Below are 57671 nucleotides of genomic sequence, written 5' to 3' on the forward strand. Positions count from 1 at the left end.
GCCCTAATTAATTAAATCGTAAATTTGATTTTGGATATTGAACTGTATTTGGTTTGCTCGGTTTCTTGCTCGCCTGTTCAAAGTGGGCAGCGGAGCCAAGGCTTTTGGCACAAAAGCCAAATAATGAGTTATAGTCGAAATCTTTAACGCGAATCCCACAGTCGTCAACGTGAGAGTTAAAGAGAACCGTTGTCGATGGGTCAGTGATATCCATCTCGTGGACAACCCGCTGATCACATTTAAACATTTTTTCAGCCAAATCTGAACGGCGGTCATCTTTGAACATTTCAATGTCCAAGCCATTTCTTTCAGCCAGCTTATAGACCAGATCATCAGTATAAGGTTCTTCATTAATCAGAAGTTCTTTTTGAAGGTCCATCAAGAAATGCCGGCCAAACTTTTTGCCTTGAAATGAAGCTGCTTTAAAGTCCAAGATGGTATCGTAAGGCAAGTTTTGATCAAGATGGCTAAGGTGTTTGTTCATTGAGAAGTCATGTAGGATTTTGATGTTCAGCATTGAAACGAATCTAACACTGATTTGTTTGTTTAATTTTTGTGAAATACGTTCAATCGTCTTTTCGGCGTCATAACAATGTCGATTAAGTGGATCAACGAATAAATAAATCTCAAGTACCATTATTGCCCCTCCATGTGCAACCGACAACAAAATTAATATACTAATTATTTCTTCATTAAGGATACCAAATTTTCACACAAAAACAACAATTTTGCTTGAAGTGAGCATGCCATATTGGGAAAGATTGGCGAATATGTTAGAATTAAGTCTGATTGAATTTTAAGCTGAAGCAATAGCGCGCTGAACTTCGCGCGACAGATTGGAAGTGTTAGCTTGGTTAAAAATTGGGATAATTTTTTAATTCCTTATAAACAAGCTGTTGATGAATTAAAAGTTAAGCTGCGGGGAATTAGAGCGCAGTTCTTAAAAGTTGATGGTCGAAGTCCGATTGAATTTGTAACAGGTCGGGTTAAGCCGGTTGATAGTATTAAGGAAAAAATGGTGAGAAGACACATCTCAGAGGATCGGCTTGAAGAAGATATGGAAGATATTGCCGGCTTGAGAATCATGTGTCAATTTGTTGAAGATATTTATCAAGTTGTTGATTTGCTGCGGAAACGAACAGATATCAATATTCTTGAAGAACGAGACTATGTTCATAATAAAAAGCCGAGTGGATATCGTTCGTACCATATTATCTTTGAATACCCGGTTCAAATGTTATCCGGTGAGAAGGTCATTTTGGCAGAAATTCAAGTCAGAACACTGGCGATGAATTTTTGGGCAACTGTTGAGCACTCTTTAAACTATAAGTATAAAGGTGCATTCCCCGCTGATTTGAAGTCACGGTTGGAACGCTCAGCTGAAGCCGCCTTCCATTTGGATGAGGAAATGTCTGAAATTCGTGATGAGCTTCAAGAGGTTAAAAAGCAGGACCCTGATACTCAGGAACCAGACAAGGATGTAAGGAAGTCGTCTGATGAAAATAGCCATCTACAGTAATCTTGGGGAGTCGTCGAACATCGTGGCAACTTCACTGAAGAAAAAAATTGAAGAATCCCCAGAATTAAGCATTGATGGTCTGAACCCTGAAATCGTGATTTCTGTTGGTGGGGACGGTACTTTGCTGTCCGCATTTCACCATTATCAAGATATTAGCGACCGAATCCGGTTGGTTGGGATTCATACCGGCCACCTCGGCTTTTATACCGACTGGCGGGATTATGAAGTTTCGGAATTAGTTGACAGTTTAAAGCATGATAACGGTCAAAGCGTAACGTACCCCTTGTTGGATATTCGCGTTAATTACGTCAGTGGGGGCCCCGCAGACTATGGCCTGGCTTTGAATGAGTCCACTCTCAAACAGGTTAGTGGATCAATGGTCGCGGATGTTTATATCAAAGATACCTTATTTGAAAGCTTTCGGGGCGATGGGCTTTGTGTTTCTACTCCCAGCGGTTCGACTGCTTATAACAAATCAGTCGGTGGTGCCATCATCAACCCCACTTTGAATGCCATTCAGGTTGCCGAGATTTCTTCGATCAACAACCGGGTGTTTCGAACTTTGGGTTCACCGTTGATTATTTCACCTGATGAATGGGTAAAAATTGTTCCTAAAAGTTCCAACCGAACAATTCTAACCTGTGATCATCAAGTGATTTCCCATGAAGCGGTTGAATCGGTTGAATACCGGATCTCCAAACGCCGGATTGCGTTTGCCCAATATCGGCACACGCAATTTTGGCGACGGGTCAGCAATTCATTCATTGGCAAGGTCAATTTGGATGACTGAGTTTACATGGCAGTATAAGGGTGAATCACCGATTAAAGTCCGAACGTTCATTATGGGTTACGGTATTACTCGGACGTTGCTAAAAAAGATCAAGTATCATGGCGGCCAAACGCTGGTTAACGGCGAAGAATCTTTAGTTAACCGACTATTGACGACTGAGGATGTCGTTAAAGTTGTCTTACCGCCGGAACCGGAAAACGATCACGTTGACGTTTCCAATGTTCCCATTCACATTGTTCACGAAGATCCCAACTTCCTGGTGGTTAATAAGCCGGCTGGAGTGGCTTCGGTGCCTTCACACAATTATTCGACGGATTCATTGGTTAATCGGGTGAAAGGCTACTATCAACGGCAGGGCTATGCCAACCAGAGAATTCATATCGTCACCCGACTGGATAAAGACACCAGCGGGTTGGTGATTTTTGCAAAGCATCACTTTGCCCACTCGGTGCTTGATAAACAATTAAAAGATCGAACCATTCAAAAGAAGTACTTGGCAATTGTTGCCGGCAGAATTTCCAGTCCCCACTTTGAAATTTATCTGCCAATTGGTCGAACGGAAGACTCGTTTGTCAAACGGCAGGTAACGGCTGCCGGTAAGATGTCGGTTACCGAAGCTTGGACGGTCTGCAGACTGGCTAATCAAACACTGCTTAAAGTTCAGCTGCACACTGGTCGGACGCATCAGATCCGGGTCCATATGGAAGCAGTCGGCCACCCGTTAATCGGGGATTGGCTGTATAACCCGGATGACCATTCCATGCCAAGGCAGGCACTGCATTGTGCCGAGCTGACGTTTTATGATCCGTTTTCTGGGAACAACATCCATTGTGAAGCGCCGCTACCTTCGGACATGCAGTCATACATTGCTTTAAATAAAGGATTATAAACTGATCGACAATTCATTAAGCTTCCAACAAAATTTGCATTTGAAGTTTTGAGGTGGAAGCTTATTTGTATGGTCTCTGTGATATAATGAATTGCGTTTGTGGAGGGCTTTAAGTGAAAAAAATCGATTTTGGTAAACAATTTGTGAGCGACCATTTAAGTTTGTTTCGCTGTCCTGTCTGTCAGTCGCCTTTTGACGAAGTTTCAGGATATTCTTTGGTGTGCCCCAACAATCATTCTTTTGACCTGTCTAAAAAGGGAACGTTATTTTTTCTGACAAAGCAGGCCAATAACGAGTATGATAAGTCGATGCTTCAAGCACGCCACAAAATCTTGCAGGCAGGCTTGTTTGACCCGATTGTTGCCGAAATCTCCAAGCATTTGGCTACCACGCCCGAAACCATATTGGATGTCGGGTGCGGCGAAGGAACACCACTTTCACGCCTGTTAGCTCAGCGAAATGGTTCCGATACTGCAATTGGATTTGATATTTCAAAAGACGGTATTAATTTGGCCACTCAACAACCCGCAAAGGCCTTCTTTTGCGTTGCGGATTTGGCCAGGCTGCCATTTAATGACCATACTTTTTCGACAATTATTGATTTGTTTTCACCGTCTGCTTATGATGAATTCAACCGGGTTGCCAAAGAAGGCGGGAAGCTGATTAAGATCATTCCCAATAGTCATTATCTGCATGAACTTAGAGAAGCATTGTTTGGCATCGGCCAAAAGAATAGCTCCTATTCCAACGAGAAGGTCTTTGATTTATTTATGAAGCATTATCCAAATGCCTCAATCAATGAACTTACATATTCATTTTCAATTCCTCAGGGGATGCAGCAGGACATGATGATTATGACTCCGCTGCACTGGGGAAAAGATCGACAAAAGAATGCCATTGAGAACGTCAACGCGCTGAAGTCAATGACGGTTGACGTTTCTGTGATGGTGACTGATTTCTAAAAATTCGGAGGATAAAATGACTAATCATATCGTACTATTTGAACCCTTAATGCCTGCCAATACAGGTAATATTGCCCGGACCTGTGCCGGAACCGATACCGTGCTTGATCTTATTGAACCACTTGGATTTAGCATCGACGATAAGCATTTAAAACGTGCCGGACTGGATTACTGGGATAAAGTACAAATCAATTATCACAAAAATTTACCGGCATTTTTAAAAACGGTAAAGGATCCCAAAAATCTGTTTTTGGTTTCCAAATTTGCCAACCAGGATTACACAGACCCCGATTATTCTGATTCCGATCAGGATTACTATTTATTGTTTGGCAAGGAAACAACGGGATTGCCCGAACCATTTATGCGTAAAAATTTGGAAAAGGCGATCCGCATTCCACAAGATGATGACCATATTCGGGCACTTAATTTGTCCAACACATGTGCCATTGTTATCTATGAAGTATTGAGACAGCAAAGCTTCAATAACTTGGAACGTACTCATAAATATCCACATGATAAATTGAAGTAGGGATTATTAATCTTGACGAGAGGAGGGCAGACATCATTATGAAAACGAAGCGGACACCGAAAAAAACGGTTAAGAAGCGTGGCCGACCACGCAAATCAACCAAGACTTCCAAACGGCAGTCAAACTTTTTGAGCAAATATGCCGTCAATATTATTGGCGCTGTTGGCGCAATTTTGGCTTTGCTGGGACTGTTTCAGGCAGGAATTGTCGGCACGTTTATGATTAATGTTGCCCGCATCTTCGTTGGCAGTCTCTATCCGATTCTCCTATTAGTGGCGATTGTTGCCGGAACGTGGTTGGCCGGCTTTTCTCGGTTCCCTAAAATTCCCGCAAAGTATACTTTGGGGACATTGCTTATTTTGTTGGGGATCCTCATATGGCTGACTTTAATTGAATATGTTCAAGCTGCTCAACCGGTTGATTTCATCAACTTTAATTGGGAAAAATTGGTGGATGATATCGTTTCATCCAATGACGACTCCAATATTGGTGGTGGGATTCTGGCCACGGCGGTCTTTTATGTTCTTCATTTATTATTTGGCAAAATTGGAACCGGAATTGTCGCCAGCCTGGTCATTATCTTTGGCGGCTTTGTGCTTTTCGACATTTCGTTTGCGAAGGTTTTCGTTGCCGTTCGGACTTGTTTGACCTTCTTAAAGGAACAAATTGTCAAGGTTGGCCAAAGACGTGGCCAGAAGCCGGCAAAAATGCCTGTTAAGCGCTCCAATGATAAAAGTGAAGACGAACCCGTTCGACCGGCTGAACCGGTTGAGAGCTCCGATAACGGGTCAAATAAGCTGTCTGGGTCTTCGATTACGATTTCGGGGATGCCGGTAACTGATGACGATAAGCAGCCCGACAAACCGGAAACCAAGAAACCACAGCCCAAAGAATCCGAGCCGGACGATTCTACTGATGTTGATTTGGTTGACGTCAAAGAAGACGATTCATACAAATTGCCATCAACCGATCTCCTAACCCAGATTCCACATGATGACCAGTCGGGAGAACTCAAATCCATTGATCATAATGCGCAGGTTCTGCAAAAGACGCTGGACAGCTTTGGTGTCAAGGCTGAGATTAAACACGTTAGTTTGGGACCTTCCGTTACGAAGTATGAACTGCACCCGGACATTGGTGTCAAAGTCAGCCGGATTGTCAATTTGTCTGATGATATTGCCCTGGCGTTGGCAGCCAAAGATATTCGAATCGAAGCGCCAATTCCAGGAAAGTCACTCATTGGAATTGAAGTTCCAAATCGAAAGATTGCCACCGTTTCATTCCGTGACGTGGTTGAACATCAACCGGATAATCATGGCCATGTCCTCCAAGTACCGCTTGGAAAGGATGTTAATGGCAACGTGATTACGGCTGACTTAACGAAGATGCCGCATTTACTGATTGCCGGGTCGACTGGTAGTGGTAAATCGGTTGCTATCAATGGGATTATTACCAGCATTTTGCTTCATGCCAAGCCAAGTCAGGTTAAGCTGATGCTGATTGATCCGAAGAAAGTTGAATTGGGCGTTTATAATGGGATTCCCCATTTGCTCAGTCCAGTGGTTTCTGAACCAAAGAAGGCCGCAAGGGCATTGCAGAAGGTTGTTTCTGAAATGGAAAACCGATATGAATTGTTTGCGAAATTCGGCCAACGAAAAATTAGTACTTATAATGAATTTGTTGCTAAAAACAATCGAGAAAATGATACCAAGATTCAGCCAATGCCGTACATCGTGGTAATTGTCGATGAATTAGCTGATTTGATGATGACCGTTTCCAATGATGTTGAAGCGGCAATCATCCGTCTAGCACAGATGGGCCGGGCTGCCGGCATTCACATGATTTTGGCAACTCAACGACCATCAGTTGATGTTATCACCGGATTAATCAAGGCCAATGTGCCTTCAAGAATTGCGTTTGCCGTTTCAAGCGGAATTGATTCACGCACAATTATTGATACCAATGGTGCTGAAAAGCTGCTTGGACGTGGTGATATGTTATTCCTGCCGATTGATTCCAATACACCAATTCGAGTTCAGGGCGCCTTCATTTCCGATCAGGATGTTTCCAGAGTCGTTAAATTCATTACGGATCAGCAGTCCGCTGATTATGATGAATCGATGATGGTCAGTGACGAAGAAATTAAAGAAGAGGACCAGGAAGATTCCGAAGATGAGTTGTTTGGTGATGCGTTGGACTTCGTTGTTGATCAGCAAAAGGCCAGCACCTCATTACTGCAGCGACACTTCCGAATTGGTTATAACCGGGCTGCCAGATTGATTGATGATTTGGAAAAACGCGGTTATATCGGTCCTCAGGATGGTAGTCGGCCAAGACAGGTTTACAAGGATAAAAAGGAATAAAAAAAGCAGGCAAGATTTTCTTGCCTGCTTGATGATTCGTTTGATTAAAGAAATGTCATGATCGCTGAAATGACCAATGAACTAACAGTTGCAATGATCATGATCCAAACGAATACTAATGTGATTTTTTGAAATCGGGTTCTCTTTTTATGCGCCAATGTTTGCACCACTTTCTCTTGTTTTCCCTATATAGTTTAACTATCATTATCGTTCAATGCAATACGTTTTGTCAAAATCAGGAGGGTTACTCATGCATGTTTCTCCTTGGATGACTGCCACGGCAACGTTTTTTGTTCAATTACTGATTCTGTTCATCGTCGCCGGGTTCTTAGTTGTTTTAAGAAAAAATCAATTTTTTCGCTCAAAAGTTAAAATTAAGCCATTGGATTTCTGGCCGCCGATTTTGCTGTATTTTATTCATGAAATTAGCAAAAACGGGTTATCCGGTTCATTTATTCCGGAAGTGGTTATCGTTTGGTTGGGGTTAACCTTAATTGTGTTGATATGGCAAATTTTTACCAACCCCCATTTAACTTACAGAAAATTTTTTGTGACTTTCTGGCGATTCAGCGATTTATTCCTATTCTTTTGTTGGATCGTTGTGGGAATTTATGTCATTTTTGAGGCTTTATAATTTAATAGTTGTATCGAGAACCCAAGTGTTTAATCACTTGGGTTCTTTTTTTACCCAAAATTGGGTTATTTCCACCACTCATCTTAAAATGACGGTATATCAATGATTCCAGTGGATTGGGGGATGTAAAAAAAGTCCTTATAACAAAAGTTTTACAAATTGGAGGGATACGTGGTTGATAGTGGTGGATTGTGGTAGAATGTGAATGTAAACTGAAATTGGGGGTGGTGACGACATGTTCATGGGTGAATATCAACACAATATTGATGCCAAAGGACGTATCATCATCCCCGCTAAGTTTCGTCAGGATCTGGGTGACAAGCTCGTTGTCACTCGAGGAATGGATGGGTGTCTGTTTGGATATCCAATGAGCGAATGGGAAAAGGTCGAACAAAAGATCGACACTTTACCCGTCAATAAAAAAGATGCTCGTTACTTCACCAGATTTTTCTTCTCAGCTGCCGTTGAATGTGAATTTGACAAGCAGGGAAGAATTAATATCCCAAGTACACTACGAGATTATGCCAAAATTGCCAAGAAGTGTGTCGTCGTCGGCGTTTCCAATCGATTTGAAATCTGGAGCGATGAGCGATGGAACAACTTTAGCAATGAAGCAGAACAGAACTTTAATGATATTGCCGAAAATATGATTGACTTTTAACTGATCAGAAATTGAAAACGGGGGTGATCGAATGTCTGAATTTAAGCACATTACCGTGCTATTGAACGAGGCCGTCAAGGGATTGAACGTTAATCCAGACGGCATTTATGTTGATGCAACGTTAGGTGGCGGGGGACACACAACAAAAATACTTGAACAGCTGACAGACGGTCATCTTTATTCGTTTGATCAAGACGAAGAAGCAATTGATTATAATAAACAGCATTTGGCCAAATACATTGAAGCCGGAAAGTTAACCCTCATTCATGACAATTTTCGAAATTTGAAAACTGCCTTACAAAATGTTGGCGTGAGCGGCATCGATGGCATTGTTTATGATTTAGGCGTTTCTTCCCCACAATTTGATGAAGCTGGCAGAGGGTTCAGTTACCGCTTTGATGCTCGACTGGATATGCGAATGGATCAAGATAATCCCGTTGATGCATGGAAGATCGTGAACGAATGGCCATATGAAAAATTGGTTCGCATCTTTTACCGTTATGGTGAAGAAAAGTTTTCCAAATCAATTGCCAGAAGAATTGAAGCTGTTCGAACCGAGCATCCAATTAATACAACCAGTGATTTGGTGGACGTCATCAAAGAAGGAATTCCCGCTGCAGCAAGGCGTCACGGTGGCCATCCTGCCAAAAAGGTGTTTCAAGCAATTCGAATTGCCGTCAACGATGAGTTGTCCGCATTGGAAGATTCCTTGGAACAGGCACTTGATTTATTAAAAGTTAATGGGAGAATTAGCGTTATAACGTTTCAGTCATTGGAAGACCGGCTGGTTAAGACGATGTTTAAAGAAAAGACATCGTTACCCGATCTGCCACCTAATTTGCCAATTATTCCTGAAGGTATTAAACCAAAATTCAAAAGTATTACGAGAAAGCCAATTGTTCCGACTGAAGCTGAATTAGAAGAAAATCACCGTTCACATAGTGCTAAGTTGAGAATAATTGAACGAATTAAAAAATAGAATAAAAGGAAGATTACATATTATGGCCCAAAATAACTTAGCTCGTAAATTAACAGAACAACCAAAACCGTATGTTTCAAAACCTGAACCCACATCAATCAAGAGGGCGAGCATTTCCAAAGCGCTCAAACTTTCATCGTTCGAAAAGCTGTTGATTGTATGTGGCAGTGCTATCTTAACTGTGTTAATGTTAGTAGTTGTATCGTCAAAAATTGCATTATCAAATTCACAGCATGAACTTCAACATTTGGATAATCGAATTACAAATGTTCGCAACAGCAACACAAATTTGAAACAGCAGATTGGGGAGCTGCAAAGTAGCACCCGTCTTGATAAAATTGCACATAAGAGTGGCATGTCACTCAAAAATGCAAACATAAGGAATGTTACTAAATGAAAGATTCATCTGATCGCTCCACAGACAAACTGAATGCGCGTAAAAGCCGGAAAACTGTGGGAATAAGTCTATTCCTAGCATTTTTCCTGCTTTTTGCATTCTTAGGTACGCGTTTGTTAGTGATTGCGGTAGGCAAAAACGTTAAGAATGTTAATTTAAATAACCGTGCCGAAAAACTCTATACCCAAACCCAGGTCCTCAAAGCAAAACGAGGATCTATTTATGATGCAAACGGAAACCCAATTGCAGAAGATACCAGTACATATTCGTTATACGCAGTGTTAGATAAGAGCCAAAAGGGATTAAACGGTAAGCCACTCTATGTGGTTAACAAATCAAAGACGGCAAAAGTGATTTCAAAATACCTGCCAATCTCCAAGAAAAAGGCACTCAAAATTTTATCACCTAAAAATAAGCATCCGTTCCAAGTCGAATTTGGAAGTGCCGGAACGAACATTTCCTTATTGACCAAGAAAAAGATTGAAGCTGAAAAGCTCCCTGGAATCGACTTTGTTCAAAAGCAGGCTCGGTTGTATCCAAACGGTATTTTTTCGTCTAATTTAATTGGGGTGGCAACTTCTCAAACCAATAAAAAGACTGGAACTTCCAACTTGGTTGGCCAAATGGGGATCGAAAAAGCCTTTAATAAAACCCTTGCCGGTCAAAACGGTTATAAAGATGCTCAGTATGATGTGTACGGGTATAAACTTCCGGGCAAACGCCAGAAGGAAAAGGCCGTCAAAAATGGGAACAATATTTACACAACGATTGATTCTCGAATTCAAACGCTGCTTGAAAGTGAAATGAATTCCGTCCAATCGCAAGTCCATCCTGCTGGTATGAATGCAGTCTTGATGGATGCTAAGACTGGTAAGATTGTGGCGGCATCTCAAAGACCGACTTTTAACGCCTCGACCATGAAAGGCATTGGGTCTGCATGGACCAACACTTTGTCATCCGATATGTATGAACCTGGTTCAACAATGAAGGTTTTCACACTTTCTGCAGCAATTAATTCTGGCCATTATAACGGAAATGACACCTATGAATCAGGGCGTTATTCCATCGATGGCAAGATCGTGCCGGATTGGAATCCTGGTGGTTGGGGTTATATTACCTACAACAAAGGATTTGCCCTTTCCAGTAACGTTGCTATGGCCCACTTGGAGCAACAAATGGGACCCAAGACCTGGAAAAAGTATATTCAAAAGTTTGGCTTCTTAAAGAGCACCAACACGGGCCTTCCCAATGAATTAACCGGTCGGCTTCAGTTTAATTATCCAATTGAGCAGGCTGATACGTCATTTGGACAAGGAATTGAAGTAACAACCATGCAAATGATGCAGGCTTTATCTGCAGTTTCAAATAATGGTACAATGATGAAGCCGTACTTTATTTCTAAAGTGACAAATGCTGCCAATAATAAGACAATTAAAAAGTATGGCAAAAAGGTTGTTGGCCATCCAATCAGTGCCAAAACCGCTAAAGCCGTCCGTAAGCATATGCAGGATGTTGTTTATAAGTCTTACGGAATTGGTGCTGATTATAAGATCAAAGGCTACCGGGTTGCTGCCAAAACCGGTACTGCCCAAGTCAGCAACGGTTCCGGCGGGTATGCATCCGGCGACGACAGTTACTTGTATTCAGTTGCTGGAATGGTTCCTGCAAACAACCCTCGGTACGTGATGTTCATCACGATGAAGCAGCCTAAACTGAATGGTTTGAAAACGGCAACTCAGCTGTTGGCCGAAATCTTCAAGCCGGTTATTACCCGGGCTCTGCAAAATTCAAATTCCAAGCAGGCAACTGCTAAGCGCAAGGTCCCATCGGTTACTTATCAGACAACCACTTATGCAAAACGGGTGATGAATGAAAAAGGATTTGATGTTGTGACAATTGGTGACGGGGATACGATCAGCAAGCAATCACCAAGTGCCAGTCAAACGGCGACTGAGCAAAAGCGGGTATTTCTGTTAACCAGCAAGAACTGGAAGATGCCAAGAATTATTGGCTGGAGCAAGCACGATGTTGAAGAATTCTGTTCATTGACAGGGCTGAAACTTGAATCAACTGGCAGTGGTTATGCTGACAGTCAAAGCATCAACTTTGAAAAGTCAATCGGTTCCGGTGACGTTTTAAAGGTAAATTTTGAATAATGAAGGATGGTATGTTTCTATTATGGGTAATTGGGTGACACCTTTATTAAGTACATTTTTGATAACGGCAATTTTTATGCCGAGCTTGATTAAGTATTTTCGAAGTCGTCATGAAGGCCAGATGATTAGAGAAGAGGGGCCTTCCTGGCACGAAAAGAAGTCAGGAACCCCAACGATGGGCGGAATTCTCTTTATCTTTGCCATTGTCGTGAGTGACCTTGTTTTTGGTGGATTTAAGCATATGCTCAATCCAACATTGTTAATCCTGTTGTTCGTTCTGATTGCTTATGGATTAATTGGTATGTGGGATGACAGCATTAAGCTGTTTAGACGTCAGAACGAGGGATTAAAGGCATGGCAGAAATTGCTGTGCCAAATTGTGGCTGCCGTGGTCTTTTCGGTGGTATACATACATGAAGGCTTCCCATTGGCCATTAAAATTCCGTTTGGCGGGGATCTTCATTTAGGTTACTGGTACATTGTCTTTATCGCTTTCTGGTTGGTCGGCTTCTCAAACGCCGTCAACTTGAGTGATGGGCTTGATGGACTGGTTGCCGGTTTAGGAACGATTTCTTTTGCATCATACGGTATCATTGCATTGGTTCAACACCAGGTCGAAGTTGGCATGTTTTGCTTCTCCGTTGTTGGTGGCCTGTTGGCATTCTTTATTTTCAACCATAAGCCCGCAAAGATCTTTATGGGTGACATGGGTTCATTAGCTCTTGGTGGTGCACTTGCCTGTGTATCGGTGTTGGTTCACCATGAGTTTTCATTATTGATTATTGGTATTATTTACGTGTGTGAAACTGCTAGTGTTATTATCCAAGTCATTTCGTTCAAGACGACTGGTAAACGAGTCTTCAAAATGACGCCAATCCATCACCATTTTGAAATGTGTGGTTGGTCTGAATGGAAAATTGACATTGTGTTCTGGTCGATTGCATTGGTAGCATCCGCACTCAGTATCATGACAATTATTTAGAGGTTGGGACAAAACGGCTGGTTTTGTATCCAGCCTATTTGACTATTCAAACGATGAAAAACGAGGGATTAAAATGAAAAAAATTGATGATTATAAGAATAAAAAAGTACTTGTATTGGGAGCCGGTAAAAGTGGTACTCACGCAGCAGAACTACTGAAAGAGTTGGGGGCAACCGTTGTCTTGAGTGATTCAAAGCCGAGTTCGGAGCTGCCTGAAGTTGCTCAGCTGAATGATGAAGGGATTGAGACCATCACAGGCAGGCAGGATCCGACCATTTTAGATGATGGCTTTGATATCATGGTTAAAAACCCCGGAATTCCATATGACAATTCCGTTGTTGCCGCTGCGGTTGAACACCATTTACCAATCATTACAGAAGTTGAATTGGCTTCCCAAATCACTGATGCTGAGATCATTGGCGTTACTGGAAGCAACGGTAAAACAACAACGGTCACAATGATCACCAAAATTTTGAATCAGGAACGTGATAAAGGTCATGCATATGCCGCCGGAAACATTGGTATTTCAGCAACTGAAACCGCTAAAAAGGCAACCGCAGATGACACAATTGTCATGGAACTTTCAAGTTTCATGTTGCTGGGAATTAAGACCCTTCATCCTCACGTTGCTGTTTTAACGAATATCTTCTCAAATCATTTGGATTATCATAAAACCCGTGAAAACTACGTGAATGCAAAAATGCGGATTACCATGAACCAAACACCTGACGACTTTTTCGTTGTCAACTTTGATTCAGATGAATGGCGCGGATTGAGTAAGCGAAGCGCTGCTCAGGTTGTGCCGTTTGCCCGAACCTACGATACGAACAAGGGCGCTTACGAAAAGAACGGCAAGCTTTACTATAACGATGAATTCATTATGAATGCCGACGACATTAAAGTTCCCGGCAAACAAAATGTTGAAAATGCCCTTGCTGCGATTGCCTGTGCCAAAGTTCTTGGCAAGTCCAACTTGGCCATTACCAACGTCCTGGAAACCTTTACCGGTGTTCGGCACCGTCTCCAATTTGTTTTGGAAGCCAATGGCCGAAGATTCTACAATGATTCAAAGGCAACCGACATTGAAGCGACTCAAATGGCACTTGAAGGATTCGACAAACCGGTTGTTCTCTTGGCTGGTGGCTTGGATCGTGGATATACCTTTGATAAGTTGATTCCACAATTCAAGGATCACGTTAAGGCTGCCGTATTATTTGGTGAAACCGCCGACTTGCTTGAAGATTCATTGAAGAAGGCTGGAATTACCAATATTAAAAAAGTTGAAAACTTGGATGAGGCCGTCCCTGCTGCTTATGCATACAGTGATGAGGGCGATATCGTATTACTTTCACCTGCCAATGCCAGCTGGGATCAGTTTAAGACCTTCGAAGAACGTGGCGATCGTTACATTCAAGATGTTGAAAAATTGACAAATAAGCAGGAGGGGCACTAATGCGTTTAATAATTTCTGGTGGTGGTACCGGGGGACATATCTATCCGGCACTTGCGATTATTGAAGATTTGATGAAGCAGGAACCTGATTCACAGGTATTGTATGTTGGCTCAAAGCGGGGACTTGAAAGTTCAATTGTTCCCAAACAGGGCATCAAATTCATTGCTTTGGAAATTCAAGGCTTTAAGCGTTCTTTATCTTTGGAAAACTTTAAAACAGTCGCCCTTTTTTTGAAGAGTGTTCACGAGTCTAAAAAAATTATTAAAGATTTCAAACCGGATATTGTCATTGGAACAGGTGGCTATGTTTCCGGAGCGGTTGTCTACGCAGCTGCCAAAGCTCACATTCCAACCATGATCCATGAACAAAACAGTGCCGTTGGTTTGACTAACAAGTTTTTGAGCCGTTACGTTGATAAAATTGCGATTGGATTTCATGAAGCAGCTGATCAATTTCCAAAAGAAAAGGTTGTGTTTGCCGGTAATCCGCGGGCTCAACAAGTTGCCAAAATGAAGAGTACCTTTAAGTGGTCCGACATTGGTTTGCAAGATGATCGGCCAACGGTTCTCATATTTGGTGGGAGCCAAGGGGCACCCGCAATTAACAAGGCGGTCATCAGTTCGATCAGTGAGTTTAATAAACGGCGGTATCAAGTGGTCTTTGTAACCGGTCAGAAGCGTTATCAAAATGTCATGGACCTGTTAAACAAGTCACGGATCAGCAGCAACATTAAGATTTTGCCGTACATAAACAACATGCCGCAAGTCTTACCAAAAGTTTCTTTGATTGTCGGCCGTTCCGGTGCAACCAGTATTGCCGAAATCACCGCACTTGGAATTCCGGCTGTCTTGATTCCCAGCCCTTATGTCACCGCTGATCATCAGACGAAAAATACAATGAGCCTGGTTAAACGTGGTGCAGCGCTGATGATTAAACAGGATGATTTGAATGCTCAAAGCCTGTTAAAAGCAATCGATCAACTCATGCACGATTCATCTGCCCGAGAAAAAATGGCAGCCAATTCCAAAAAGTTGGGCGTCGTCGATTCCGCAGACGAAATTTTAAACTTGGCCAGAACGATCATTAAATCGAAATAGTTCTGCCAACAGGGGGACGGATTAGTGGAAACAAAAGATCATAATGAGCAGGAACACGGACTGTTTCGTGATTTTCAAAATAAAAATGCCAAAAAAATGTGGCCACTGGTTTTGCTGATTACCGTTATTCTGTTGGTGATGATTTTCATGATTTCATCGTATAGTCGGGTACAGAAAGTCACGGTTACCGGCAATGAAATTGTCAGTGATAAGCAGATTAAAGGATTTTCCCCAGTCAAAAAGGGCACATCATTATTTGCCGTTTGGGGAAAGACCGATAAGCTGGCCCAATCACTCAAGCAACGGAGTATGCGGATGCAGTCCGTTAAGATGAAACTGGTTAATTTTAATCAGGTAAAAATTAAAGTTGAAGAATATCCGACAATCGGTTACCTATACGTGCACGGTGGTTATCAGCCCATTTTAAAAAGTGGTGTCATTATCAAGGGGAAAGTATTGAATCCCAAAGCCGGTTTTCCGGTTTTAAAGAAATTTAAGAATCCGGAAAAGCTGCGGCGCACCATCAAACAATATCGAAGAATCGATCCGCCGGTGAGAGCCGTGATGAGTACCATCAGTTTTTCACCGACTAAAAGTAATCCTGACCGGATCTTCATTCAAATGAGTGATGGCAACAAAGTGTACGCTTCAATCAGCACTTTTGGCGATAAAATGGACTATTATCCAAGCATTAATTCCAAGCTGAAAGTGAAAAGTGTGATTAATTTGGAAGTCGGTGCATATTCGTATCCAATTACGAAAAAGCAATCTTCTTCAAATACGACCACAATGCATGGTTATTAGTGTCGATTAGTCTTTTTCGATGATTATGATTGTGTTAAACTTGTGTTATGTTCAGAAAATATTCTAGATGTGGAGGTTCCTTACATATATGGATAATTCGGGTTTATATGTGGGACTTGATATAGGAACTACCTCAATAAAAGTAATTGTTGCAGAAAAAGTAAAAGGGCAATTGAACGTTATTGGTGTGGGAAATCAGCCTTCAAATGGATTGAGTCGTGGTGTGATCGTAGATATCGACCAAGCTGCCGAAGCAATTCGAAGTGCTGTAAATCAAGCTCAAGAAAAAGCAAGTATTGAGATTAAAGACGTTATAGTAAGCGTTCCAGCGAACATGTTACGGATTGAACCATGCAATGGATTGATAACATTGGATGACCAGTCTCGTGAAATAACTGAAGAAGACGTCCGCAACGTTGCGGCATCTGCTTTGGGGACCAGTTTGCCCCAGGAACGAGAGATAATTGATATCCAACCAGAAGAGTTCATCGTTGATGGCTTTGATGGCATCAAAGACCCTCGGGGGATGGTCGGCGTTCGCCTTGAAATGCGTGGTAAGTTAATTACAGGTTCAAAGGGCATTATGCACAACTTGGAAAAAGCTGTTGCTAAAGCCGGCTTGAATATCGTATCGACCGTTTTGACACCTCTAGCCGAAAGCCACGTTGTGTTAAATGACGGTGAACAGGACTTTGGAACAATCATTGTTGACCTTGGTGGTGGGCAGACAACTGCTTCCGTCATTCACGATCATCAATTGAAGTATGCCACCACCGATCCTGAAGGCGGGACATTTATTACAAAAGATATTTCCATCGTATTGAATACGTCGATGGAAAATGCTGAAAAAATTAAACGTGATTACGGTTATGCCGACTCACTCCAAGCATCTGCAGATAATGAATTTCCAGTAGAAGTTGTTGGTCAATCAGAACCAACCTATATTGACGAACGTTATCTTGCTGAAGTGATTGAAGCCCGTGTCAGTCAGATATTTGACCGAATCAAGGACCGTCTGAATCAAATCAAAGCACTGGATTTACCCGGTGGCATTGTTTTGACCGGCGGTGTAGCTGCACTCCCAGGAATTGCCGAATTAGCCGCTGACCAATTCAACACTAATGTCAGGGTCTATATTCCTGATCAGATGGGATTGCGACACCCATCATTTACAGCTGCACTTTCATTAGTATCATACTTTGCCGACCTGGCAGACGTTGACATGATTGTTAGATCGGCCGTTGGTGCGACATTAACCAAGGCTCCTAAGCTCAGCCAACCCGAACAAGTTCAATCACCTGTTCCAGGTAAGACTAAGAAGACCAGGAAACCGACACAGAAGAAAAAACGCGGTGAAGGAATCAAGAATTTCTTTAGTGATTTCTTTGATTAAGCACTTAAACGGAGGGAAAAGACAATTATGGAATATTCATTAGATTCCACCGATAACCACGGTGCAAACATTAAAGTTATCGGAGTTGGCGGCGGGGGAAGCAATGCCGTTAACACGATGATTAACTCAGATGTAAAAGGTGTTGAATTTATCGTTGCCAACACTGATGTTCAGGCTTTGGCAACATCCAAAGCTGAAACCCGGATTCAACTTGGACCTAAGCTGACACGTGGTTTGGGTGCAGGCTCAAATCCAGATGTTGGTGCCAAGGCTGCTGAAGAAAGTGAAGAAGCCATCACCGAAGCACTTGAAGGTGCCGACATGATTTTCGTCACTGCCGGAATGGGTGGTGGTACCGGTAACGGTGCTGCCCCAATTGTAGCCAAGATTGCTAAGGACCAGGGCGCACTCACAGTGGGTGTTGTTACCCGTCCATTCAGCTTTGAAGGCCCACGTCGGGCAAAATACGCCGATGAAGGTGTTGCCCAACTTAAAGAAAATGTTGATACATTAATCGTTATTTCTAATAATCGTTTACTTGAAATGGTCGACAAGAAGACACCTATGATGGATGCCTTTAAAGAAGCCGACAATGTGTTGCGTCAAGGTGTTCAAGGTATCTCAGACTTAATTACCAGTCCCGGATATGTTAACTTGGATTTTGCCGATGTTAAGACAACCATGCAGGATCAAGGCTCTGCTTTGATGGGTGTTGGTACTGCCAACGGTGAAAACCGCACTGCAGAAGCAACTAAAAAGGCCATTTCTTCACCACTTCTTGAAGTCTCAATTGATGGTGCAGAACAGGTATTGTTGAACATTACCGGTGGCCCGGATCTTTCATTGTTTGAAGCCCAAGACGCTTCTGATATTGTTTCGCAAGCTGCAACCAGTGACGTTAACATTATCTTTGGTACTTCGATTGACGAATCATTAGGCGACGAAGTTCGAGTTACTGTTATTGCAACCGGAATTGACAAGAAGAAAGCTGAAAAAGGACGTTTGGCTTCACGACGAACCAGATCAGCTCGTCCACAAGCTACTGCCCGTCCACACAGCGATCGTCAAACTTCAGATAATCAATCACAAGACAAGTCAAATCAAAAGAGTGATCCACTTGGCAACTGGGACATCCGAAAGCAGCCAGCCGCAACCCGACCAGCCGCTCAAGATGAATTCAGCGATGTTGAGAAGAAGGATTTCGATCCTTTCCAACCCGACGTCAAGCCTGATGATTCCAAGTCAGATACCAGTGGCGACTCACAAGACGACATTCCACCATTCTTTAAGCACCGCCGTCGTGATAAGTAATTTTATTTGCCCGGTGTGCATGTTTGGTGAAATGTGAAAGGACACGAAATGCCAAAATTTAATTTAGCTAATTTTTTTGGGATGGATACAGACCAACCAGAAAATCAAATTGATAAGCCGGCGGATAACGTTGTATTGATGAACAGACAAGAACCTGAAACAAGCAGTATTGTTGTATTTGAGCCAGTCAACTACACCGATGTTGATACAATTGCCCAAAAGTTATTGGAGGACAGTGCGGTCATCATCAAGCTAGACAAATTAGATAATAATTCAGCGGCAAGAATGGTTGATTTCTTGAATGGCGTTTTGTTTGCCATCCACGGTTCAATTAACCGACTTGGCCGAAATATCTTTATTTGCTCACCAAAGAAATTTCAAGTAACCGAGTAATCTTGATAAATAAGGAGCAGCCTATTGGTAACATTTGTTATGTATGCGGTTTGGTTAATTAACAAGGCAATCAGCATTTACATGCTGTGCATTGTTGTATATGCCCTGATGAGCTGGTTCCCCAATGCATATGGAACCGCAATCGGCAGATTCTTAGCACGGATTGTAGAACCATTTGAAAATTTATTTAGTTTTGCAACGGTTGGCATGATTAGTCTTGCACCAATCGTTGCTTTGGCTGTACTCACATTTGTTCAAATGGGAGTAAGTTATTTGGGGCAGCTGCTCATAGGTTATTAGCAAGCTTGGGGCAGAGGGGGAAATATCTTGGTAGATTCAAATATTTCGCAACACTATCGACAGGCCGAATTACCTTTTTTGGAGTCGATTGATAACCTTAGCGGCAAAGTTGCAAATGAATATCGACCGATTCTCACTGATTTTTTGAATCCTAGACAGCTTTATATACTTGAAACCATTGTTAACAGATACGAAGGTGTCTCTTTTCAAACGTTTGGCGGTTATGCTTCGGCTGAGCTGAAGCGGGCAATTGCCTTCCCTGATTATTTTGTTCCCAAGTCGGATGACTATAACATTACTGCATTTCAAATTGATTATCCCAGCAAGTTTGCAACTCTTTCCCATGGCCAGATTCTTGGGTCAATCATGGGCACTGGAATTGATCGGGATGTCATCGGTGATATTGTGACCGATGGTTTGAACTGGCAGTTTATGTGTGAGTCTGAAATGGCTGATTACGTTCAAGCACAAGTTGACCGGATCGGGAAGATTAAAATCAAATTGAAACGAATTCAACCTGAGGACATCATTATTCCAGTTGACGAAGGTGAGGAGACCACAACAACGGTCGCTTCATTGCGAGTTGATGCATTGGTTAGTGAAGGATTCCACATTTCCCGTCATCATGCCAAAGAGTTGGTTGAAGGCGGAATGATACGAATTAACTGGGAGCAAGCCGGACGTCCCGATTTGGAAATTTCAATTCAAGATATTATTTCCGTTCGAGGCTTTGGCAGACTGGTTATTCGAGATATTGCCGGTACAACCAAAAAGGGCAAGATTCGAATTGTATTGAAAGTATATAATCGAAATAAATAGGAGGATTGAATCACTATGGTATTAAGTCCACAAGATATTCACAACAAAGAGTTTTCAACAAAGCTACGAGGTTACAATGTTGACGAGGTCAATGATTTTCTTGATCAAGTTATCAAAGACTATCAGATCATTTTACAGGAAAACAAGGATTTGAATTCTCAATTAAATGAGTCCAAAGACAAGCTTTCTTACTTCAACGATTTGAAAGATTCTTTGAACCAATCCATCTTAGTTGCCCAGGAAGCTGCCGACAAAGTTAAGACCAACTCCAAGAAAGAGGCAGAAATTACCAGCCGTGAAGCACAAAAGAAGGCTGATGATATTCTGAATGCTGCCAACGAAAAAGCAGATGCCGTTCTTGAGGAAGCATCAAAGCGTGCTAAGAAGTTAGCTATTGAAACTGACGATTTAAAGAAGAATACCCGGGTGTTCCGTCAACGACTCCAAGTTATGTTGGAAAGTCAGCTTGAAGTGATCAAAGGTTCCGACTGGGATCGATTGGTCGAAGAAAAGCCAACAACAACCTACGAAGATATTGAAAAAGTTGTTGGAAGTCTTGACAAGACAGCAAAGCCAGGGGTAGAATCTGAAACTAAACAGGGTAATGGTGCTGAATCAGTTGAAAGCACACCTGCTGCAGATAATTCAGATGAAACAGTTGTGATTTATCCAGATGGCAGCACAAAAAATGAATAACTAATCGATTAGAGAACAGAAAGTTATTGACCGACACAACAGCGAGCTGAAGATGGTGGGAGTTCAGCAGTCACCGGTTAATAAATCGATCACCTCTAGTACATAAATCGATTATCTTAAGAGATAGAATTTTAAATTCTAAAATTGGGTGGTACCGCGAAGACTTCGTCCCTTGTGACGGGGTCTTTTTTTATAGAGTGCGACGAGGGCTGGGTGGCCCCGGAGTGTAAGGTAAAAATTTTAGTGATGAATGGGTCTTATTCATCACTAAAATTTTTGCCTTACACAGTAGGGGTCAGGCCCGTCGGAGCACATTTCAGCTAAGTAGCAGTATAAAACTGAAACCACCTTAAATTTAGACCTCTGCACCACTTGAATCATCGGTAGCGAGCACCAACCATATCAACACACCATTACTCCAAATAAGTATAACCATGAAAGGAAGTCCAGCAATGCGGGTAAAAGATACGTTAAACTTAGGCAAAACAAAGTTCAAGATGCGTGGAAATCTTCCTGTTAAAGAAGTCGAACGACAAAAGGCTTGGGAAGACAACGATGTTTATGAACAACGACAAAAATTAAACGAGGGTAAACCAACTTTCGTGCTTCATGATGGCCCTCCATACGCCAATGGTGACATTCACATGGGTCACGCAATGAACAAGATTTCCAAGGATATCATTGTTCGTTACAAGTCAATGACCGGCTATCGGGCACCATACGTACCAGGATGGGATACTCATGGTCTTCCAATCGAGCAAAAATTGACTCAAGCGGGCTATGACCGTAAGAAGATGTCCACCAATGATTTTCGTAAATTATGTCACGATTATGCTCTTAAGCAGGTCGAACGACAAAAAGAGGAATTCAAACGTTTAGGTGTTTCAGGTGACTGGGATAATCCATATTTGACATTGAATCCTGAATTTGAAGCTCAAGAAGTTCGTGTATTTGGTGCCTTCGCCAAACGTGGCTTGATTTACAAAGGTAAAAAGCCGGTTTACTGGTCATGGTCATCAGAATCTGCCCTTGCTGAAGCTGAAGTTGAATATCACGATGTCACTTCACCAACTGCATTCTTTGCTGAACACGTTGTTGATGGTAAAGGGATCCTGGACGATGATACTTATATGGTTGTCTGGACAACTACTCCCTGGACAATTCCAGCTTCTGAAGGAATTACCATTGATGCCGGATTTGACTACTCGGTTGTTCAGCCTGAAGGTGAAACTCGGAAATTTGTGATCGCCACCGAATTGGTTAACAAAGTTTCAGAGTTGATTGGCTGGAAGAATGTCAAAACAATCAAGACGGTTAAGGGTCAAGATCTTGAAGGTGTTCTAGCAGAACATCCATTTGACCATAGTCGTAAATTATTAACGATGTTGGGCGATTTCGTCGACCTTGAAGAAGGTACCGGATTAGTTCATACCGCTCCTGGTTATGGTGAAGATGACTTTAACATTGGCCGTAAGTATGGCTTGGATATTTTTGCCCCAGTTGATGACAAAGGTTATTTGACGAAAGAATCCGGTGAAGACTTTGCCGGTGTCTTCTACGATGATGCCAATAAGATTGCCCTTGATAAATTAAAGGACGCCAACTTATTGCTTCACTACATGCCATTGAAGCATAGTTACCCATTTGACTGGCGGACCAAAAAACCGATTATCTTCCGGGCAACACCACAGTGGTTTGCTTCAGTTGATAAAATTAAAGATGAAATTGTTAAATCATTAGACGACGTCAAATTCTTCCCTGATTGGGGTAAAGTTCGATTGTCCAACATGATCAAAAACCGTGGTGACTGGGTTATCTCTCGTCAACGGGTTTGGGGTGTTCCGCTTCCAATCTTCTATGGCGAAGATGGTGAAGCAATCATCACCGAAGAGACCGTTAACCACGTTGCTGATTTATTTGAAAAGTATGGTTCCGACATCTGGTTTGAAAAAGATGCCAAGGACTTATTACCTGATGGATTTACCAGCGAACATTCACCAAATGGTAAGTTCACCAAGGAAAACGACATCATGGATGTTTGGTTTGATTCAGGTTCATCACATCAGGGTGTTTTGGAAGAACGTAAAGATTTAACCTATCCTGCTGATATGTACCTTGAAGGTTCCGACCAATACCGTGGCTGGTTCAACTCAAGCTTGATTACCAGTGTTGCCGTTTCTGGAAAAGCGCCTTACAAACAAGTTGTTTCTCAAGGATTTACCCTTGATGGTAACGGCCACAAGATGAGTAAGTCACTTGGCAATACAATTGCCCCAATCGATGTTATTAAAAAGATGGGTGCCGAAATTGTCCGTTTGTGGGTTACTTCCGTAGATACTTCTGCTGATGTGCGGGTAAGTACCGAAAACTTTGTGAAGATTTCCGATTCTTACAAGAAGATCCGAAACACAATGCGGTTCTTACTTGCCAACACAGGTGATTTTGATCCTAAAGAAAACACCGTTGCATTCGATGATTTGGAATCACAAGACCAATACATGTTGGTTCTGTTCAACAAATTCCTTGCTGACGCCAGAAGTGACATGGAACGATATGATTTCTTGGATTGGAATAAGAAAGTCGTTGAATTTATTACCAATGACCTTTCCGCATTCTACTTGGATATTGCCAAGGACATTGTTTACATCGATAAACAAAACGGCCACAAGCGTCGTTCAATGCAGACGGTTATGTATGAAATTGCCGTTGGTTTGACTAAATTAATGACACCGGTATTGCCACATACGACTGAAGAAATTTGGGGCTTCTTACATGAACCCGAAGAATTCGTTCAATTAACCGATATTCCAGAGCCAAAGCATTTTGATAATGACGCTGAAATCTTGGCTAACTGGACCAAGTTCAGAAGCTATCGTGACGATGTCCTTAAAGTGCTTGAAGAAGCCCGTGATGCCAAAAAGATTGGTAAGTCATCCGAAGCTTCATTAACAATTTACGCAACCAGTGAGGTTGCCGACTTAATGAACAGTTTGAAGACCGACTTGGCCACTGTTTTAATGGTTTCACAGTTGGAAGTTAAGGACTTCAAGGATGCTCCTGACAACAGTACCAAGTTTGATACTGACGGCTTGGCATTATTGGTTGAACCTGCCGAAGGTAAGACCTGTGAACGTTGTCGTTTGGTTCGCCAAGATGTTGGTGCCGATAGCGACTACCCAACATTCTGTGCATCATGTGCCAAGATTGTCCGCGACCAGTTCCCCGAAACTGCCAGTGAAGGCTTTGAACAAAAATAAAGCTGATTTAAATGAATCATAAATTAAAATTCATCAAATGATGTTTCAATATTCATGATTTAACCTTAAAATGAGACTATGACGATTTAACGTTGTAGTCTTATTTTATTGGTTTCTAAAACGTGTTTCCATGGCTTGAGAGATTCATTTTCAAGACCATGTCACACTCTAGGAGGAAATACCTTGCTTACCGGAAAAATTAAAAGTTATAACCCACAAAATGCATTTGGTTTCATTACTCAGGACAGTGGTGAAGACGACCTGTTCTTTTTCAAAAACGCTTTTCCAGAGGACCAATATGGTACAATTCAGATTGGCAGCCCAGTTGAATACGTTGTTGTTCAGGGACAAAAAGGTCCACAAGCAGCAAAAGCTCATGTCATTGACAAACAGCCGTCTTGATTGCAATGATCATGCTTTATTTGTAGAATGTTAATATTAACTAAAAAAGGTGATCGAGTTGGATTTTGAAGAACATGTAATTGGCAGCGAAGATATTTATGATGGCGCAATTATTAATGTCGAAAAGCAAACTGTAGAGCTTCCGGATGGACAGACATCTTTTCGAGAAATTGTTCATCATTCCGGTGCCGTTGGTATTTTAGCGCTCACAAAGGATAATAAAATTGTCCTTGAAAAGCAGTGGCGGGCACCAGCCAAGAAAGTGACAATTGAAATTCCTGCCGGGAAAGTTGACAGCCGGGATTCGAACTTTCATGATGCTGTGATCCGAGAACTCAACGAAGAAATTCGTTATGTGCCAAAAACAGTCAAAGAACTATATGGATTTTATTCATCAGTTGGCTTCTCCGATGAGTTTATGAAGCTTTATTTGGCAGAAAATTTGGTGCCGGTTAAAAATCAATTACCTCGTGACAAAGGCGAATTTCTCGAAGTATTTGAAAAGACGCTGGATGAAGCTGTCCAAATGATTGCTGATGGCGAAATTCAAGACGCAAAGACCATTACTGCTATTCAATATTGGCAGTTAATGCAAAAGTAGGTGACCATTTAATTTGGCGATCGATGATAATAAAAAGGGTGACGGTAAGCCACTCACCCGTGAACAGTACAGAAAATTAAAGCTTCAACAAGAAGAAGACTTTGAAGCTCGTGATAAACGACGGGTTCAAGTTGAACGAGAATATGCAAGAAAACACCAACAGGAAGTCCCCGATGGTGAACCCGAACCCCAGGTAACCACTCGGACGCAAGAGAAAGTTAATCCGACCGACGATTTTAAGACACCCCGTTGGCATCGGATTAACCGCAAACTGAACTGGACAATCACAATTTTAATTTTGTTAATCGTGATCGTCTTTTTAGTGTTGTTTTTTGTCAATTAAGGAGAATTTGAATGACTTACGGAATTATTTGTGCAATGGATGAAGAACTGGCAATCTTAAAAGATGCCCTGACTGGCGAAGAAACCAAACATTACGGTGATGCCGACTACTATCTCGGAAGCATTCACGGTCAGCAATTGGTGATTGTTAAATCTGGAATCGGTAAAGTTCAAGCCGGTATTACGACTTCCAACTTAATTAACAAATTTCACGTTGACGCTGTCATTAACTCCGGTTCTGCCGGCGGCATTGGTGATGGTTTATCAGTTGGCGACATTGTCGTTTCTACCGAAACTGCCTATCACGATGTTGACGTGACGACTTCAGGCTACAAGATGGGCCAATTACCCGGCTTCCCAGCCCGTTTTCCAGCATCAAAGGAACTGGCTGATAAAATTGTTGACGCCGCCAAAGATAGCGGTGTGACCGCTCATAAAGGTTTGATCGTTTCCGGTGATCAATTTATCGCCGATTCAAAGAAAATCGCTGAAATCAAGCACAACTTTCCTGACGCACTTTGTTCCGAGATGGAAGGGGCTGCAGTCGGCCAAGTTGCTTATCAGAACAAAGTTCCATACGCGGTTATTCGAGCAATGTCGGATGTTGGTGACGAAGAAGCTGAAATCAGTTTCGACAAATTTATTATTACAGCCGGTAAAAAATCCGGTCAGATGTTGATTGATCTCTTTAAGAACGCATAATTTAGGAAGTGGAATTCATGAAAGAAATATACCTTGATAATGCCGCAACGACACCTGTATCCGAGGAAGTTTACGCGGAGTTGATGGATAAGTATAAGAATATTTATGGGAATGCCTCAACGCTCTACGGATTGGGCCGTGAGTCCAAAGCAGTTATGGAACATTCACGGGACGTCATTGCCAAAAGTATTAATGCCGATCCCGATGATATTATATTTACCAGTGGCGGTTCTGAAAGTGATAATACAGCAATTACCCAAACGGCAATTGCCCGGAAATCTTTGGGTAACCATATCATCACAACAGCAATTGAGCACGAAGCCGTTTTAAGGCCCTGTGAGGCACTTGAAAAGATGGGCTTCAGAGTTACCTATTTACCGGTTGACGAGTATGGAAACATCTCATTAGACGATTTTAAGGCGGCTTTGGATGATGACACCATCCTGGTTTCGATTATGACTGGAAATAATGAGGTCGGATCAGTGATGCCAATTCACGAAATTGGCGAAATCTTGAAAGACCATCAAGCTTGGTTCCATACTGATGCTGTTCAGGCATACGGCCTATTGGACATTGATGTTGAGCGTGATCATATCGACATGCTTTCAACTTCTGCCCACAAGATTAATGGTCCTAAGATGATTGGTTTTCTTTATCGTCGCAAAGGCGTTAACTTCCCAAGCTTAATCAAAGGTGGCGACCAGGAGGAAAAGCGGCGTGCCGGAACTGAAAATGTTCCCGCAATTGCCGGCTTTGCCAAGGCGGTCGAGACCATTACTTCCGAAGAAAAGGCCCATCGTCAAGAAAAATATTTGAAATTTAAGCATTACATTGCTGACAAGTTAAAGGCAAACGGTGTCGACTTTGAAGTGAACGGTCGAATTACCGAAGATAATTTAAATCACGTCTTTAATATTTGGCTGAAGGGTATTTCAACTTACGTTATGCAGACTAATCTGGACCTGGCTGGCATTGCGGTTTCAGGCGGTTCAGCATGTACAGCAGGCAGCATTGAGCCTTCACATGTTTTGGTTGCGATGTACGGCAAGGACAGTCCTAGAATAAGTGAGTCTATCAGAATCAGTTTTGGGCGGTATAATAAAACTGAAGACTTGGACAAGTTGGTTGATGCAATTACCAAGATTGTCAACCGAGTTAAAAACAAGGGGGTAAAAATGTAATGGCATTTGCAAAAACAGGCAAGGTAAACGGTGATGACACCGTTTATAAGCTGGCAGACAACGTTAAGCGCTTTACGTTACGGGATTTGGGATTCACTGAAGGAAAGACTGGTGTCTTTTCCCTGGAGAAGTCTTTGGATCCAACTTCACCATATAACGCCAACTACAAATTTAAGATGAAGGTCGATAAGGATTTAGCTGGCTTTAGAATGGCGATTACTACAGGTAATGGTCTGGAAAAGGTTAACATCTTTAAGAATCCCGATACCAAAGCAAGTGTCGATCAATATCAATTTATTATTAATGATTTAATTGACCGAGACGTCATTAAGCGAGAAATTTAATCTGCACCGGATAAAATGTCCGAAATCCGTTAACTAAAAATTCGTATAGAAACAGCCTTAAACCCACGCCAAATGGGTTCAAGGCTGTTTTATTTTTTAAAAGGCATTGACACCGGATTTTAAAAGCGATAAATTAGACATTAATTAAGATATGATGATAAACGGATAAGTAATGATCTTAGGATCAGCACGAAGTTACATGTTTGTCTGATGATTTCTTACATACTTGAATTGAAGAAACCATACTTAGTCACAACGCTTATCACCGACTTAATGACTACTTTAAGGAGGACTCATATATGGCAAAACAAAAGTTAGAAGATCTTGATTGGACCAACTTAGGATTTAATTATCGGGATTTACCGTATAGTTACAATGAAGAATTTAAGGATGGCAAGTGGCAAAATGGCGGTTTGACAACCGATTCTTCATTAACCTTTAACGAAGCTGCCGAAGAATTACATTATGGCCAGGAAGTTTTTGAAGGGATGAAAGCTTATCGAACCAAAGATGGTAAGATTCAACTTTTCCGTCCTGATATGAACGCCAAGCGTTTTACCAACTCCGCAAAGCGTTTAGTCATGGAAACTTATCCTGAAGACAAGTTTGTTGAAGCGGTTAAAGAAGTTGTTAAAGCCAATGCTGACTTTGTCCCACCTTATGGCTCCGGCGGTTCACTTTATATCCGTCCGTTCATGGTTGGAACTGAACCAATTGTTGGTGTTGCACCATCATCAACTTATACATTCCATATTTATGCAACACCGGTTGGTGCATACATTAAGGGACTTAAGCCAATGCCTTATATGGTTAGCAAATATGACCGGGCTGCATACGCTGGTACCGGTCAAGCTAAGACTGCCGGAAACTATGCCGGTAGTTTATTAGCAGCGAAGGAAGCCAAAGATAACGGCTTTGCCGGTGAACTTTACCTGGATCCCCGGGAGCACAAGTACATTGATGAATTTGGCGGCGCTAACTTTTACGCTATTGGTAAGGATGGCAAATTCTACACACCAAAATCTCATTCAATTTTGCCTTCAATTACTAAGAAATCAATTTTACAAATTGCCAAAGATCTTGGCTTGGACCCATCTGAGACCAACATTGATGTAAACGATCTTGATAAGTTTACTGAAGCTGGTGCTATGGGAACTGCAGCCGTTATTTCACCAGTTGGTTCTTTAACCAATAATGGTAAAAAACACGTCTTCTACAGTGAAACCAAGCCCGGTCCCGTTACTCAAAAACTTTACGATACATTATTTGGTATTCAATCAGGTGATGTTGAAGATAAGTACGGTTGGGTTGTTCCAGTCGAATAAAGAAAAGCTTAAAGCCGGCAGTCAATATGACGCCGGCTTTTTGTTTTCCTGTGAATTTGAAATCAGTTGACAAGCTATGAATGACCCATTAGAATATGAGAAATTGGTTAGACCGATTTACAGAAGCTGGGGCGATGGGAACTGCCGCGGTGATTGCACCAATTGGTGGCATTGAGTACCAAGACCAACTTCACGTTTTCTATAGTGAAACCGAGGTTGCGCCAACGACCAAGAAGCTGTATGACGAATTAACCGGCATTCAGTTTGGCGATGTTGAAGCACCAAACGGATGGATTCAAAAAGTCGAATTTTAAATGAGGTGTCAAAAGGCTGATTTTCATGATTCTGATGAAAATAGCCTTTTTAACCAGAATTTGCAGGGAGATGTTAAACGTGATCAAAAGAGAAGGCCATTCCCATACGGAATTTTGTCCGCATGGCAGTGGCGATGATGTTGAGCTCATGATTCAAAAAGCGATTCGTCTGGGCTTTAAAGAATACAGTATCACCGAACACGCACCACTGCCTGCCGGTTTTTCCAAAATGTATGCCGGTATTCCAACCGGACTGAGTGAGGCGTCAATGGCGGCCTCGGACCTGGATGCTTATTTTGCCAAAACGGATTTAATGAGAAAAAAATACGCCGACCAAATCAAGATTCACGTCGGCTTTGAAATCGACTACCTGCCTGATTTTACCGATTGGACCCGGGCTTTTTTAAATGAGTACGGGCCACAAACCGATGACAACATTTTATCGGTTCACTTTATGAAGGGTAGGGATGGCAAGTTTTGGTGTGTTGACGATACGACTACGGATTTCAAAGAAGGGCTGTTAAGCCAATTCACGTCTTCTCAGGCCCTTTATGCCGCCTACTTTGAGCAGGTTCTGGCATCTGCCAACGTTGATTTTGGTCAGTACGCACCTAATCGGATTGGCCATATGACTTTGATTAAAAAATTTCAAGATTATTTTCACCTGGATCGGCAGTTTTCTTCGGCCAACCTGCAAAAAGTTGCTGAAATCCTTGAGGCCCTTAAACGAAACCATCTTGAACTTGATTTGAATGCTGCGGGGCTGTACAAACAATATTGCAACGAACAGTATCCAAGCTATTCAATTATAAAAATGGCAAAGAAATTAGAAATTCCTTTTGTCTACGGCAGCGATGCGCATTCCATTGATGATATTGGCCGTGGGTACAATGGCCTGATTTCATTGGTTGAATAAAGGCTTGACTTTTTGATGTTTGATGATAGTATATTGAATTAAGCAAAGGGAAAGTTAATAAAATAAGGTTTTGATTAGAAAAAGTAACCAGTTTTGAATTCAAAGAGAGTTCCGTGGCTGAGAAGGAGCATTTCGAATTGGCGAACACACATCTATGAACCAACCAGCTGAACCAAGTAGGCTGATTCGCATGTTTAGCGTTATCAGGGTTACCGTATCTGTTATCACAGGATGACTAGATATTGGCAACGTAAGGCCGGCTACTGTGAGGTAGCGGCAAATTGAGGTGGAACCACGACTTTAAGGCGTCCTCGAAGACTGAATATCAGTTTTCGGGGACTTTTTTTATTGAAATGGAAGTGACAATGATGAAAAACAAAAATTTACCAAGTGGTACCCGCGACGAATTTGGAAGTGAAGCAGAAATCAAAGAAACCATTGAAAATAAACTTTTCAAAACATTTCGTCAACGCGGATTTAGAAAATTAACAACGCCGGTTTTGGAATATTCGGACGTTTTCCAACCATTGAATGCAGAAAATTATCGATCGTACCAACTGTTGGACGATCAAGGAGAATCACTGGTCTTACGGCCAGACCTGACACTGCCAGTTGCCCGGGTGATGAGTACCACGGGAATTGAATTGCCGGTCAAGTGGTATTACGGCGGGGATGTCTTCCGGGTTAAAAAACAGCTTTCCGGGGGCTACAACCAATTAACCCAAGCGGGGATTGAAATTGTTGGGTATAAGGGCATTAAAGCCGATTGGGAATGTTTGGAAATTGCGTTGACCGGCTGCCAGAAAATGGCAATTGATGATGTCACCATCGAATTAAGTCACGCAAAATTCGTTGATACTTTGATTGATCAGCTGGCATTACCGAAGCCCACCAAAGATAGTATCAAAACCGCCTTGTTTGAAAAGAATCTCAGCAAGTACGACCAATTGTTAAGACCGTTGGAAAAAACAGCTTTTGGCCATTTTCTCAGTGAATGGCCATGGTTGTTTGGCAGCTTCGATGAGGTGATGACTGCCCTTGAGACATTACCTGAGGTTGAGGTACTCCAACCGATTATCAACGATTTACAAGCGACCAAGCAGTTTATCAAAGGGCTTTTTCCGAAAGTGAACGTGACCCTCGATCTCAGTATCCCATCGCCGCAAACCTATTACACCGGGATGGCATTTCGCGGCTTCACTGAAAAATCGGCAGGATACCTATTTAGCGGCGGTCGATATGACGACCTGCTGACCAATTTCCAAAATGTCAAAACAGCGGCCGTTGGGGTTGCCTTTGACGTTGACGCATTGGTTGAACGAACGCCGGTTTCACCGTCACAGCCGAAAACCTTGGTGTTCTTTGACACCGATCAATGGGATGAAGCCGAAAAGGCCTTAAAGACAATTCCAAATTCAACGTTGTGTCTGACAAGTAGTCTTGATGCCGCTAAGAAGCTTGCCGCCGGGACGAACAGCCGACTGATTGATTTAACGGAAAGCAGGTGACAAAATGCAACGGATCAAAATTGCTTTAACCAAAGGCAGAACTGAAGAACAGGTTGTGCCATTACTTGAACAAGCCGGAATTAATTGTGAAGGTATCCGTCATAAAGGCCGCCGGTTGATATTCGACGAAGATCCACGATATGAAATTATTTTGGTAAAAGGGCCGGATGTCCTGACATATTTGAATAACGGCTCCGTTCAAATCGGAATTGTCGGGAGTGACATTTTAAGTGAGCAGGAAAACTTTCAATACGCAATGTTGGATTTGGACGTTGGCAAATGCCGATTTGTACTGGCATCAACCAAGGATTTCAATCCCCAAGTCCACCGGCGAAAAATCATTGCAACCAAGTATCCCAACATTACCAAACGGTATTTTCAAGGAATTGGCGAAGATGTTGAAATCATCAAAATTGAAGGTTCGGTTGAATTGGCCCCTTTGATTGGGCTTGCCGACGCGATTGTCGATATTGTCGAAACCGGCAATACGCTGAAAGAAAACAACCTTCAGATTTTTGCCAAGCTCCAGCAGGTCAATACCAAAGTGGTCGTGAACCGGTTGGCCTTACGACAGTACCAACCTCAAATAAAAGAACTGATTGCCAACTTACAAACGACCAACCAGCAAGTTGTCCAGAAAAAATCAACCAAGGAGTGAGCTAAATGAGAACTGCAACCATTTCCCGCAACACAAATGAAACCCAAATTGAACTGTCGATTAATTTAGATGATTATTCGAAAATTCAAATTGATACCGGCATCGGATTCTTCAATCATATGCTTGATGCATTTGCCCGTCATGGACGTTTTGGCCTGGTTGTTAAAGCCAAAGGTGATTTGGATGTCGATCCTCATCACACCACTGAAGACGTCGGCATTGCCCTGGGGCTGTCTTTAAAAGAGGCTCTTGGTGATAAAGCCGGTATTGAACGTTTTGGCTCCGCTCTAATCCCCTTGGATGAAACATTAAGCCGGGTGGTTATTGATTTATCAGGCCGATCATATTTGGTATTTAAAGCTGAATTTGCCAATGATCATTTAGGCGGATACGACACCGAAGTCACAGAAGATTTCTTCCAGGCATTCGCGTTCAATGCTGAATTGAACCTTCACGCAGAAGTACTATATGGCAGAAATACCCACCACAAGATTGAAACGCTGTTTAAGGCACTGGGAAGGGCGTTAAGAGCCGCGGTTACCATTAACCCGGAGATTAAAGGCATCCCTTCCACCAAGGGGGTCATTTAATGATAACGGTGATTGATTATGATACTGGAAACACGCGCAACGTAAAAAACGCCTTGGACTTTTTAGGGGTTGAAAATCAATTGACGTCAAAACCCACTGATATTTTAAATTCTGACGGTTTGATTCTTCCAGGCGTTGGCGCCTTTAAAAAAGCCGTTGACGCGTTAAATGAACGCAAGTTGGTGCCGGTCATTCAGCAGGCCGCCAATCAAGGAATTCCGATTCTGGGGATTTGTTTGGGGATGCAGCTATTGTTTGATAAAAGTTATGAATTTGGTGAATCCGACGGCTTGGGACTGATTGACGGCGAAGTGGTGCCGATTCCTGATAACCTCGGTGTCAAAGTGCCCCATATGGGATGGGATAAAAACATCTCTGTTAAAGCTGATCCTTTGGCAGACGGGTTTGATGGTCAGTTCAGCTATTTTGTTCATTCCTACTATGTAAAGACCGCTGAGAAAAACATTTTATCGTTCGTGGACTATGGCGTTAAAATTCCCAGCATTGTTAGACGCCGAAACGTGATTGGGTTTCAATTTCATCCGGAAAAAAGCGGTTAGGTTGGGTTACAGGCTCTTTCAAAATTCAAGGAGATGACTGAAAATGCAGATTATTCCCGCAATTGATTTAAAGAATCAAAAGAGTGTCCGCTTATACCAGGGTGATTTCCGGAAAACGACCGTGATTAACGATTCACCCCTTGACCAGGCAATGGCCATCGAGGATGCCGGGTTAACCAACCTTCATTTGGTTGATCTGGATGGGGCAAAATCGGGCCGGCCAGTCAATCGGGCACTGATTGAACAAATATGTGCCCAAACCAAGTTAAAGGTGGAGGTTGGCGGTGGCATTCGGTCACTTTCCCAAATCAATGCCTATTTGACATCCGGGGTGTCACGGGTGATTTTAGGATCAGCTGCTTTGAATGACCCTCAGGTGGTGCAAAGAGCGATCGCGCAGTTTGGTGCCGATCAGATTGTGGTTGGAATCGACGGCCTGAATGGTCGAGTTGCTGTGTCCGGCTGGCTTGAGCAAAGTTCCGTTGAGATGAGTGAACTGATGGGGGCAATGGTTGCCTTTGGGGTTACAACCTTCATCGTGACGGATATTTCCAGGGATGGCACGATGACCGGGCCCAACACTGATCAATTAAAAAAATTCCAATCTAAATTTCCACAAGCCACAGTGGTTGCTTCCGGGGGAATTCGAAATGTGGCCGACCTCAAAGAATTGGAAGCGGCAGGAATCAAAGCGGCGATTGTTGGTAAAGCAATGGCAACCGGTGATTTACCGTTGAGCGTATTGACGGGGGTGAATGCCAATGTTGGCTAAACGAATTATCCCTTGTCTGGACGTTGATCATGGCCGGGTAAAAAAGGGAGTCAATTTTATCAATTTAAAAGATGTTGGCGATCCAGCCGAAATTGCGGCTGCCTATCAAAAGCAGGGGGCGGACGAATTAGTTTTTTTAGACATCACCGCGACTAATGAAAAGCGCAAGGCAATTATTGAGACAATTGAAAAAGTTGCCAGTCGGGTGTTTATGCCGCTGACGGTCGGCGGTGGGATTCATAGTGTTGATGACATGCAAAGCCTACTGAAAGCCGGGGCCGATAAAACGGCGGTAAATTCCGCGGCAGTCAGCAATCCGGCACTGATCACGGCAGGAGCTGAAAAGTTCGGTTCCCAGTGCGTGGTGCTGGCAATTGATGCCAAATGGAATGCGGCCAGTCAACAATACGATGTTTATGCCAACGGCGGCAGAAAGCAGACACCCTTGAATGCGATTGAATGGGCAAAACGTGGGGTTGAGCTTGGGGCCGGAGAGCTTTTGGTAACCAGCATGGATAAGGACGGAACTAAAAGCGGATATGACATTGATCTGTACCGAAAGCTCACCGAGGCCGTCAACGTTCCGGTGATTGCTTCCGGCGGCTGTGGACAATTGCAGGATTTCGCCGAAGTGTTTGATCAGGGGAATGTTGATGGTGCCTTGGCAGCTTCTGTGTTTCATTTTGGCGAACTAACGATTGAAGATGTTAAAGCCGATTTACGGAAAGCCGGGGTGGCTGTCAGATGAAACCAGATTTTAAGAAATATCCAGATGGCTTGGTGCCGGCAGTTGTGGTTGATAATCAGACCCAACAAGTGTTGATGATGGCCTATGTTAATGAAGAAAGCTTCAATTTATGTATGAAAACCCGACAAACCTGGTTTTGGTCCCGAAGCCGGCAGGAGCTGTGGCATAAAGGCGAAACCAGCGGTAATACGCAAGAGATCGTTTCAATGGAGATTGATTGTGATGAGGATACGCTGCTGATGAAAGTGAATCCTGCCGGTCCGGCTTGCCATACCGGTCACACCAGCTGCTTTTATCGAACGATTTTACCGGAACAGGTTAAGGAGGAATCAACCATGCAAGATTTAGATGAACTGTATCAATTAATTTTAAAACGTAAAAACAACCCTGAAAAAGGCTCATATACTGATTACTTATTTACAAAAGGCTTGGACAAGATTCTTAAGAAAGTTGGCGAAGAGGCCACTGAAGTCGTTGTTGCGGCGAAGAATCCGTCCGACCCGGAGTTCATCCTGGAAGTTGCCGATCTGGCCTATCACGTTGAAGTCTTGATGGCTCAACGCGGTATCACACCCGACCAAATTAAAAAGGAACTTGCCGGCCGTGAAGGAAAGCAAAGCATTACAAAGGATCGAAAAGAAATTAAGGAGTGGTAGGCATGGTCAAAGAAGCTGTTAAACATCTGGAACCATACGTCCCCGAACTGACTTTGGATCAACTGAAGAAAAAAGTCGGCCTCGATAAGCTTGTCCGGTTATCCGCCAACGAAAATGCTTTTGGCACGTCACCGGATGTGGCCAAAGCACTGGATAAATGGCATTATCAAAATGCCAATTTGTATCCGGACAGTAACGCCGAAGAGTTAAGAGAAATCATTGCCACTCAGTTTGACATCAAGCCTGACAAGTTGATCTTTGGTAACGGACTGGATGAAATTATCGAACTTTTATCCAGGGTGCTTTTGGAACCCGGGGATGAGGTGCTTGATCCCGAACCGACTTTTTCCGAGTATGCGCTGCATTCTGCCATTGAGGGTGCCAAACTTAAATCAGTTGCCCTGGATGAATCCGGAACCATTGATTTGAAGGCGATGGTCTGTGCGGTCACTCCCAAGACAAAAATGGTTTGGATCTGTAATCCCAACAATCCAACCGGGACTTTTCTGGAAGCCGACGCCATTCGCTCATTTATTGCTGATATTCCCGCCAGTGTGACGGTGATTGTTGATGAGGCTTACATCGATTTTACCGGCAACCCTAAAGATTCTGCGATTGGGCTGACTGATGAGTTTTCGAACTTAGTGGTATTACGGACATTTTCAAAGGCATACGGTTTGGCTAACTTTCGGGTTGGCTTTGCGGTGTGTTCCGAGCCCCTCATCGGGTATCTTCAAGCCGTTAGACTACCATATAATTTAAGTACATTTGCTGAAATTGCCGCAACGGCTGCTTTCAAGGATCAGGCATTTGTGGCAGCAACCGTTAAAAAGGTGATTGAGGAACGCAAAAAGTGGGAACACTTTCTTATCAAAAGCGGTTTACCATTTTATGATTCCGCAACGAATTTTATTTTCTTTCAGGTAAAAGGTGGCGATGCTGATGAGCTTCATAAATTTTTGTTGGAGAATGGTTACCTTCTTCGGAACGGTTTACGCAAGGGTTGGCTGCGGGTTACCATCGGCAAGCCGGAAGCCAATGCGGCCGTTCAAAAACTAATTTCAAAATTTCTTGCAATATAATTACTTACAAAAAGTAGCATTCGATTCGAGAATGCGTTAATATTAGTTTTACTGGAAATTACGACCTTCAACTCGTGGATTCTCCAGAATCTAATTGAAATGATGGTGGTTTTATGCAAGACAACAGTCGAACTCGGGTTGTTGTTGGTATGAGTGGAGGAGTCGACTCTTCTGTCGTCGCTTATCTGCTCAAACAACAAGGATACGATGTGATTGGCGTTTTCATGAAGAACTGGGATGATACTGATGAAAACGGCGTATGTACTGCAACCGAAGACTATAAAGACGTTGCTAAAGTCGCTAATCGGATCGGCATCCCGTATTATTCTGTTAACTTTGAAAAGGAGTATTGGGACCGTGTGTTCACATACTTCTTGGATGAATATAAAAAAGGCAGAACTCCCGATCCTGACGTTATTTGTAATAAGGAAATCAAGTTCAAAGCATTCTTGGATTACGCTTTGGAATTGGGTGCCGATTACATTGCAACCGGGCACTATGCCCAATTAACTCGTGATGCAGATGGACACAACCATTTGCTCCGGGCAACCGACGGTAACAAGGACCAGACCTACTTCTTAAGTCAGCTTTCCGCAGATCAGCTTGACCGGGTTATGTTCCCAATTGGTGACATGGTTAAGCCGGATGTTCGAAAGATTGCCAGAGAGGCCGGTTTGGCAACTGCCGACAAGAAAGATTCGGTTGGTATTTGTTTTATTGGTGAAAAGAACTTCAAGAACTTCCTGGGTCATTATTTACCTGCAACTCCAGGTAAGATGATGACTGTCGATGGCGAAGTGAAGGGTCAACACGATGGCTTGATGTATTACACAATCGGTCAGCGTCGTGGACTTGGAATCGGTGGCGATGGGATTGATAATCAGCCATGGTTCGTTGTCGGTAAGGATTTAAAGAAGAACATTTTATACGTTGGCAAAGGTTATCACAACCCATTGTTGTATGCGGATTACCTTGAGGCATCCGACATTCACTGGGTAAACAACCTTGACCGCGGCAAAGATTTTCATTGCACTGCCAAGTTCCGTTATCGTCAAAAAGATACCGGCGTGACCGTTCACATCAGTGATGATGGCAAGTCCGTCCGGGTTGATTTTGACGCACCGGTTCGGGCAATTACACCGGGACAGGCCGTTGTCTTCTATGATGGCAAAGAGTGCCTTGGTTCTGCGATTATCGATGCTGCTTATAAGCATGCCGAAGAGCTTCAGTACGTTTAAAGATACAAAAAAAGTTGACGAAATTTCGTCAGCTTTTTTATTTTATCTTGATTATTTTTAAATTAAACGTGTGTGGTTAACAGCCCGACCAACCGGCCGTAATTCCCTTTTTGAATGCTGCCAATACTTCAGCACCATTGGTAATTTGAACAGCTCCGTCCAATAATTCAGCATCGTCGCTTAAACGAATGCTGTTAGCCTGAAAGTCCAACTTGAGGCCTTTTCCCAGGAAGGTTAAATCATAGCTGGATGTATAAAGTGGAATGTTGGCATCATTTTCCAGTTGGATCGGATAAGCCGAGTCCGGCTGATCCAAGATAACCAGGCTAAAGTCGGCACCAATTGTGCAGGCGCCACCTTTTAAAGAATACTTGCCACCGCCGTCATCGGCTATCAACAGAAGGGTTTTGCCTTTAAATCGTGAATCACTCAGTAGGGTTTTCATTGAATCGGTTATTTTGATTTTTGCCATGATTATTCGCCTCCAACTATATTGTACACAATTGTTTTAAAAGTAAAAGCAAATTTTTAATTAGAAGTTCCGTTATGCTTTTGAAATCAGCCGCTTTTCCTGTCATAATGTAAGAAGCTAAAACTAGTTTTGGAGGAATGCAATTTGACTAAGTTGTACTTTGTTCGGCACGGTAAAACAGAATGGAATCTTGAAAGCCGCTATCAAGGTGCTGGTGGCGACTCACCACTACTTCCCCAAAGCTACGATGAAATGGACTTGTTGGGCAAACACTTTCAAAAGGTCGTTTTTGCCCACATATACGCCAGTCCAATCAAACGAGCGCGGGTAACGGCAGCACGGATTAGCCGTAAATTGAAAAAGCATCCAAAGATCTCCCTGCTTTCCCGACTGGAAGAATTTCATCTTGGAAAGATGGAGGGGCAAAAGTTTGTCGACGTTGAGAAACAGTACCCAGAGGAATTTGAAGATTTTCGCAATCATCCAGACTTGTATGATCCAAAAGCCATTGGAGGCGAAAGTTACCGGGATGTGATCAACCGAATGACTCCGGCAATCACGGCGATTGTGAAGGCTTATCCGGATGACAATATTTTAATCGTGAGTCATGGGGCCGCGTTAAATGCTGAGATTAACGCCTTACTTGGCGTGCCGCTCCCCGACTTGCGAAAGCGCGGTGGATTGGCGAATACCAGCACCACAATTTTGGAAAGTAATGATGCTGGCCAGTCGTATCAGCTACTTGACTGGAATGACACCAGTTATTTGAACAAAAAATTAGACCCGACAGATTTGGTATAGGTGACAATATGGCAAACAATTCAGATAAAATCAAAAAATTACAAAAACAAAATCAAGAAAATCAACGTAAATATACTAAGAAACGTGAGGCTGAAGAAGCCAAGGCTAAAGAGGCCATTCATAAGTTGGTTCAAAAAGTCGACCAGGATCCAAATAACTATCATCACTACTACGATCTGGCGACATTTTTGGTTGAAGCCAAGGATTACGAACAGGCTGAAGAATTACTGATGAAGGCGCTTGGCTTATTTGACAAGGCCTCCCAGGATGTTAAGAATACCCTGCAGTTTGGACTGGGAAACGTTTATTATGCAGCTGCCGAATATGATAAAGCAATCAAGATTTTTCAAGGAATCAAAGATAAGAAGCTGCAGGCTGAATCATACATCATGCTTGCCCAAAGCTATATGGCCAAAGGCGACAACAAGCGGGCAATGGTCTTTGCCCTGTCAGCTCAAAGTTCCCGGCACGATGATCCTGACGTTAACCAGATGATTGGAGACAACCTTTTGGCACTGGGCAATTTTGCTCAAGCCGGTGAATTTTACGATAATGTACTGAAGACTGAACCCGAGAATGGAAAAGCCAATTTTAATCGGGGCATTGTCGCAATGGTTAATGGTGAAGCTTTTGACAAATATTTTGAAAAAGCCAAGCAGGATGATCCAGTTTACTTCAAAAATGGTCAGCGAAAATTAAAAGATATTGAAAAAGTGATTCAGATTAACAAAGACAAGAATAAAGATAAGAAACAAAAGTAATGACTGTGATGAATAGGGAGGACCGTCTTGGATCGTTCAATGGATTTATTTGGCTCAGAACAGAATAATCATGAACCACAATATGTTGATGGCCGATTAAAGGCGATCTTCTTTTCGAGTAACGACAGTTTTTATAAAGTGGTCCTGGTGGAAATTACCGATACCAACGTTGATTGGCCCGAAGATGAAATTGTCGTGACCGGTAATTTTGGTGATCTGGTCGAAGAAAACAGCTATCATTTCACTGGCAAATTGGTTGACCACCCGCGTTATGGGAAGCAGTTTCAAGCCAGCAACTACACCAGTGTGATTGCCACCACCAGGGAGGGGGTCGTCAAATACCTGTCTGGTGAGCAATTCCCCGGGATTGGTAAGAAGACCGCCGAACGAGTGGTTGACGTGTTGGGCGACGACGCGATCGAAAAGATCACTGCTGATGGCCGGGTCCTTGACAATGTGCCAATCAGTTCCAAATTACGGACGGCAATCGTTGAGAATTTGAATACCGATGATAATTTGGAAAAAGTCATTGTCGGCTTAAACAGCTATGGATTTTCCAGCGCGATTGCCTCGTCAATTTATCAAAAATATCATGAAGATGCATTGAAAATTATTGCCGAAAATCCTTACCAGTTAGTTGAGGATATCGATGGCATCAGCTTTAAAAAGGCCGATGCCATCGCCCTTCGACTGGGAATTGTCCCCGATTCAAATGAACGAATCCGCGCCGGACTGATGTACGCAATTGATGAACTCTGTCTTCAAAATGGTGATACATATACAACCACCGGGCCACTGATTGAAACGGCCATCAACGTTTTGGAAGGCAATTCCAACCAACAGATTCCCGGCAAAAAACTAGCAGAAAGCTTGGTTGAACTTGCCAAAGAAGGCAAAGTTGTCGGCGAAGAAAATCGAATTTATTTAACCCGTTTATATAATGCCGAAGTCCAGATTGCCGATCATTTAAATCGGGTAATTAAAAATAAGGATGATGAAGATCAGCTCAAAGAAGATGCTATCAAAAAGCAGCTTCGGGTGGTTGAAAAGCAATTTGATATTAATTACGACGATTCTCAAGTTGCCGCAATTGTCCAGGCAATCCAATCACCGGCGTTTATTTTGACTGGTGGACCCGGTACCGGAAAGACGACCATCATTAATGGGATCGTGAATACCTACGCGCGACTGCACGAGTATTCATTGGATATTAATTCGTATAAGGATAAGCCGTTTCCAATTGTTTTGGCTGCGCCAACAGGCCGGGCGGCCAAACACATGACGGAATCAACCGGCTTACCTGCCAGCACGATTCACAGACTTTTGGGCCTCAATGGCCGCGAGTCCAATGACACTGCCGGCACCAAGGATATTGAAGGAGCCTTGTTGATTATTGATGAAATGTCGATGGTCGATACCTACTTGTTCAGATCATTGGTTCGGGCAATTCCCAATCATATGCAGGTTGTCTTAGTAGGTGATCAGGATCAGTTGCCATCAGTTGGACCCGGACAGGTTTTTCACGATTTACTGGTATCAAAACAAATTCCCGCCATGCAGCTGAACACCATTTACCGTCAGGAAAAAGGATCTTCGATTATTCAATTGGCGCATGATATTCATCGTGGCAAGCTGTCGGCTGATTTTACCGAGAACCAATCTGACCGATCCTTTATTCCCTGTAACGAATATCAGATCTCGTCGGTGATCCAACAGGTTACCAAACGGGCCAAACAAAAGGATTTTGGCTTAATGGATGTCCAGGTATTGGCCCCGATGTATCGTGGCCGGGCAGGAATTGACCGCTTGAATGACGTCGTTCAGGATGTTTGGCAGGGGGACGCTGCCGGCAAGAAATCCGTCACCATCCGCGAACACACTTATCGGATTGGTGATAAAGTGCTTCAGCTGGTTAATAATCCGGAACGAAACGTTTTTAACGGTGATATCGGGATTATCGTTGGGATGGAAACCGTTAAGGACCAGAAGACCCCGAACAAAATTACAATTGATTTTGATGAAACTGAAGTCACGTATGAAAAGAACGAATGGACGCAGTTTACATTAGCGTACTGTACTTCGATTCATAAGGCTCAGGGTAGTGAATTTAAAATGGTTATTTTACCGATTGTCCGCCAATTTTCACGGATGCTGCAGCGAAATCTGCTTTACACAGCTGTGACCCGGGCAAGCGATTTCCTGATCATGTTGGGCGAAAAAGAAGCTTTTGAACAATGTGTCCGCAACGTTTCGGTTAATCGGCAGACAAGTCTGGTTAAACGTCTGGTTGATGCCATTGGCTTAAAGGTTAGTGATGACGGCAGTGAGGAAGATTCGACCCAAGAACCCGAAACCGCCGGTCTTTCTGCCGTGGAAAGTGCCGATCATGCTGAGAAACAAGCCCTGCCCGATCATTTAACGAATGATGTTATTAATCAAAATCTAATTGATCCGATGATCGGAATGGATGACGTAAGTCCTAAAGACTTCATGAAGTCTTAGGATTATCAGTGAAAACTTACAAAGTTCGGGCAAAATTATGTTAAAATTTAAGGTAAATAGGTAAAGAAGAATACTTGGAGGATATCATGGCCGAATCAAATACGCATCCCAATCTTAAATTATTTTCTTTAAGTTCCAACCGCCACTTGGCTGAGGAAATTAGTAAGGCAGTCGGTGTGCCGCTTGGTAAAGCAACTGTTGAAAAGTTCAGCGATGATGAAATCAAAATCAGTGTTGATGAAAGTATTCGGGGCGATGAAGTTTACATCATTCAATCTGTCTCGGATCCGGTCAACTCCAATTTGATGGAGTTGCTGATTATGGTTGATGCAGTCCGTCGGGCAAGCGCAAAGTCAATTAACGTGGTAATTCCTTACTACGGATACTCACGGGCAGACCGCAAAGCCCGTTCCAGAGAACCAATTACTGCAAAACTAGTTGCCTCTTTCTTGGAAATGGATGGGGTTGATCGAGTGGTTGCACTTGATCTTCACGCAGACCAAATTCAAGGTTTCTTCAACATTCCTGTTGATCATTTAAAGGCAGATACTTTGTTGGCACACTATTTTACCAACACGCATAACAGTTCTGACGTTGTGGTTGTCTCACCGGATCATACTGGTGTTTCCCGAGCTAGAAAGTTCGCTGAACTTTTGAACGCCCCAATTGCCATTATTGATAACCGCTCGCCTGAAGATTCAACGACAGTTCCTGAATCAGTCATTGGAAGTGTTGAAGGAAAACGGGCAGTTATTGTTGACGATATGATTGATACAGCGTTCAAACTGACAATCGCAGCTGAAACGTTGAAGAAGGCCGGAGCAAAAGATGTTTTTGCGATCGCAACTCATGCCGTCTTCTCCGGGGATGCTCAAAAACGTCTTCAAGATTCAGCAATCAAAAAAGTGATTGTAACAAATTCAATTAGTATCTCCAAAGCCGACCAATTTGAAAAGCTTGAAGTTGTCTCCGTCGGACCATTGTTTGGCGAGGCAATCAATCTGATTCATAACCAGAAATCAGTTGGAAAGCTGTTTGGAAGATAAAATATTTTACGAGGTGGTTTGATTTATGTATAGTTATAAGGCAAATGACAATCGTTATGAAAACGCAGTTGTCCGCAGAGCCGGCAATTCCGGACTGCAGTTACCAGCGTTATCATTTGGTTTGTGGCACAGTTTTGGTGACGATGCCAACTACGGTGACAGTGAAAAAGTCATTTTAAAAGCCTTTGACTTGGGTATTTTTAGTTTTGATAATGCGTACAATTATGGTCCAAGTGCCGGTGCCGCTGAAAGAATGTTTGGTGAAGTCTACCGTGCCAACCTGAAGCCATACCGTGATGAACTGGTGATTACAACCAAAGCCGGTTTTAATATGTGGCCCGGACCTTACGGAAACTTCTCATCCAAGAAGACTTTAGTCAATGCATTGGATGGCAGCTTAAAACGAATGGGCTTGGATTATGTTGATATTTATTACAGTCATCGGTTCGATCCAAACACCAGCCTCGAAGAAACTGCCGAAGCATTGGATGAAATTGTTCGTTCCGGTAAAGCTTTGTACATTGGAATTTCTAATTACAACGCCAAACAAACTGCAGAAATTATTAAATACTTTAAAGAATTCCACACACCATTTGTTGTTAATCAGGCATCTTATAACATGTTGAACCGTGGGATTGAAGAAGACGGTCTTTTGGATACTTTAAGCAAGAATAATAAAGCACTGGTTGCTTATGGACCACTTGCCGAAGGATTGTTAACCGATAAATACCTTAACGGGATGGATGACAATGTGAAGATTCACTGGAGCAACCAATTTGTGATCAAGCATGGTAAGGACGAATTGGTTAAGAAGCTTAATGAATTAAATGACATTGCCAAGAACCGTGATCAGACTTTAGCTCAGATGTCACTGGCATGGCTGCTGCATGATAAGACGGTTGCCAGTGTTGTAACTGGGGCTTCAAAGATCAATCACTTGGAAGATAATCTTAAAGCTGTTCAAAACCTTAACTTTACCCAAGATGAACTTGATCAAATCGACAAGATTGTTAAAGAATAATTAGGATTAAAAGAAACGTTTTCAAAATTAAGCGTTAAACTGGGATTAAACCGGTTTAATGCTTTTTATTTGGTATAATCTAAGCAAAGACCTTTGACCGTGAATGGAGAATAATTATGACAAAGAAAGTGACAATTACTGATCTGGCAGCTCGCGCCAACGTTTCCGTGACGACCGTCTCTCAAATTCTGAATGGCAAGGCCGCACGTTTCAGTAGTAAAACAGTTGCAAAAGTAAAGCAGCTTCAAAAAGACATGGGTTATGTTCCGGACTTCAACGCTCAAAGTTTAATCCGAAAGAGTGGGCGAACAATTGGGGTTTTAATTCCCAACATTAATAACCCATTCTTCAGCAGATTTTTGCGAGGAATTGAAGCCGAAGCAATTAAACAGAATTATGTACCGCTTATTTTTGGCTCTGACAACAGTCAAGAACGGGAGACACACTATTTATTTGAATCTGTCAGAAGGGCCGCAGACGGGATGATAATCGCTTCTGCAGTGTCTGACGTTAATTATATTGATAATATTTTAAATCAAAACGGCATTCCGTATATTTTGATTGATCAGGCGCCCGTTGCCAAGGGTGACCGGGTTGACGCCAATAACCTTAAAGGCGGCGAAATGTTGGCCAATTATTTAATCAAAAAAGGGCACACAAACGTGGCTGTGGTTTGTTCCGAAAAGCCAACTTTGAATTTGCAGCAGCGACTTGAGGGATTCGTCGAAGCTTTCAAAAAGAATGGCACGCCAATCCCAGATGAGCGAATTATCACAACTCAGTTGACCAAGCAGGGCGGCTATGATGCCACTCCAGCAGCGCTGGCAACCAAGCCAAACGCCATATTTGCAATTAATGATGAGATTGCCATTGGCCTGTATCGTGGGATTGAAGAAGCCGGTTTGAAGATTCCGGAAGACATTTCCGTCGTTGGTTATGATGATATCGATCTGAGTGAATATATTTATCCCAAATTAACGACGATTCATCAGCCAGCATTTGAAATGGGAACCAATGCCGCTCAAATGATCATTAAACGGATTGAAAATCAAAATCAACCAATTCAGCGAATCTCACTTCCCGTCTCTTTGGTCGAGCGAAACAGCGTTAATCAGATCGACTAAATTCCAATAGTTGTTAAACGAATTAGAATTTGATAGAATCTAGTTAAAGGTTTTAGCACACTATATAAAAGGACTTAGAGGAGCTTATTATGATAAATAGAGTGGTTGTTCTTGGTAGCTTAAATGTTGATACAACGTTGCATATTGACCAAATGCCAAAGCCTGGTGAAACAATCAGTGCAAAGAGCAAGACGAATTCTGCCGGTGGAAAGGGTGCCAATCAAGCCGTTGCCGCTGTTCGTTCCGGTGCCGTTATCAGTTTTATCGGCCAAGTCGGCGATGACGGCAATGGAAAATTTATGATTGACGCTTTGGAAAATGATGGGATTAACACGGATCATGTAGCCGTTGACAAAGTTGAGGGTACCGGTTCGGCTGTTATCCTGTTGGATAGCCAAGGCCAGAACAGCATCATGGTTTACGGTGGTGCCAATCAGGCAATGAAGCCGGCTATGATGGTCGACGCTGAACCGCTCATTGAAAATGCTGATATTTTGATTTCCGAGTTCGAGACGCCACAAGACGTCACTTACGAAGCTTTCAAACTTGCCAAGCAGCATGGTGTCACAACAATTCTAAATCCCGCTCCGGCAGCAGAAATTATTGACGGTTTGCTGGAAGTGACCGATCTCATTGTTCCTAATGAAACTGAAAGTGCTTCTCTGACGGGCATTGAAGTCACCGATAACGATTCAATGGATCGTAATGCGGAAAAATTTGCCCAGATGGGGATCGACAATTTGATCATCACGGTTGGCTCACGAGGAGCTTACTATCACACCGCGGATGGCAGCGGCTTTGTTCCTGCCTTTAAGGTCAAAGCAAAGGATACGACTGCAGCCGGCGATACATTCATCGGCGCTTTCAGTTCGAAAGTCAACAAGGATTTATCCAACGTTGAAGAGGCACTGACATATGCGCAACAAGCCTCATCGATTACCGTCCAGCGGCTGGGGGCATTACCCTCAATTCCAACGGAAAAGGAAATTAACGCAGAATATAAGTAATGGCGGTCTATTTGGGTAGTAAACGTTTTCAGAAAATGAGTTTTGGATAAGGTGTTGCTTTCTTGAAAATTATCTGGTAGTATATCCTCACGTTAGCAGGAGAGCTGAATTCAGTAACTTCCTGCTCCACGAAAGCATCGTTGATTTACAAATTCAAATTTCACTTTCAAAGGAGTTTATAGCTATGAGTAATAAGTTAGAAATTCTCAGAGAATACCAAAAGGCATCCTCCAAGCTTGATCAATTAAAAACCGAAGAAGCAGACAAGATCAAGTCTACCTCAGTGAATACGAGTTCTACCCAAGTAATCACACCACAGTTTGGAAACGAAATGACACATTTAAATGAAGAATGCATGCAGTTGAATATGATTCTTGAAGCAATGGATGCTTCAGAAGACTAATCATTGTATGGGAGGCGACACTATCACGTTATAGTGTCGCCTTTTGTTATGTGCCCGATATGGCTTTTTGTATGAAACTAAAAAAGGACCACTGATTTGAATTCTGAAAATGAATTTCAAATTAGTGGTCCTTTTAAGATTGTTTATATTTTATTTTAGAAATTATCTGATAGCAAAGCTGACGATACCGCGATCTTAATTTGATTTCTGCCTTGGAGTTTTGCCAGCCAATTTTCCGGGAAGGTTACCGGTGCAAATAGCAGGGATGCCAGCATCGAAGTAATTGACCCAATCGTATCGGCGTGATTTCCCAAGTTGACGGCTTTTGATACGGCAACGTTATACTGTTCGGAATTCATGAGGCACCAAAAGACGGAATTAAGCGTCGAGATAACATCACTGGACGGTTTAATTTTGGTGCTGGACTGACGGAGGAAGTGAGCCTCCTCTAATTGCTCAAAAAAGGGCACCTGAGCCGCAAATTGATCCTTTGAGCGGTAATAGTCCAAGACTTCTTTAACAGCCCTCAGCATGGCGTATTTGTTCGGATTTTGGATTAGTCTGATGATCACATTGGTTAAGATTCCGGATCCAATGTATGCCTTGGGTGTTCGATTGGTTGTGGCAGTAAAATCATGAACCAATTTGACAGTCTCATCATTGAACGAATAGTTGGGATTCTTGGTTAAAATATAGAACGCCAGCGGCATCAACCGTTTTAAGGCCGTATTATTGTTATCCGCGTCCTGAACGCCACCGCACAATTCCGGCTGGGTGCCGTTATCAAAACGTGAAATGGCTGATTGAGTCGTATTATTGACATCGTATGCGTGGTTAAATGGTGTGTAATCCCCAAAATGATACCACTGGGAATAGCGGGTCATTAAGTCGTAGAGGTTATACCCAAACGTCAAGCTGACTAACGAAGCAATTGACAATGACGTGTCATCCGACCAGGTTCCGGCGGGAACGTTGGCTGAAAGATGACCAACCATCTGAATGACTGGATCATCAAAAGGATTACTTCGAGTATCGTGCTGGATTGGAAATCCCAGCGCGTCACCCAAAGCAACCGCGGTTAATGATTGAAATAATAGGTAGCTGGTTGAATACATGGTATTACCTCGTCGTTAATTTCCCAATATCAAAGAGGGGATCAAATCCAGAAGGGATATTTGACCGTCTCTAGTTTGAGATTGTAAGTTCGTTCACCCAGTTCTTCACCGTCAATTTGGCCATAACGATTACCATTTGTTTTGATAAACAGCTGCTTTTCATGATAATGATGGATGAATTTGAGTTGTAAGTGTCTCTTTAAAAATATCATAGATATAAATAAAATCAATTGCCAAAGGCTCGGTTTTTCGACGACGACCATGTCCAAATGATCGTCCAACGCTGATGCAGTGGGAACGATATTGATTCCACCACCAAAATAAGGAATATCAGTTGTCGTTAATAAAAATGTATGTTGAAAGATGTGTTTCGATTCATTTTCCGGAATAATTTCCGCGTAAAATCCTTTAAAATTGATGATGACGTTTAATATAGCCGCAATATATGAAAATTTCCCGAAAAAATGATTACTTTTTAATGATGAGCGATTGGCTAAATGAACGACGCTGGCATCAAAGCCAATCCCAAAGTTATTGGTAAAGAAACCATCTGTATGATTATCGAGATCGGTATAGTGGCCGACGTTAATGGTTGTTGGTGAGTCTGAGTGCAAAATATTGCTCAACGCTTTTTCCCATTTCAGTGGGATCTTCAGGCCCCTGGCAAAATCATTCCCAGATCCAATCGGTAAAAACGAAATTGGAACCTGCTTTTCAGTGGGGTGAGCCTCGTAGTACCGCTTGCAGCCCAATAAAGTTTCATGCAGCGTTCCGTCTCCACCAGCAGCAATAATAACAACGTCTTTTTGTTTAGTTGCCGCAATTTTTCCTAGAATTTGTTTTGTCAATTCGACAGCATGATCCGCATATTCCGTGTAAACCGCCTTATAAGCAACGTTTTTGGCCGCCAGATATTTTTTGATATCAGGCCAAACTTTTTTGGCATTGCCGCCGCCCGCAAATAGGTTTGTGATTATGAAGTATTTCATTGGAAAGGATTCCCCCAGCTCAATATGGTTAATTATGTAAAAAAACTTGAGGACCAGATATTCAAAATATCCGATTCTCAAGCTTTCTGATTAGTAACGTTAAATCTATTATTATTTACCATTCATGATTAACATTGGTAAAATCATTGGATGTCTTTCAGTCTTGTCATATAAGAATTCCTGAAGATCATCAATGATGGCGTTTCTAATAGAAGACTCAGTGGCTTTCTTAGCGCGCATTGATTTTCGAATTGTCTTGAATACTCGACGGCGACCTTCATCTAAAAGTTCACCGGATTCACGCATGTAGACAAAACCACGTGAGAGAATATCAGGACCTGATTGGATCTCCTGGTTATTCAAATTGATTGTGGCAACAACCACGACAATTCCTTCTTCGGAAAGCAATTGACGATCTCGTAACACAACGTTGCCGACATCACCGATTCCGCTGCCGTCGATATAAACATCGCCAGCGGTGAAATGACCAGCCATTCGGGCAGTGTCCTTTGAGAGGGCCAAAACATCACCATTTTGCATGATGAAGCTGTGATCCATTGGAACACCACATTGTTCAGCTAATTCCGTATGAATTTTAAGCATTCGGTATTCACCGTGAATTGGCATGAAGAATTTAGGCTTCATTAATCGCAACATTAACTTTTGTTCTTCCTGGCCACCATGACCGGAAGTGTGAATGTTGTTAACTCGGCCATGAATAACATTGGCACCGGCTTCTTCAAGCTTGTTAATAACACTGTTAACGCTGGTTGTGTTACCTGGAATTGGGTTACTTGAAAAGATAACCGTGTCGCCAGGCTGAATGGAGATCTGACGGTGGGTACCGTTGGCAATCCGTGAAAGGGCAGCCATTGGCTCACCTTGAGATCCGGTACATAAGATTAAAGTTTTATTGGCTGGAAGTGATTGTAGTTCATGAGCATCAACGAACGCATCATCAGGAATATCGAGATACCCTAATTCACGTCCATTAACGATCGCTGCATCCATGCTTCGGCCGAAAACAGCAATCTTTCTGCCATGGGCCATTGCATTATCACAAGCAGTCTTAATTCGAGAAATATTTGAAGCGAATGTTGCAAAGATAATTCGTTCTTTAATATTGTCGAATATGTGGGCGATTGAGTTTCCAACCCATTTTTCAGAGTGGGTCCAGATTGGCTTTTCAGCATTCGTACTGTCAGACATCAAACAAAGGACGCCTTCAGCACCCAATCGGGCCATTTCTTGAAGATCAGGCGGCTGGTTGGTCACTGGTGTGAGGTCGAATTTATAATCACCAGTTTCCACGATTACCCCAACCGGAGTGTGCACTGCAATTCCGACAGTATCGGGAATTGAGTGGGTCGTTCTAAAGAATGAAACTTTCATTTTTCGGAACTTCAGAACAGACTTATCACTGATTTCGTGTAATTCAACAGAATTCAGTAAGCCATGTTCTTCCAATTTATTTTTGATAAGCGCCATCGCAAGTGGTCCGGCATAAATAGGGACGTTTAAAACCTTCATCAAATATGGGACACCACCAATATGATCTTCGTGACCATGGGTGATGACCAAAGCTTTGATCTTATCCTTATTTTCAACCAGATACTGGTAGTCTGGAATAACATAATCGACACCTAACAGGTCATCTTCAGGAAATTTGATTCCCGCATCAATCAGGATGATTTCATCCTGGAATTGAATACCATAAGTGTTCTTACCAATTTCTCCCAAACCACCAACGCCATAGATAGCTGCTTCGTTATTTTTGACGTTTAGTTTTTTCATTTATTATTAAACTCCGTTACTTTGTAATCAGGACTACTTTGCTCATATTCCAAGTGCTTTCCTTGGAGGGGCTCGATAAATTCAATATCATAATCGGTATTGTCTTCAACAAGCGCATGAGCTTCAACTTCTGTGTCGGCCTCAACATAGAGTGTATGCGTCGTCTCCCGGCGAGGACTGATCTTCTTGCTGGGTTGATATAAAACCTTCCAAATCATAAAAAAACTCCTTTAAAATTATACAATTTTTTGCAGAAACTCGAGGTTTCCTTACGGACAAGTGGTTGTGAAAACACAACTAATAACGATATTCTACCATAATATTAAAATTAAGTATATAAACATGAAAGTAATCAGCAAACGGCAATGCATGGTAAAATTGGTTTAACGAAAAGAAATGAGGCTCGGTTATGAACATTGATTTGATTATTCAAATTATTATTGGATTGGTGGCGGCATTCGCTGTTTATAATTTAATCCACTACATATTTGTAACTCGTCCGGGAAGAAAACGGTTGGCACTTGCCCAGCGGATTGCCAATGAAGCGGTTAAGGCTTCAATTAACAAACTGGTTGAACAGAAAGCCTTATCGCCATTTGATGAAAGTGATTTCAAATCCGAGGATATCGCGGAAGTATGGGGCAGGGGAGTAATGGCCTTTGAGTATCACCTGCCGGTGGTTAAAATAAACGATTCAATTCCAGAATTTCGCCAGTCACTTACAAAGACGCTGGAAAAATATAGTGATGATCACCATATGCACGCCCACACGGAGCAGGCTGATCGGCCGGCGTTCATGGTGACAGATGTCTGGCAGCTGGATGACCGGGTGCATTTTGATGTCGCTTATTTGATTAATACGACCACGATTGAGTACGTGGATGATTTGAAGAGATTGCATTAATGATTATGACACACTAGTCGGTGTGTCTTTTTTTGTATATTTTTGCAAGCTTTCTTCTCATATCGGCAATCGCTTTGAGGTTGTGATCAATCGGTGGCACATACAAGCTTTCAGCTCCAGAAATTTTGGCAATAATTGTTTCTCCTTCTTCTTCGCTGCCAAAATATAGGTTCCAAATTGCAATGATAAGCTGTTGTGCAAATCTGCCATTCCAAGTGAGCAGGAATTTGTCGACATCTCTCGCCTTGCTGACCAACTGATTGGCTGAATCATATTGTTCGGTGTTTAAGTCAGTCTGAAGCAGAGTCAAATACATTCCCATTAATTCGTCACTGACATGGAACGGATCTCCCCTTGCTGTTAAATACTTTTGGCAGTTATTTTCAAATCTATTGACGATCGTTGGGATGAGGCTTTCACGGTGGCTGTTAATTGCTATCGGTAATAATATATCAGCGTTGCGAATTTCCTGTAAGGTCCAGGCTTTTGAGTTAAAAAGCTGGTTCCAAAAGCTTTCCATCGCTGGAGTGATTACGAAAGTTTTTGATTGGTATGTTTCAACTAAGACTTGGCCGATACCTGCAATCGATTTGAAGCTAAGATTGCCGCTGTTTTTATTTTCATTTATAATGTTGCCCATTTCTTGAAGATTGTGAACGTCATATGCGTCCTGTAGTTGTTGATTTAATTCTTGTTCAGAAGATCTGTGGTAATCATTTTGAATGAACCGAAATTCTTCAACTGAAATTAAGAGATTATCCAGAATCTGAAACAGCTTGGTTGCACTAATGTCATGTTCTCCGTTCTCAAATCGATGAGCAAATGAACGTGACATCACTCCTGAATAAACCTCGGACTGGGTGAATCCTTTAATTTGACGGATCATTTTGACGATTTGACCGATACTTTTCATATTTCTCTCCTATGTGGCATATTTGCAACATATTCTACATCGAATGGGTTCGCAATGGTAGTAATCTTCAATTAATCGAAATTGAAGAGGGTGCTGCAAATGAAAATTAATAATCACGAATCAAACGTACAAATTTTAAAAGATGTTTCAAGTAATCTGATCAGTACCTTTTGTGGAGATATGTTCTCTTTTGCGTTAGGCCTTATGTTGCTTCATGCGACCGGGATGTCATTAAGCTTTGGGCTGTCAATGATTATCATGCCGATCGTGACATTGATTGGCGTAGTGCCAATTGGAAATTTAGTGGACACTTACCCACATAAACACATTTTGGTCATCAGTCTGTTCGTTCGGATCATTGCACTTTTTATTTATGCAATCACTATCCATCATTTCAGTGGGATGGGAAAACTGATCCCAACAATTATATTTTTAGCGATTAATTATGTTTCAGTGAATGTTTCAAATTCAGGGTACACGGCGTCTGTGCATGAATTGGTTAATACAAGTCACATTCAAAGACTTAATTCATTGAGCCAGGCAGCTTCATCGTTTGCTTCAACGTTTTCCCCAGTTATTGCTGCTTCATTATATGTACTGGTCGGATTTCAGTCGTTTATTATTTTTCAATTAGCAGCACATTTTATTGCTTTGGTCATCCTGCTATCCATGCACTTTCATTATGCAAATGCATCCAAGAAGGAAGCGTTGGGGCCACATGAATCCCAGCTTGGAAAATTTAAATTGGGCCTTCAGTACTTGATGTCTCACAAATTCTTGAGATATTTGATTTGTGTTGCACTATTTTTGAATTTTATTTTTGCTGTCACAAATGTAGGACTACCGTTTATTGTCGTTCAACATTTGCATCTGGGGAACATAACCCTTGGAATATTGAATTCCTCAGATGCTGTGGGGATGCTGGCAGGGAATTTAATCATCAGTATGGCACCTGAATTGAAGCAGTTAGCAAAAATTCTTGCAGTAACCATGTGTGCTATTGGGTTGGCACTTTGTGGCATTGGTGGGTTATTTGTCGCCAATCAAAGTGAGTTGGTTGTTAGAATAGTTGGCGCGTTAATGGTATTTACAGTTGGCATGTCTGTGGCTTTTATGAATACACCGTTTGGCATTTATATGCAAAAAACTGTTCCAACAAAATTAATGGGGCGGGTGTCTTCAACAGAGATGTCGTTGAATATGATATCCATTCCAATAGGCACAGTTTTCTATTCCTTTATTTTTCAGTTTTTTCCAAATGGCATCATCTTTATTGCATCTGGTATGTTGATGCTTGGAGTTACGGGCTTAACAATGCCAAAGTTTATCCATACTCAAATGCCTGATCAAGACGAGAGTTTAGAGACTAATCAATAATGGTTATTTAAAAAATGATTTGCTAATAAGATGAAAATTTTGTTTCCAAGTATAATGAAAGAAGCATTAATTGCTTACAAAAAATGCAATAATGGTTGATCCACAAGGTATTACAAATAAGCTCACCTTCGGTTTGGGAGGTGAGCTTATTTTGTTTGATGGTTAATTTACCAATCACAACATATTTTTTAATAGATGAAAATTTCATCATCCGTCTTTGCGTATGGATTGTCCTTATTAATATGATCGTAGAACAGTGTCCCATGCAAATGGTCAATTTCATGCTGGCAAACAATTGCCGGATAGTTTTTCAAGCGAAGCTTGTGTTCTTTACCGTCCACATCCTGGTATTTCAAGGTGATTCTTGCAGCACGGGGAACGTAACCTGGAACGTCGCGATCGACTGACAGGCAACCTTCACCCTCGGTCAAAGCACCACGCTGGACCGAGTTGGAGACGATCACAGGGTTGATAATCACATCTTTGAAAAGGGGCTTATCCTTTTCATTTTCGTCATCGTTGGGAACTAAAACCGATGCCATCATTTCTGAGACACCAACTTGGGGAGCTGCCAGTCCGACACCTGCCCGTAAGCCCAACTTTTGACATTGTTCTGAATCTTGGCTGACCTCCAAATATTCCATGAGGTCATGGGCCAACTGTTTATCTTCTTTACTCAATGGGAATTTGACCTTTTGAGCTTGTTTGCGGAGAACCGGATCTCCGTCTCGTACAATATCTTTCATTAAAAACACGCTTAAGACCTCCGAAAAAAATTTAAACAATAATTCAATACCCTCTATTCTAACTTAATTTTAAGAAAAAAACTATATTCACAAGCCAGGTGATTTTTCACAAACTTTACTCGCACAAGCGGTTTCAGACTGAATTTTAGTAAGTGAAAATAATATACAAAAAAAGTTGGTTTCATAGGAATGAAAGGGCTTGCAAACGTCACTGAAAAATGCTAGATTTAAGTTGTGGTTTAGGAGTGATCAGTTTGTACATCACAAGTTTAGTTTTATAGGAAAGGAAAGTGTTATCTATGGCAGCAAAGAATAAGCACGTTGTTGATTTTGCCAAGATTAAGTCAACGATGAGCGATCCGTACGACAAACCAGTTCAAGTTATCGATGAAACCGGGAAAATTGTAAATCAAGAATTATTTGACCGATTTAGCGATGATGAATTAGTTACGTTGATGGAAAAGATGGTTTGGGAACGTGCATTGCACGAACAAACAATGAACTTTTCACGTCAAGGTCGATTAGGTTTCTATGCTCCCACCTATGGTGAGGAAGCTTCAGAAATGGGTATTGCTCATGCGATGAAGAAACAAGACTACCTCTTCCCAGCATATCGTGATTTGCCACAATTAATCCAACACGGCGCAACCGTTAAAGAGGGTTACTTATGGTCAAAAGGTCACTATCAAGCTTATGACTATGTACGACGCGGTGTACGTGCGTTTATCCCACAAATTATTATCGGTGCCCAATATGTTCAATCAGCAGGTGCCGCATTAGGAATCAAGAAGAACGGTGAAAAAGACACTATCGCATACACATTTACCGGTGATGGTGGTACTTCACAGGGTGACTTTTACGAAGGTATCAACTTCGCAAGTTCATTCCAAGCACCAGAAGTATTCTTCGTTCAAAATAACGGCTGGGCAATTTCAGTTCCACGAAAGACTCAGACCGCAGCTAAGACACTTGCTCAAAAGGGTGTTGCTTCAGGTGTTCCAGGTGTCCAAGTTGATGGAATGGATATTCTTGCCACATACTTGGTTGCCAAAGATGCCCGTGACTTCGCCGTTGCAGGAAATGGTCCAGCATTAGTTGAAACATTGACTTATCGTTTTGGTGCTCACAGTTCAGCCGGTGATGATCCTAGTCGTTACCGTACTAAAGAAGAAGAAAAACCATGGTTTGACCGAGACCCACTGATTCGTTTGAGAAAAGTTTTGACTGACAAGAAACTTTGGGATCAAGACAAAGAAGACAAATTAGTCGCTCAATACAAAGATGAATTTAAGGAAGCAATGAAAGATGCCGAAGCTGCTCCTAAACAAAAGGTTAGTGACTTCTTGAAGCACACATTTGAAGTACCAACCCCTGATGTTGCAGCTGACATTAAGAAATTCGAAGCAAAGGAGTCGAAGTAATCATGGCTAAAATGACATATATTAAAGCAATTACCAACGGACTTGACCAAGTATTACAGGACGATCCGAAGACTCTGATTTTTGGTGAAGATGTTGGTAAAAACGGTGGTGTGTTCCGTACAACTGAAGGACTTCAAGATAAGTATGGCGAAGACCGAGTATTTGATACACCATTGGCTGAATCAGGAATTTTAGGGATGTCAATTGGACTTGCATTAACCGGTTGGCGTCCAATCCCAGAAATTCAATTTATGGGATTCACAATGGAAGCTGTTGATTCAATTGGCGGTCAAATGTCACGTAACCGATTCCGTTTCTCAGGTGACGTTTCAATGCCAATTACCATCAGAACACCATTTGGTGGTGGTACTCATACCGCTGAACTTCACGGTGACTCACTTGAAAACCTGTTCGTAGGAATTCCGGGATTACGTGTTGTAACTCCTGCAAATCCATACGATGCTAAAGGAATGGTTATCTCAGCCGTTGAAAACAACGACCCGGTATTGTTCATGGAAAACCTGAAACTTTATCGTTCAATGAAGGATGAAGTTCCAGATGGCCATTACACTGTTCCCCTAGACAAGGCAAATGTTGTTCGTGAGGGATCTGACATTACCGTTGTTGCTTACAGTGCCGAAGTTAACGAAGCACTCAAAGTAGCTGATAAATTAGAAAAAGAGAACATCTCAGTTGAAGTTATTGACTTACGTTCATTATCACCAATTGACGATGAAACAATCTTTGCTTCAATCGACAAGACTCACAAAGTAGTTATCGCCCAAGAAGCACAAAAGATGGCTGGTGCTGGCGCTAAAGTAGCTGCCGACATTGCTGAAAACGACATTATGTCATTGGATGCACCAATTGGCCGTGTGGCTGCTCCAGACAGCATCTTCCCATTTGCTATGGCTGAAAATTATTGGCTTCCAAATGCTGATGATATTGAAGC

59 protein-coding genes, 2 pseudogenes and 1 other annotated feature (1 of these 62 running past the window's edge) are annotated in these 57671 nt (G+C 42.3%); of the genes and pseudogenes, 52 read left to right on the forward strand and 9 right to left on the reverse strand.

Annotated elements, in window-relative coordinates:
• Positions 1-7: 7 nt before the first annotated feature.
• Positions 8-637 carry a DsbA family protein gene (locus LKE01_RS02970; protein WP_056982103.1) on the reverse strand — a complete coding sequence of 210 codons (630 nt, stop codon included), beginning with the start codon at positions 635-637 and terminating at the stop codon, positions 8-10.
• A 213-nt stretch (positions 638-850) separates the two neighbouring features.
• Between LKE01_RS02970 and yjbM the strand changes: the two genes are divergently transcribed.
• The 6 genes from yjbM (at position 851) to LKE01_RS03000 (ending at position 7052) form a co-directional block, all read left to right on the forward strand.
• On the forward strand, positions 851-1519 hold the full coding sequence (gene yjbM / locus LKE01_RS02975) for a GTP diphosphokinase (protein ID WP_056982104.1): 669 nt from the start codon (positions 851-853) through the stop codon (positions 1517-1519).
• Positions 1497-2309: an NAD kinase gene (locus tag LKE01_RS02980; RefSeq protein ID WP_056982105.1), complete on the forward strand. Its 813-nt coding sequence runs from the start codon at positions 1497-1499 to the stop codon at positions 2307-2309. Before yjbM ends, LKE01_RS02980 begins: the two co-directional genes overlap by 23 nt.
• Entirely contained in the window at positions 2302-3198 is an 897-nt protein-coding gene (locus LKE01_RS02985) for an RluA family pseudouridine synthase (RefSeq protein WP_054769833.1), read from the forward strand. Before LKE01_RS02980 ends, LKE01_RS02985 begins: the two co-directional genes overlap by 8 nt.
• 113 nt (positions 3199-3311) lie before the next feature.
• A complete protein-coding gene (locus LKE01_RS02990) occupies positions 3312-4160 on the forward strand; it encodes a methyltransferase domain-containing protein (RefSeq protein WP_056982106.1) in 849 nt (282 codons plus the stop codon).
• A 16-nt stretch (positions 4161-4176) separates the two neighbouring features.
• Complete coding sequence (locus LKE01_RS02995; RefSeq protein WP_056982108.1) at positions 4177-4689, forward strand: tRNA (cytidine(34)-2'-O)-methyltransferase; 513 nt, start codon at positions 4177-4179, stop codon at positions 4687-4689.
• A 38-nt stretch (positions 4690-4727) separates the two neighbouring features.
• Positions 4728-7052: a DNA translocase FtsK gene (locus LKE01_RS03000; protein WP_056982109.1), complete on the forward strand. Its 2325-nt coding sequence runs from the start codon at positions 4728-4730 to the stop codon at positions 7050-7052.
• Between the two features lie 44 nt (positions 7053-7096).
• Here LKE01_RS03000 and LKE01_RS03005 read toward each other — a convergent pair whose 3' ends face one another.
• Positions 7097-7222, reverse strand: a complete 126-nt coding sequence (locus LKE01_RS03005; RefSeq protein ID WP_082619737.1) for a DUF4044 domain-containing protein — start codon at positions 7220-7222, stop codon at positions 7097-7099.
• Between the two features lie 80 nt (positions 7223-7302).
• Between LKE01_RS03005 and LKE01_RS03010 the strand changes: the two genes are divergently transcribed.
• From LKE01_RS03010 to mnmA, 34 genes and pseudogenes are all read left to right on the forward strand, one after another.
• Positions 7303-7686, forward strand: coding sequence for a DUF3397 domain-containing protein (locus tag LKE01_RS03010; RefSeq protein ID WP_056982111.1), 384 nt, complete (start codon positions 7303-7305; stop codon positions 7684-7686).
• Between the two features lie 235 nt (positions 7687-7921).
• On the forward strand, positions 7922-8347 hold the full coding sequence (mraZ, locus tag LKE01_RS03015; protein WP_056982113.1) for a division/cell wall cluster transcriptional repressor MraZ: 426 nt from the start codon (positions 7922-7924) through the stop codon (positions 8345-8347).
• 31 nt (positions 8348-8378) lie between these two features.
• Positions 8379-9326: a 16S rRNA (cytosine(1402)-N(4))-methyltransferase RsmH gene (rsmH, locus tag LKE01_RS03020; RefSeq protein ID WP_056982114.1), complete on the forward strand. Its 948-nt coding sequence runs from the start codon at positions 8379-8381 to the stop codon at positions 9324-9326.
• 22 nt (positions 9327-9348) lie between these two features.
• Positions 9349-9723 (forward strand): cell division protein FtsL, encoded by a 375-nt coding sequence (ftsL, locus tag LKE01_RS03025; RefSeq protein WP_054769242.1) that lies wholly within the window; start codon positions 9349-9351, stop codon positions 9721-9723.
• Positions 9720-11879, forward strand: coding sequence for a penicillin-binding transpeptidase domain-containing protein (locus LKE01_RS03030; protein WP_056982115.1), 2160 nt, complete (start codon positions 9720-9722; stop codon positions 11877-11879). The genes ftsL and LKE01_RS03030 overlap by 4 nt, the downstream gene beginning before the upstream one ends.
• 22 nt (positions 11880-11901) lie before the next feature.
• Positions 11902-12861, forward strand: a complete 960-nt coding sequence (gene mraY / locus LKE01_RS03035) for a phospho-N-acetylmuramoyl-pentapeptide-transferase (protein WP_056982215.1) — start codon at positions 11902-11904, stop codon at positions 12859-12861.
• 73 nt (positions 12862-12934) lie between these two features.
• Positions 12935-14314, forward strand: a complete 1380-nt coding sequence (gene murD, locus LKE01_RS03040; protein WP_056982117.1) for a UDP-N-acetylmuramoyl-L-alanine--D-glutamate ligase — start codon at positions 12935-12937, stop codon at positions 14312-14314.
• A complete protein-coding gene (murG, locus tag LKE01_RS03045; RefSeq protein WP_056982118.1) occupies positions 14314-15411 on the forward strand; it encodes an undecaprenyldiphospho-muramoylpentapeptide beta-N-acetylglucosaminyltransferase in 1098 nt (365 codons plus the stop codon). The genes murD and murG overlap by 1 nt, the downstream gene beginning before the upstream one ends.
• 24 nt (positions 15412-15435) lie before the next feature.
• Complete coding sequence (locus tag LKE01_RS03050) at positions 15436-16215, forward strand: cell division protein FtsQ/DivIB (RefSeq protein WP_169790309.1); 780 nt, start codon at positions 15436-15438, stop codon at positions 16213-16215.
• Positions 16216-16303: 88 nt separating this feature from the next.
• Positions 16304-17608 (forward strand): cell division protein FtsA, encoded by a 1305-nt coding sequence (gene ftsA / locus LKE01_RS03055; RefSeq protein WP_179286780.1) that lies wholly within the window; start codon positions 16304-16306, stop codon positions 17606-17608.
• 27 nt (positions 17609-17635) lie between these two features.
• Complete coding sequence (ftsZ, locus tag LKE01_RS03060; RefSeq protein ID WP_056982121.1) at positions 17636-18919, forward strand: cell division protein FtsZ; 1284 nt, start codon at positions 17636-17638, stop codon at positions 18917-18919.
• Positions 18920-18967: 48 nt separating this feature from the next.
• Positions 18968-19312, forward strand: a complete 345-nt coding sequence (locus LKE01_RS03065; protein WP_014939623.1) for a cell division protein SepF — start codon at positions 18968-18970, stop codon at positions 19310-19312.
• 24 nt (positions 19313-19336) lie between these two features.
• Positions 19337-19612, forward strand: a complete 276-nt coding sequence (locus LKE01_RS03070) for a YggT family protein (RefSeq protein WP_082619738.1) — start codon at positions 19337-19339, stop codon at positions 19610-19612.
• Between the two features lie 27 nt (positions 19613-19639).
• Positions 19640-20431: a YlmH family RNA-binding protein gene (locus LKE01_RS03075; RefSeq protein ID WP_082619739.1), complete on the forward strand. Its 792-nt coding sequence runs from the start codon at positions 19640-19642 to the stop codon at positions 20429-20431.
• Positions 20432-20446: 15 nt separating this feature from the next.
• Positions 20447-21127, forward strand: coding sequence for a DivIVA domain-containing protein (locus LKE01_RS03080; RefSeq protein WP_056982125.1), 681 nt, complete (start codon positions 20447-20449; stop codon positions 21125-21127).
• 452 nt (positions 21128-21579) lie between these two features.
• Positions 21580-24384, forward strand: a complete 2805-nt coding sequence (gene ileS, locus LKE01_RS03085) for an isoleucine--tRNA ligase (protein ID WP_056982127.1) — start codon at positions 21580-21582, stop codon at positions 24382-24384.
• 183 nt (positions 24385-24567) lie between these two features.
• On the forward strand, positions 24568-24786 hold the full coding sequence (locus LKE01_RS03090; protein WP_056982129.1) for a cold-shock protein: 219 nt from the start codon (positions 24568-24570) through the stop codon (positions 24784-24786).
• A gap of 58 nt (positions 24787-24844) precedes the next feature.
• Positions 24845-25387, forward strand: coding sequence for an NUDIX hydrolase (locus LKE01_RS03095; RefSeq protein WP_056982131.1), 543 nt, complete (start codon positions 24845-24847; stop codon positions 25385-25387).
• A 13-nt stretch (positions 25388-25400) separates the two neighbouring features.
• Positions 25401-25730 (forward strand): hypothetical protein, encoded by a 330-nt coding sequence (locus tag LKE01_RS03100; protein WP_056982132.1) that lies wholly within the window; start codon positions 25401-25403, stop codon positions 25728-25730.
• A gap of 11 nt (positions 25731-25741) precedes the next feature.
• Positions 25742-26431: a 5'-methylthioadenosine/adenosylhomocysteine nucleosidase gene (locus LKE01_RS03105; RefSeq protein ID WP_054769238.1), complete on the forward strand. Its 690-nt coding sequence runs from the start codon at positions 25742-25744 to the stop codon at positions 26429-26431.
• A gap of 17 nt (positions 26432-26448) precedes the next feature.
• Positions 26449-27612, forward strand: a complete 1164-nt coding sequence (locus LKE01_RS03110) for a cysteine desulfurase family protein (protein WP_056982133.1) — start codon at positions 26449-26451, stop codon at positions 27610-27612.
• On the forward strand, positions 27612-27956 hold the full coding sequence (locus tag LKE01_RS03115; RefSeq protein ID WP_054769237.1) for a DUF1831 domain-containing protein: 345 nt from the start codon (positions 27612-27614) through the stop codon (positions 27954-27956). Before LKE01_RS03110 ends, LKE01_RS03115 begins: the two co-directional genes overlap by 1 nt.
• A gap of 299 nt (positions 27957-28255) precedes the next feature.
• Positions 28256-29281, forward strand: a complete 1026-nt coding sequence (locus tag LKE01_RS03120; RefSeq protein ID WP_056982135.1) for a branched-chain amino acid aminotransferase — start codon at positions 28256-28258, stop codon at positions 29279-29281.
• A 107-nt stretch (positions 29282-29388) separates the two neighbouring features.
• Positions 29389-29595, forward strand: a pseudogene (locus LKE01_RS03125) (branched chain amino acid aminotransferase); the annotation flags it as partial.
• A gap of 70 nt (positions 29596-29665) precedes the next feature.
• The gene (gene hisJ, locus LKE01_RS03130) at positions 29666-30511 is read left to right on the forward strand and encodes a histidinol-phosphatase HisJ (protein WP_056982137.1); all 846 of its coding nucleotides are present in this window, start codon (positions 29666-29668) and stop codon (positions 30509-30511) included.
• 61 nt (positions 30512-30572) lie between these two features.
• Positions 30573-30827 (forward strand) — a binding site (T-box leader).
• A gap of 49 nt (positions 30828-30876) precedes the next feature.
• Positions 30877-32019 carry an ATP phosphoribosyltransferase regulatory subunit gene (locus tag LKE01_RS03135; protein ID WP_225426935.1) on the forward strand — a complete coding sequence of 381 codons (1143 nt, stop codon included), beginning with the start codon at positions 30877-30879 and terminating at the stop codon, positions 32017-32019.
• Positions 32020-32023: 4 nt separating this feature from the next.
• A complete protein-coding gene (hisG, locus tag LKE01_RS03140) occupies positions 32024-32677 on the forward strand; it encodes an ATP phosphoribosyltransferase (protein WP_054769235.1) in 654 nt (217 codons plus the stop codon).
• 5 nt (positions 32678-32682) lie between these two features.
• Positions 32683-33267 carry an imidazoleglycerol-phosphate dehydratase HisB gene (hisB, locus tag LKE01_RS03145; protein WP_056982139.1) on the forward strand — a complete coding sequence of 195 codons (585 nt, stop codon included), beginning with the start codon at positions 32683-32685 and terminating at the stop codon, positions 33265-33267.
• A pseudogene (gene hisH / locus LKE01_RS03150) lies at positions 33267-33893 on the forward strand (imidazole glycerol phosphate synthase subunit HisH). The gene hisB and the pseudogene hisH overlap by 1 nt, the downstream one beginning before the upstream one ends.
• Complete coding sequence (gene hisA / locus LKE01_RS03155; RefSeq protein WP_056982141.1) at positions 33871-34599, forward strand: 1-(5-phosphoribosyl)-5-[(5-phosphoribosylamino)methylideneamino]imidazole-4-carboxamide isomerase; 729 nt, start codon at positions 33871-33873, stop codon at positions 34597-34599. Before hisH ends, hisA begins: the two are co-directional and overlap by 23 nt.
• Positions 34589-35347: an imidazole glycerol phosphate synthase subunit HisF gene (gene hisF / locus LKE01_RS03160; protein ID WP_056982143.1), complete on the forward strand. Its 759-nt coding sequence runs from the start codon at positions 34589-34591 to the stop codon at positions 35345-35347. The genes hisA and hisF overlap by 11 nt, the downstream gene beginning before the upstream one ends.
• The gene (gene hisIE, locus LKE01_RS03165; RefSeq protein WP_054769233.1) at positions 35344-36003 is read left to right on the forward strand and encodes a bifunctional phosphoribosyl-AMP cyclohydrolase/phosphoribosyl-ATP diphosphatase HisIE; all 660 of its coding nucleotides are present in this window, start codon (positions 35344-35346) and stop codon (positions 36001-36003) included. Before hisF ends, hisIE begins: the two co-directional genes overlap by 4 nt.
• Positions 36004-36005: 2 nt before the next feature.
• The gene (gene hisC, locus LKE01_RS03170) at positions 36006-37085 is read left to right on the forward strand and encodes a histidinol-phosphate transaminase (protein ID WP_056982145.1); all 1080 of its coding nucleotides are present in this window, start codon (positions 36006-36008) and stop codon (positions 37083-37085) included.
• A gap of 113 nt (positions 37086-37198) precedes the next feature.
• Positions 37199-38323: a tRNA 2-thiouridine(34) synthase MnmA gene (mnmA, locus tag LKE01_RS03175; protein WP_054769232.1), complete on the forward strand. Its 1125-nt coding sequence runs from the start codon at positions 37199-37201 to the stop codon at positions 38321-38323.
• Between the two features lie 76 nt (positions 38324-38399).
• Here mnmA and LKE01_RS03180 read toward each other — a convergent pair whose 3' ends face one another.
• Positions 38400-38795 carry an iron-sulfur cluster biosynthesis family protein gene (locus tag LKE01_RS03180; protein ID WP_054769231.1) on the reverse strand — a complete coding sequence of 132 codons (396 nt, stop codon included), beginning with the start codon at positions 38793-38795 and terminating at the stop codon, positions 38400-38402.
• A gap of 144 nt (positions 38796-38939) precedes the next feature.
• Here LKE01_RS03180 and LKE01_RS03185 point away from each other — a divergent pair, with 144 nt between their 5' ends.
• From LKE01_RS03185 to LKE01_RS03220, 8 genes are all read left to right on the forward strand, one after another.
• Entirely contained in the window at positions 38940-39596 is a 657-nt protein-coding gene (locus LKE01_RS03185) for a histidine phosphatase family protein (RefSeq protein WP_056982147.1), read from the forward strand.
• A gap of 8 nt (positions 39597-39604) precedes the next feature.
• Complete coding sequence (locus LKE01_RS03190) at positions 39605-40357, forward strand: tetratricopeptide repeat protein (protein WP_056982149.1); 753 nt, start codon at positions 39605-39607, stop codon at positions 40355-40357.
• Positions 40358-40384: 27 nt separating this feature from the next.
• The gene (gene recD2, locus LKE01_RS03195; RefSeq protein WP_082619740.1) at positions 40385-42859 is read left to right on the forward strand and encodes an SF1B family DNA helicase RecD2; all 2475 of its coding nucleotides are present in this window, start codon (positions 40385-40387) and stop codon (positions 42857-42859) included.
• Positions 42860-42945: 86 nt separating this feature from the next.
• Complete coding sequence (locus LKE01_RS03200; RefSeq protein ID WP_054769229.1) at positions 42946-43905, forward strand: ribose-phosphate diphosphokinase; 960 nt, start codon at positions 42946-42948, stop codon at positions 43903-43905.
• Positions 43906-43930: 25 nt separating this feature from the next.
• Positions 43931-44926: an aldo/keto reductase gene (locus tag LKE01_RS03205; protein ID WP_056982151.1), complete on the forward strand. Its 996-nt coding sequence runs from the start codon at positions 43931-43933 to the stop codon at positions 44924-44926.
• 116 nt (positions 44927-45042) lie between these two features.
• Positions 45043-46050 (forward strand): ribose utilization transcriptional repressor RbsR, encoded by a 1008-nt coding sequence (gene rbsR, locus LKE01_RS03210; RefSeq protein WP_056982152.1) that lies wholly within the window; start codon positions 45043-45045, stop codon positions 46048-46050.
• 89 nt (positions 46051-46139) lie between these two features.
• On the forward strand, positions 46140-47057 hold the full coding sequence (rbsK, locus tag LKE01_RS03215; protein ID WP_056982155.1) for a ribokinase: 918 nt from the start codon (positions 46140-46142) through the stop codon (positions 47055-47057).
• Positions 47058-47241: 184 nt separating this feature from the next.
• The gene (locus LKE01_RS03220) at positions 47242-47460 is read left to right on the forward strand and encodes a hypothetical protein (protein ID WP_056982157.1); all 219 of its coding nucleotides are present in this window, start codon (positions 47242-47244) and stop codon (positions 47458-47460) included.
• A 155-nt stretch (positions 47461-47615) separates the two neighbouring features.
• Here LKE01_RS03220 and LKE01_RS03225 read toward each other — a convergent pair whose 3' ends face one another.
• The 4 genes from LKE01_RS03225 to LKE01_RS03240 all read right to left on the reverse strand — a co-directional run bounded on the left by LKE01_RS03225 (position 47616) and on the right by LKE01_RS03240 (position 51576).
• On the reverse strand, positions 47616-48575 hold the full coding sequence (locus tag LKE01_RS03225; RefSeq protein WP_054769228.1) for an ADP-ribosylglycohydrolase family protein: 960 nt from the start codon (positions 48573-48575) through the stop codon (positions 47616-47618).
• A gap of 41 nt (positions 48576-48616) precedes the next feature.
• Positions 48617-49564 carry a diacylglycerol/lipid kinase family protein gene (locus tag LKE01_RS03230; RefSeq protein WP_056982159.1) on the reverse strand — a complete coding sequence of 316 codons (948 nt, stop codon included), beginning with the start codon at positions 49562-49564 and terminating at the stop codon, positions 48617-48619.
• Positions 49565-49675: 111 nt separating this feature from the next.
• On the reverse strand, positions 49676-51358 hold the full coding sequence (gene rnjA / locus LKE01_RS03235) for a ribonuclease J1 (protein ID WP_054769227.1): 1683 nt from the start codon (positions 51356-51358) through the stop codon (positions 49676-49678).
• Entirely contained in the window at positions 51355-51576 is a 222-nt protein-coding gene (locus LKE01_RS03240; protein ID WP_054769226.1) for a DNA-directed RNA polymerase subunit epsilon, read from the reverse strand. The genes rnjA and LKE01_RS03240 overlap by 4 nt, the downstream gene beginning before the upstream one ends.
• 191 nt (positions 51577-51767) lie before the next feature.
• On the opposite strand from LKE01_RS03240, the gene LKE01_RS03245 reads away from it, so the two are divergent.
• The gene (locus LKE01_RS03245) at positions 51768-52262 is read left to right on the forward strand and encodes a hypothetical protein (protein ID WP_054769225.1); all 495 of its coding nucleotides are present in this window, start codon (positions 51768-51770) and stop codon (positions 52260-52262) included.
• A gap of 13 nt (positions 52263-52275) precedes the next feature.
• Here LKE01_RS03245 and LKE01_RS03250 read toward each other — a convergent pair whose 3' ends face one another.
• Positions 52276-53175, reverse strand: a complete 900-nt coding sequence (locus LKE01_RS03250; protein ID WP_056982162.1) for a helix-turn-helix domain-containing protein — start codon at positions 53173-53175, stop codon at positions 52276-52278.
• Between the two features lie 99 nt (positions 53176-53274).
• On the opposite strand from LKE01_RS03250, the gene LKE01_RS03255 reads away from it, so the two are divergent.
• On the forward strand, positions 53275-54552 hold the full coding sequence (locus tag LKE01_RS03255) for an MFS transporter (RefSeq protein ID WP_056982165.1): 1278 nt from the start codon (positions 53275-53277) through the stop codon (positions 54550-54552).
• A 188-nt stretch (positions 54553-54740) separates the two neighbouring features.
• On the opposite strand, the gene def is transcribed toward LKE01_RS03255, so the two are convergent.
• Positions 54741-55307, reverse strand: coding sequence for a peptide deformylase (gene def, locus LKE01_RS03260; protein ID WP_054769224.1), 567 nt, complete (start codon positions 55305-55307; stop codon positions 54741-54743).
• Positions 55308-55597: 290 nt separating this feature from the next.
• On the opposite strand from def, the gene pdhA reads away from it, so the two are divergent.
• Entirely contained in the window at positions 55598-56719 is a 1122-nt protein-coding gene (gene pdhA, locus LKE01_RS03265) for a pyruvate dehydrogenase (acetyl-transferring) E1 component subunit alpha (protein WP_056982167.1), read from the forward strand.
• A 2-nt stretch (positions 56720-56721) separates the two neighbouring features.
• On the forward strand, positions 56722-57671 hold the 5' portion of the coding sequence (locus LKE01_RS03270) for an alpha-ketoacid dehydrogenase subunit beta (RefSeq protein WP_056982169.1). It continues 28 nt past the right edge of the window; the window shows 950 of its 978 coding nt (coding positions 1-950); it begins with the start codon at positions 56722-56724; the stop codon falls past the right edge of the window.

Source organism: Lentilactobacillus kefiri, assembly GCF_007989105.1.
GTDB classification, from domain to species: Bacteria; Bacillota; Bacilli; order Lactobacillales; family Lactobacillaceae; genus Lentilactobacillus; species Lentilactobacillus kefiri.

Excerpts from the sequence above, each read along its gene's own strand:
- LKE01_RS02970 (WP_056982103.1), bottom strand. The coding sequence starts at position 637 with ATGGTACTTGAGATTTATTTATTCGTTGATCCACTTAATCGACATTGT.
- murG (WP_056982118.1), top strand. The coding sequence starts at position 14,314 with ATGCGTTTAATAATTTCTGGTGGTGGTACCGGGGGACATATCTATCCG.
- ftsA (WP_179286780.1), top strand. The coding sequence starts at position 16,304 with ATGGATAATTCGGGTTTATATGTGGGACTTGATATAGGAACTACCTCA.
- LKE01_RS03065 (WP_014939623.1), top strand. The coding sequence starts at position 18,968 with ATGCCAAAATTTAATTTAGCTAATTTTTTTGGGATGGATACAGACCAA.
- LKE01_RS03180 (WP_054769231.1), bottom strand. The coding sequence starts at position 38,795 with ATGGCAAAAATCAAAATAACCGATTCAATGAAAACCCTACTGAGTGAT.
- hisA (WP_056982141.1), top strand. The coding sequence starts at position 33,871 with ATGCAGATTATTCCCGCAATTGATTTAAAGAATCAAAAGAGTGTCCGC.
- rbsK (WP_056982155.1), top strand. The coding sequence starts at position 46,140 with ATGATAAATAGAGTGGTTGTTCTTGGTAGCTTAAATGTTGATACAACG.
- hisJ (WP_056982137.1), top strand. The coding sequence starts at position 29,666 with ATGTTAAACGTGATCAAAAGAGAAGGCCATTCCCATACGGAATTTTGT.
- LKE01_RS03230 (WP_056982159.1), bottom strand. The coding sequence starts at position 49,564 with ATGAAATACTTCATAATCACAAACCTATTTGCGGGCGGCGGCAATGCC.
- LKE01_RS03120 (WP_056982135.1), top strand. The coding sequence starts at position 28,256 with ATGGCAAAACAAAAGTTAGAAGATCTTGATTGGACCAACTTAGGATTT.
- LKE01_RS03000 (WP_056982109.1), top strand. The coding sequence starts at position 4,728 with ATGAAAACGAAGCGGACACCGAAAAAAACGGTTAAGAAGCGTGGCCGA.
- LKE01_RS02985 (WP_054769833.1), top strand. The coding sequence starts at position 2,302 with ATGACTGAGTTTACATGGCAGTATAAGGGTGAATCACCGATTAAAGTC.
- LKE01_RS03030 (WP_056982115.1), top strand. The coding sequence starts at position 9,720 with ATGAAAGATTCATCTGATCGCTCCACAGACAAACTGAATGCGCGTAAA.
- LKE01_RS03190 (WP_056982149.1), top strand. The coding sequence starts at position 39,605 with ATGGCAAACAATTCAGATAAAATCAAAAAATTACAAAAACAAAATCAA.
- murD (WP_056982117.1), top strand. The coding sequence starts at position 12,935 with ATGAAAAAAATTGATGATTATAAGAATAAAAAAGTACTTGTATTGGGA.
- ftsL (WP_054769242.1), top strand. The coding sequence starts at position 9,349 with ATGGCCCAAAATAACTTAGCTCGTAAATTAACAGAACAACCAAAACCG.
- LKE01_RS03205 (WP_056982151.1), top strand. The coding sequence starts at position 43,931 with ATGTATAGTTATAAGGCAAATGACAATCGTTATGAAAACGCAGTTGTC.
- LKE01_RS03135 (WP_225426935.1), top strand. The coding sequence starts at position 30,877 with ATGATGAAAAACAAAAATTTACCAAGTGGTACCCGCGACGAATTTGGA.
- mraY (WP_056982215.1), top strand. The coding sequence starts at position 11,902 with ATGGGTAATTGGGTGACACCTTTATTAAGTACATTTTTGATAACGGCA.
- LKE01_RS02980 (WP_056982105.1), top strand. The coding sequence starts at position 1,497 with ATGAAAATAGCCATCTACAGTAATCTTGGGGAGTCGTCGAACATCGTG.
- rsmH (WP_056982114.1), top strand. The coding sequence starts at position 8,379 with ATGTCTGAATTTAAGCACATTACCGTGCTATTGAACGAGGCCGTCAAG.
- pdhA (WP_056982167.1), top strand. The coding sequence starts at position 55,598 with ATGGCAGCAAAGAATAAGCACGTTGTTGATTTTGCCAAGATTAAGTCA.
- hisB (WP_056982139.1), top strand. The coding sequence starts at position 32,683 with ATGAGAACTGCAACCATTTCCCGCAACACAAATGAAACCCAAATTGAA.
- LKE01_RS03220 (WP_056982157.1), top strand. The coding sequence starts at position 47,242 with ATGAGTAATAAGTTAGAAATTCTCAGAGAATACCAAAAGGCATCCTCC.
- rbsR (WP_056982152.1), top strand. The coding sequence starts at position 45,043 with ATGACAAAGAAAGTGACAATTACTGATCTGGCAGCTCGCGCCAACGTT.
- LKE01_RS03245 (WP_054769225.1), top strand. The coding sequence starts at position 51,768 with ATGAACATTGATTTGATTATTCAAATTATTATTGGATTGGTGGCGGCA.
- rnjA (WP_054769227.1), bottom strand. The coding sequence starts at position 51,358 with ATGAAAAAACTAAACGTCAAAAATAACGAAGCAGCTATCTATGGCGTT.
- LKE01_RS03080 (WP_056982125.1), top strand. The coding sequence starts at position 20,447 with ATGGTATTAAGTCCACAAGATATTCACAACAAAGAGTTTTCAACAAAG.
- LKE01_RS03255 (WP_056982165.1), top strand. The coding sequence starts at position 53,275 with ATGAAAATTAATAATCACGAATCAAACGTACAAATTTTAAAAGATGTT.
- LKE01_RS03010 (WP_056982111.1), top strand. The coding sequence starts at position 7,303 with ATGCATGTTTCTCCTTGGATGACTGCCACGGCAACGTTTTTTGTTCAA.
- LKE01_RS03225 (WP_054769228.1), bottom strand. The coding sequence starts at position 48,575 with ATGTATTCAACCAGCTACCTATTATTTCAATCATTAACCGCGGTTGCT.
- hisC (WP_056982145.1), top strand. The coding sequence starts at position 36,006 with ATGGTCAAAGAAGCTGTTAAACATCTGGAACCATACGTCCCCGAACTG.
- LKE01_RS03200 (WP_054769229.1), top strand. The coding sequence starts at position 42,946 with ATGGCCGAATCAAATACGCATCCCAATCTTAAATTATTTTCTTTAAGT.
- hisG (WP_054769235.1), top strand. The coding sequence starts at position 32,024 with ATGCAACGGATCAAAATTGCTTTAACCAAAGGCAGAACTGAAGAACAG.
- ftsZ (WP_056982121.1), top strand. The coding sequence starts at position 17,636 with ATGGAATATTCATTAGATTCCACCGATAACCACGGTGCAAACATTAAA.
- mraZ (WP_056982113.1), top strand. The coding sequence starts at position 7,922 with ATGTTCATGGGTGAATATCAACACAATATTGATGCCAAAGGACGTATC.
- hisIE (WP_054769233.1), top strand. The coding sequence starts at position 35,344 with ATGAAACCAGATTTTAAGAAATATCCAGATGGCTTGGTGCCGGCAGTT.
- LKE01_RS03110 (WP_056982133.1), top strand. The coding sequence starts at position 26,449 with ATGAAAGAAATATACCTTGATAATGCCGCAACGACACCTGTATCCGAG.
- LKE01_RS02995 (WP_056982108.1), top strand. The coding sequence starts at position 4,177 with ATGACTAATCATATCGTACTATTTGAACCCTTAATGCCTGCCAATACA.
- ileS (WP_056982127.1), top strand. The coding sequence starts at position 21,580 with ATGCGGGTAAAAGATACGTTAAACTTAGGCAAAACAAAGTTCAAGATG.
- hisF (WP_056982143.1), top strand. The coding sequence starts at position 34,589 with ATGTTGGCTAAACGAATTATCCCTTGTCTGGACGTTGATCATGGCCGG.
- LKE01_RS03250 (WP_056982162.1), bottom strand. The coding sequence starts at position 53,175 with ATGAAAAGTATCGGTCAAATCGTCAAAATGATCCGTCAAATTAAAGGA.
- LKE01_RS03105 (WP_054769238.1), top strand. The coding sequence starts at position 25,742 with ATGACTTACGGAATTATTTGTGCAATGGATGAAGAACTGGCAATCTTA.
- LKE01_RS03115 (WP_054769237.1), top strand. The coding sequence starts at position 27,612 with ATGGCATTTGCAAAAACAGGCAAGGTAAACGGTGATGACACCGTTTAT.
- mnmA (WP_054769232.1), top strand. The coding sequence starts at position 37,199 with ATGCAAGACAACAGTCGAACTCGGGTTGTTGTTGGTATGAGTGGAGGA.
- LKE01_RS03240 (WP_054769226.1), bottom strand. The coding sequence starts at position 51,576 with ATGATTTGGAAGGTTTTATATCAACCCAGCAAGAAGATCAGTCCTCGC.